Origin of the sequence: Nocardioides sambongensis, from assembly GCF_006494815.1 — a bacterium.
GTDB lineage: Bacteria > Actinomycetota > Actinomycetes > Propionibacteriales > Nocardioidaceae > Nocardioides > Nocardioides sambongensis.
Genome location: NZ_CP041091.1, coordinates 398948 through 456618, shown reverse-complemented (window position 1 = coordinate 456618; position 57671 = coordinate 398948). Strand labels below are relative to the sequence as shown.

Sequence of the window (57671 nt, the reverse complement as noted above, 5' to 3'; positions counted from 1 at the left end):
TCGGCCAGCAGGTCCGGCGGCAGCGGCAGGGAGCCGTCGGCGCTGACCACGGCGAACTCCTCACCGGAGCGGCCCTCCGCACCGATCCGGCCGTCGCGGATGGTCACCGTGCGAGGCATCCGGGCGGCGACCACCGGGTCGTGGGTCACCAGCAGCACGGTGGTGCCGAGCTCGGCGTTGATCCGGAAGATCGCCTCCGTCACGATGTCGCGCGAGGCGTGGTCGAGCTTGCTGGTCGGCTCGTCGGCGAGCAGCAGCCGGGGCCGGTGGGCGACGGCCCCGGCGAGGGCGAGCAGCTGCAGGTCACCGGGGCCGAAGGTGGTCACCTCCCGGTCGTCGTACCCGGCCAGACCCACCAGGGCGAGCGCCTCGGAGACCTGCGTCGCGCTCAGCCCGGGACGGGCGAATCGCACGTTGTCGGCGCAGGTCAGGTACGGCACGACGTTGGTGTCGGCACCCTGCAGCACCATGCCCAGCGTGACCCGGCGGAACTCGTCGAGCTCGGCGGGCGAGAGGCGGGCCAGGTCCTCGCCACCGACGGTGAGCCGGCCGGCGGCCGGGCGGAGCAGACCGGCACACAGCTGCAGCAGGGTCGACTTCCCGGAGCCCGACGGGCCCAGCAGCGCCACCACCTCTCCCGCCGGCACCGTCAGCGTCACGCCGGACAGTGCCGCCACGTCGTGGCCCTCGGTGCGGTAGATGTGGACGACGGCGTGCGCCGCGACGGCGACCCCGGGGTGCTCGCCACCGCCGTGCTCGACGGTCGGACCGCTCATCGCTCCCCCCTCCGCCCGGCGGCGATGGATCGTCCCGCGGCCGCGGCCACGCCCAGCAGCACCAGCAGCGCGACCGCGACGGCGGCGACGAGCGCGGCCCGGTGCAGGTCCAGCTGCAGGTGGACCGCCGGCTCGGCCGTGGCGAAGATCGGCACCCGGCGCACGGCGAACGACGTCCCGACCGCGCCGGCCACGGCGCCGACGGCCACCCCGGCGAGGACCGGGAGCAGCAGCGCGACCCTGCTGGCGCGCAGCCACACCCGGCGCGGCACGCCGGCCAGGTCGAGCGCCTCCGCGTCGTCGCGGCGACGGCGCCAGCCACCGGCCAGGGTGAGCCCGAGGGCAGCGGCCGCCAGCAGCGCCACGAGCACCGCGGCGACCGGGTTCAGCCGATTGGCCAGCGCCTCGGAGGAGTCCGCGTAGACCGACCGCGCCTCGGCGGCGTCACCCAGCTCGGTCAGCCGCACACCGCGCCGTTCCAGCTCCGCGACGAACGCGTCGTCGTCGGCACCTGCGGCGAACCAGAGCGAGACCTCGGAGGTCGAGTCGGTGCGGGCGTCGCCGTACCGGGTCGCGGTCGCGAGGTCGCTCAACAGCGCGTCCTCCAGGAGTCGCGGCGTCGCGTCGTGCAGGCTCCCGCGCACCTCGACCGGAAGCAGCGCCGTGCCGGGGGTGTGCACCTCGCGGCCGTCCTCCACCGTTGCCTGCATCCGCTCCGAGACGAGGACCGGCAGGCTGGAGGCCAGGTAGGTCGACTGCACCGCGACCGGCAAACCACCGGTCGCCAGGTCGAGGTCGAGCACTCCGACCGGCTGACCGGCGGTGATCCCGAGCCGGTAGCCGTCGAAGTCGACGCCCGTCGCCCGCCACCCGTCGGGGTCGAGGCCGACCGGGGTCCACTCGCCGCCCGCGCCCGCGTCGACCGCGAGCGAGCCGCGGAACGTCGTGTCCCCCTCGGGGTCGAGCCGGATCGACACCAGGCGACACTCCTCGGCGCAGTCGATCGCCGTCTCCAGCGCCTGGGTGCCCGGTACGCCGGGTCGCGCCTGCCCGACCACCAGCGACTCGGCCTCCCCGGTCGCGTCGAGCACGGTGACGCCGACCTGCATCGACGCGTCCGCCTCGACCGGTCCGGTCATCCGCACCCGTAGCCGGTCGCCGGTGAGCGTGGTCGGGCGGCCCGCGGGGGCGGTGATCGCCGCCCACTGGGCGGCGTCGGCGGCCTCGGTGGCGCCGTAGGCGATGCGGCGGAAGGCGTCCGGCTCGACGTAGAGGATGCGGTAGCTGTCGGCGGGGCGGCCGACGGTGGCCACCGCGGTGGCCCGCCGGCGCTCCGGGTCGATCTCGTCGAGCACCCGCTGCACCTGGCCGGCGTCGGCGGTGGTGCGGTAGACGGTGGCCGCGCCGGTCTCGACGTCGGCACGGTGGTTGCGGTTGTCGTTGCCGATCAGGGCGGCCTGCGTGGTCAGCACCAGGAGCGCGGTGGCCACGGCCGAGACGACGACGATCCCCCGCAGCCCGTCCCCGCGGGCGATCTCGAGCAGACCGAGGCCGAGCGCGGGCCGGCGGACCAGCCGGTGCGGGCCGAGCCGACCGATCAGCAGCACCAGCACCCGGCACACCAGCACGCCCCCACCGACCGCCAGCAGGGCCGGCGCGAGCAGCACGATGGGGGTGGACTCGGTGGAGGTCAGCGCGACCAGGATCGAGCAGCCGACGACGACCAGGAGCAGTACGTCGAGCACCAGCAGGCCGACGCGGCCGGTCGACGCGCGTGCGTCGGTGGCCCGCAGCAGGCTCGGGATCGGGGCTCGGGCCGCCCGGTCGGTGAGGAGGGCGACGAGCAGGACGCCCACGACCGGGACGGCGGCCGCGGCCGCCACTGCCCCCCAGGGCGGCCAGAGCACCCGCGCCTGGTCCAGCCAGGTGGCGCGCACGGAGAGCGCGAACACGGCGGCCCCGAGGAAGCCCGCCAGCGTGCCGGGCACCGCGACGACGAGCCACTCCAGACCGGCGGCGCGGCCGAGCCGGGCCGGTGAGCTGCCACGCAGCCGCCGCAGCCCGAGCTCGCGGCGCAGCGCGCGCACGCCGAGCAGCGCGGCGAGCACCAGGCTGACCAGCCCGACCGCGATGAGCTGACCGACCGTGAGGGCGATCCCGCGGCCCGCGACGTCGAAACCGTGCTCGAGCTCGTCGATGGTGTCGGGGATCGCGCTGGTCAGCGACTCCTCGCCCGAGCTGACCACGGCGGCGTCGAGGTCGTCGTACAGCTGCTGGAGGTGTGGCAGGTCGTCGGAGTCGATGCGGGTGGCGTCGACGCGAAGGTCGAGGTGGCTCTGCGCGCCGATGTCGGGGAGGTCGCGCCAGGTGGCCGGGTCGGTGACGAACTTGTCCGCGACCGGGATCTCCAGGTCGCGCCAGCCGGAGCGGCCGTCGGGGACCAGGCCGTACCAGTAGGGATCCTCGCCGTCGACCACCTGGTAGATGCCGACGACCTCCAGCGACCCCCCGGCCCCGGAGCCGGTGGAGGGGGCGAACGGCACCGCGGCGCCGACGTCGAGGCCCCACTGCGCCTGATCGGCGCTGGACACGGCGATCTCGCCGGCTCCGGCCGGGCAGCCGCCGTCGACGAAGCGCAGGTGGTCACAGACCCCGGCACGGCTCAGCAGCAGTCCCTCGCCGGGCTTGGCGATGTCGGGCGGAGCCCAGACCACCGCCGCCTCGCGGCTGGGCACCGGATCGATGATCATCGGGTCGTCGGGCACCAGGTCGTCGGGCACGGACGTGGCACTCGAGTCGATGCGCAGGGTCGACGCCGGAGCACCGACGTCGAAGGCTCGCACCGTCGTCTGGTCGCGGGTCATCCGGGCGTACCAGGGCGCCGACGCGGCGATCGCGGCCAGCACCGCGATCACCAGCAGGGTGACCACCGTCTGGCCGCGCCGGTAGCGCAGGCCACGCACGACCGCTCCCCACCGCGTGCTCACGACGGGTGCCTCATGGACGAGCACGCTAGCGATCCGCGTCCGGCAGATCGCTGTCCGGGTGCCCCCGGTGTGTCGCGCGAGGTCGCGAGATGCCGGCACGACGCGGCGACGGCTCGGGCACAATCGGCGCCATGTCGACCTCAGCCCGCGAGAGCGAGTCCACCGCGGTCTCCTTCCACGACATCCTCTCCGACGACGGCACCACGGTGCGGGCCTGGACCAACGACCCGGACGGCCTGATCGACGGGCCGACCGTGGTGCTGTGCAACGGCCTCGGCACCAACCACCACCTGTGGCCACGGCTGCTCGAGCCCGGGTGCGGCGTCCGGGTGATCTCCTGGAACCACCGCGGCGTGGGCGGCTCGGACCGTCCGCGGGACCGACGCCACGTGCAGATCGAGCACTTCGTCGAGGACGCTCTCTCGGTGATGGACCACTTCGGCATCGACCGGGCGGTGCTGATGGGCTGGTCGATGGGCGTCAACACGATGTTCGAGCTCACCTACCGCAACCCCGAGCGGGTGGCCGGTCTCTTCGCGATGTGCGGGGTGCCCGGCGACACCTTCGCCACGATGCTCGCTCCGTTGCGCCTCCCCCGCCCGGTGGCCCGCAGCCTGACCGTCAACGTGTGCCGCGCCGGCAAGTACGTCGGCCGGGCGCTGACCCCGGTGACCCGCCGGGTGCCCGTCGGCCCGCGGCTGATCGGTGCGCTGGGACGCACCGGGTTCATGTTCGGCCCGCTCGAGCGCGAGGCCGCGATCCGCGGGATCGGGGAGTTCCTGACCACCCCGGTGGACTGGTACGCCCACCTCGCGCTGAGCACGTCGCGGCACGCCCGGGTCTCGCTCAGCTCGCTGACCGTGCCCGCCCGCTTCGTCGCGGCCCGGTACGACGTGCTGGCCGGCGCCCGGGACATGGCGACGGCCGCGGCCCGGATGGCCGACGCCGACTTCGTCGAGCTGCGCGGCAGCCACTTCCTCCAGCTCGAGCGCCCCGACGAGGTGCACGACCTGCTCCTGGACTTCCTGGCGAAGGTGGGCTGATGCGGCGACCCGCCCGACGGTCGCTGGCACTGCTGCTCGGCACCGCGGTGCTGGCCGCCGGGTGCGGCCAGGGCGGCAACGAGAGCACGGTCACCGTCTCCGAGGACCTGACCGCCGTCCCGTCAGCCGAGGACGGGTCGGAGGGGATGTTCACCTTCGACGGCATCCCCGACGTGGTCGGCACGGTCGTCTCCGGGCTGGACACCCCGTGGGGCCTGGACTTCCTGCCCGACGGGCGAGCGGTGGTGACCGAGCGCGAGACCGCGCGGGTGCTGCTGGTGGCGCCGGCCGAGCCGGGCTCCGAGGCCGAGGCCACGGTCACCGAGCTCGGCACCGTCCCCGGGGTGGCACCCCGCGGGGAGGGCGGGTTGCTCGGCGTCGCGGTCTCGCCGACCTTCGGCACCGACGCCCGGCTCTACCTCTACCTGACCTCCCGCACGGACAACCGCGTGGTGCGGGTGACGGTGGCCGAGGACCGGATGACCGCGCCGAAGCCGGTGCTGACCGGCATCCCTGCCGGCGCGCTGCACGACGGCGGACGCCTGGAGTTCGGCCCGGACGGCCACCTCTACGTGTCCACCGGCGAGACCGGCGCCGGCGACCTCGCCCAGGACAAGGGCTCCCTGGCCGGCAAGATCCTGCGGATCACCACCGAGGGCGATCCGGCGCCCGGGAACCCGTTCGGCACCCCGGTGTGGTCCAGGGGGCACCGCAACGTGCAGGGCCTCGCCTTCGACGGAGCCGGTCAGCTGTGGGCCTCCGAGCTCGGCGACGACGTGGCCGACGAGCTCAACCGGATCGTCCCGGGCGGCAACTACGGCTGGCCGATGGCGGAGGGGCGCGCCGGACCGCCGACGCTGGAGCAGCCCGCCCTGGCCTGGTCGCCGGCGGCCGCGTCGCCGTCCGGTCTGGCCTTCGTCGGCGGCTATCTGTGGATGGCGGCGCTCCGCGGAGAGCGGCTCTGGCGGGTGAGGGTCGCCGACGGCGTGGCCAGCGACCCGACGCCGTACTTCGCCGGTCGGCGCGGTGGCGAGTACGGACGGCTGCGGACGGTCGCGCTGGCCCCGGACGGCCGCCTCTGGCTGGCCACGAGCAACACCGACGGCCGCGGCGAGCCGGGCCCGGAGGACGACCGGATCCTGCTGGTCGAGCCCTGATCCGCCGGCGCCGACCGCGTGCCGGTCGCGCGCCGGTCACCGCTGGGTCACGCCTGGGTGCGCACCACCCGGGCCTTGCGGGCCGCGCGACGCAGCGTGGTGAGCACCGCCGGGCCGAGCACGGCGATCGCCAGCGCGTTGGTCAGCGCCCGCCCGGTGTCCCACCCGGCGGTCGAGGTGAGCAGGGTGTAGATCAGGAAGTGGTGCAGGTTCTCCGCCACCGGGGCGCCGGGGACGTAGGCGAGCTCGGAGGTGTCCTGGCCGGGCACCGCGATCCCGGCGATGAACGGCCAGCCCCACATGTTCATCAGCAGGCCGTAGCCGTAGGCGGCGAGGATCCCGTAGACGACGAGCATCACGATCTCACGCCGTCCGCGCACCGAGCGCGGCAACAGTCCCGCCCCCATCCCCACCCAGGCCGCCACCAGCATCTGGAACGGCAGCCACGGGCCGACCCCCGCGGTCAGCAGCGCCGAGGCGAACAGGGAGGTGCAGCCCAGCACGAAGCCGAACCCCGCTCCGAACACCCGACCGCCGAGGATCAGCAGGAAGAAGACCAGCTCCAGCCCGGCGGTGCCCGCGCTGACCAGCCGGAGCACCGCGTTGATGGCGGAGAGCACGCCCAGCACCGCCAGCACCCGGGCATCCATCCCGCCCTCGCCGAGCTCGGCGAGCACGACGGCCAGGATCACCGGGAGCAGCAGCAGGAACAGGAACGGCGGGTCGACCCGCTGGTCGCCGACCGGATCCACCTCGAGCAGCAGCGGCCAGAAGATCATCACCAGGCCGGTGACCGACGCCAGCCCCAGCACGGCCGCCGACCGCAGGCCCACTGGTACGGCGACCCGCCGCTCGCCGTTCACGGCGCACCCGGCGGCAGCGCCGCCGCCACCTGGGCCACGGTCAGCCAGCCGGAGCCGAGCACCTTGGTGACCTGCGGGGCGAAGGCCGGGGACTCGGTCACCCCGCGTGCCACCGGTGCGTCCGAGACGACCTCGCCGTCGGCGACCACCACCAACCGGTCGGCGACCTGGGCGACGAACTCGACGTCGTGGGTGGCCACCAGCACGGCCCGCTCCGCACCCGGCTCGGCGGCCAGGTCGCGCAGCACCTCGGCCAGGGCGTGCTTGGCCGGATAGTCCAGGCCGCGGGTCGGCTCGTCCAGCAGCAGCACCGGCGGGCGGGCGGTGAGCACGATCGCCACCGCCAGCGCCAGCCGCTGGCCCTCGCTGAGGTCACGCGGGTGCTGCTCGTCGTCGATGGCCGGCGCCAACCGCTCCAGCAGGGCACGACAGGTGCCCGCCGCGGCCTCCGCGGAGAGGTCGGCGGCCGCACACTCCTCGGCGACGGTCTCCAGGTAGAGCAGGTCCGCCGGGCTCTGCGGCACCAGGCCGACCTGCCGCCGGCGGGCTTCGGGACGTTGCCCCGCCGGGTCCCGGCCGGCGACCCGGACCGAGCCGACCGCCGCCGGGTGACGGCCCTGGATGGTCCACATCAGGGTCGACTTGCCGGCGCCGTTGCGGCCCATCAGCGCGGTGACCGTGCCCGGGACAGGGTGAGGTCGACGTCGCGCAGTGCGGCGGTCCGGCCGTGGGTGACCGCGAGGCGTCGTACCTCGACGACGGGGTGGTCGCGGGCGGTGCGGCGGGCGCGGGCGCCGCCCCCAGGCGCTCCTTGAGCGTCCCGGCGCGCCGGCGGGCGTCGCGGACCGAGAGCGGCAGCGGCTGCCAGCCGGCGAGCCGGCCGAGCTCCACCAGGGGTGGTGCGATCGGCGCGTCGCGGAGCACCTCGGCCGGGTCCCCGACCCGGAGCCGTCCCGCTCCGTCGGCGGCGGTGAGCAACGCCATCCGGTCCGCGAACGGGACCACCCGCTCCAGCCGGTGCTCGGCGACCAGGACCGAGAGGCCGACGTCGTGCACCAGCCGGGTGATGGTGGCCAGCACGTCCTCGGCGGCCGTCGGGTCCAGTGCGGAGGTCGGCTCGTCGAGGACCAGCAGGCGGGGGTGGGCGGTCAGCACCGAGCCGATCGCCACCCGCTGCTGCTGGCCGCCGGAGAGGGTGCGCAGGTCGCGGTGGCGCAGGTCGGCGATGCCGAGCAGGTCGAGCGTCTCCTCCACCCGGCGGCGCATGGTGGCCGGCGGCAGGCCGAGCTGCTCCATCCCGAACGCGAGCTCCTCCTCGACGGTGTCGGTGACGAACCACGACGGCGGGTTCTGCCCCACGTAGCCGACCACGTCGGCGCGCTCGCGCGCCGGCAGGTCGATCACGCTGCGCCCGTCGAACAGCACGTCGCCGCGCAGGGTGCCGCCGCTGAAGGTCGGCACCAGGCCGGCGACCACGCCGAGCAGGGTGGACTTGCCGACGCCGGTGGGTCCGGCCAGCACCATCAGCTCCCCCGGCTCGATGGTGAGGTCGACGTCGGCCAGCACCGGCGTGCCGGCGTCGGCGTAGCAGAAGGTGATGTCGCGCAGCTCGATCATCGGGCCCCCACCTTCGGCCGCTCCGCGTCGCGGTCCTGGGTCGGGGCGGGACCGGGTCTACCGCGCGCAGCGGCGGCGGCGCGCACCAGACCGGCGCGACCGCGACCAGGGCGGTGACCAGAGCGCCGAGACTGACCGTCGGGGGTGCCAGGACGCCGGGATCGGCCACCAGCGGCTGCCAGCGCTGGACGGCCCACAGCCCGGCGCCGCTGACCACGCCGGAGGTGGCGACGAGCAGCTCGGGCAGCTCCCAGCGGTCGGGCCGGTAACGGGTACGCCGCACCCGGCCACCCGCGCTGAGGAAGCCGGCACCGGCCGCCACCAGCCCGGCCGACAGCATCGGCAGGGTCAGCAGGCGCGGTGCGGTGTGGTCCAGCAACCCGTAGACCCCGACGCAGACCCCGATCAGGCCGACGATCATCAGCGCGCCGGTGGTACGCCGACGCCGCGGGTCGACGTCGCCGACCCGCCCGTAGCCACGAGCGTCCATCCCGGCGGCGAGCGCCAGCGACCGGTCGAAGGCGTCCTCGAGCACGGGCACCAACAGCCGGCGCAGCCCACGCACCCGGCGGAACCGGCCGCTCGGGCCGCCGCGCAGCAGCTGTGCCGCCCGCACCCGGCGGGCGCTGTCGGCCAGCTGGGGCACGATGCAGATCGCCACCGTCATCGCGGTGCCGATCTCGTAGAGGGCCGGCGGCAGCGACTTCATCAGCCGCTTGGGGTTGGCCAGCGCGTTGGCGGCACCGACCGCGATCAGCAGGGTGGCCAGCCGCAGTCCCTCGTAGAGGGCGGCCAGCAGCTCCTCCCGGGTGAACGGGCCGAGCAGGTCGATGCCGGCGACGGCGGCCGGCAGGCCGATGGTCGGCAGCTCCAGGATCACCTCGCCCGGGACGTCGCCGCCGAGCAGGATCCGGAAGAGCACGCGGACCACGACGACCACCGCGGCGAGCGCCAGGTAGAGGCGGAACGAGCGTGCCCAGGGCTGGTCGGAGCGGCAGGTGGAGACGGTCAGGCAGGCCGCTCCGATCAGGATGCCGAGCAGGATCGGGTTGGTGGTGCTGGAGGCACCCACGGCCAGCCCGACTGCCCAGATCCACCAGGCGACGGGGTGCAGGTCGCGCGGCACCCTCATCCGCTCCGCCTGCGCACGATCGGCACCAGTGCGGCGAGCAGCACCAGGCCGACGAGCAGCGCGACCACCCAGACGGAGAGGCCGCTGCCGTCGGCGGCCGCGGCCGTGTCGTCCGGGGAGGACGACGCGGAGGCCGTGACCTCGGCGGAGCCGTCCGCGGCACCAGCGCCTTCGGCCTCACCGGCGCCGGTGCTGGCGCCGGTGCCGGGGGTCGTGCCCGCGCTCTCACGCAGCTCCGGGACCGCCAGGTCCGGTGCCGAGGCGCTGCCCTCACCCTGGTGCCAGGCGAAGGCCACCGCTCCCCCGGCCGGGATCTCCAGCGCGGTCACCCCGAGCGTCGCATAGGTCCACCCGTGACTCCCGTCGGACCACCACAGGCTCCAGTACGCGTCACCGTCGAAGCAGGGCCCCTCGGCGGGGCGCCCGGCGACCCGGCACACGAAGCCCGGCTGCTGCGGCAGGAACTCCAGGCCCACGCCGGCGGCGTCGAAGGCGGCCGCAGCACCGGTCTCGGCCACGCAGGCCACCGTGTCCGCGCCGCCCAGCCCGCCCGCGTCGACCAGGACCGCGACCCCGTCGCAGAGCGGAGCGGACGCGCTCGAGGTCGAGGTCGAGGTCGCCCCGGCCGGGGCCGCCGTGGCGCCGGTGCCGACCAGCAGCAGCCCGGTCAGCAGGACCACCACCGCGCGGCTGCCCCGGGAGACGGAGCGGACTCCGGCCATGGGCTCAGCCCGCAGGGCAGGCGGCGGGCTCGGTGCCCTCCGGGGTGGTGGCCAGCGCGGGCAGCGCCTGCGCGGTGGCCAGCCGCCACTGGTAGGAGGTCTTGGCGGTGATCCCGTCCGTCCCGGCGAGGGTGAGTGCCGCGTCGTCGTACCCGATCGCACCGGCGGCGGCGGCCAGGTCACCGTCGCAGCCGTCGGGGAGCTGGTGGGCGTAGACCCAGGCGGCCGCGTTCGCCGCGGCCTCGTCCTCGCCCGCGACGAGCAGGGCCCGGGCGGCGAGCCCGGTGCTGTTGGCGTTGGCGGGCAGCTCGGCGCTGCCGATCAGGGACCCGTCCTCGGCCTGCTCCTGGACCAGGTAGGCGCTCGCCCGCTCCAGTGCCCCGGTCAGGTCGGCGGTCGGCTCGGCCAGATCGCTGAGCAGCACCACGGCCAGCGCGGTCGCGTCGACCGACGGCTCACCCTTGCCCGTGTCGCAGGACTGGTCCTTCGCCTTCGCCGGCGAGAAGTCCTGCCGGAAGTACCCGTCCGAGCACTGCTGCAGCAGCAGGAAGTCGAGGGCGGCGTCGCGCTCGGTGGAGCCGGCGGCGTCCAGCCCGCGTACGGCCCAGGCCTGGCCCAGTGAGTTGGCGAAGTCGCCGTAGGAGCTCTTGTCGCTGGTGCGCCCGGACTCGTCCACCCGGTCCTCCAGGGTGCCCAGCGCGTCGAAGCCGTCGAGGTCGGTCGGATCGGCGTCGTGGTCGACGGCCAGGCTGACCAGCTTGCCGGCGTTGCCGGCCCAGATGTCCTTGCCGGGCGCGACGTACTCCTTGCCCGCGGCGAGGACCGCGTCGGTCATCGCGGTGACGTCGTCGGCATCGGCGCCGACCTCCTCGAACGAGTAGATCGCGTCGACGGTGCCGCCGTAGTCGGCCGTCGAGTACTCCTCGTTGACCAGGAGGCCGTCCTCGAGCTGCCCGGCGAACCAGTCGGCCGCGGCCAGCGCCGCGTCGCCTCCGAGGTCGGTGGTGGCGTCGGCGGAGGTGCTGGCGTCGGCCGGGTCGGCGCTGCCGCTGTCGGCGTCGTCGCCGCAGGCGGTCAGCGCGCCGAGCAGGGCGACGGCGGCGACCCCGAGCGCTCCGGCACGACGGGTCCGGTTCGATGGCATGGGTTCCTTCCCGCTGCGATACGGCGGGAGGCACCGGGCCGACCCGCTGCGTTCCACGACAGCGTCTGCGTCAGGACGTCCCGTGACAGGTGCTCCGGCTCGCCGCTCTCCAGCGGCCTACGGTTGCGGGTCAGCGCCGGACTCGGACCGGCTTCCCCCACCACGGGCGTGATGAATGATTCGGGGCGCATCCTACGCCGCCATCGGCCGGATCGCCGCCACGGCGGGGGTGCACGGGTGGTCGGGGGCGATGCGGTGCGTCACAGGTGGTCGCCGTGGCGACCCCCGGGGCCGCACCGCCCCACGCTCACCTCGTCCGCCCGGGTCCAGGCTCAGCCCCGGTCCAGGCTCAGCCCGGGTCCAGGCTCAGCTCAGCTTCTCGATGATCAGCTCGCGCACCCGGCCGGCATCGGCCTGGCCGCGCATCTCCTTCATCACCGCGCCGATCAGGGCACCGGCCGCGGCCGCCTTGCCGCCGCGGATCTTCTCGGCGACGTCCGGGTTGTCCGCGATCGCCTTGTCCACGGCCGCGGAGAGGGCCCCGTCGTCGGAGACCACGGCCAGCCCGCGGGCGGCGACGATCTCCTCCGGGGTGCCCTCGCCGGCGACCAGGCCGTCGAAGACCTGCCGAGCCAGCTTGTCGTTGATCGTCTTGGCGTCGACGAGCTGCTGCACCGCGGCGACCTGGGCCGGCGACACACCGACCTCGGTGAGCTCCACACCGGCGTCGTTGGCGCGCCGGGCGAGCTCGGAGAGCCACCACTTGCGGGCCGCCTGCGGGCTGGCACCGGCGGCGACGGTCTCCGCCACCAGGTCGAGCGCGCCGGCCCCGACGGTGTCCCGCATCTCCAGGTCCGAGTAGCCCCACTCGGCCTGCAGCCGGGAGCGCTTCTGGGCGGGGTTCTCCGGCAGCGTGCCGCGCAGCTCCTCGACCCACGCGCGACTCGGCGCCACCGGCACCAGGTCGGGCTCGGGGAAGTAGCGGTAGTCCTCGGCGTCGGACTTCGCCCGTCCGGAGGAGGTGGTCCCGTCGGCCTCGTGGAAGTGACGGGTCTCCTGGAAGATCTTCTGCCCGGCGTCGAGCACGCCCGCGTGACGCGACATCTCGAAGCGCACCGCCCGCTCCACCGAGCGCAGCGAGTTCACGTTCTTGGTCTCGGTGCGGGTGCCGAGCACGTCCGAGCCCTTCGGCGCCAGCGAGAGGTTCACGTCGGCGCGGATCGAGCCCTGGTCCATCCGGGCGTCGGAGACACCGAGCGCGACGATCAGGTCCCGCAGCTGGGAGACGTAGGCACGGGCCACCGCGGGCGCCTTCGCCCCGGCACCGACGATCGGCTTGGTGACGATCTCGATCAGGGGGATGCCGGCACGGTTGTAGTCGACCAGCGAGTACTCCGCGCCGTGGATCCGGCCGGTGGCGCCGCCGACGTGGGTGGACTTGCCGGTGTCCTCCTCCATGTGCGCCCGCTCGATGCCGACCCGGAAGGTCTCGCCGTCGACATCGACGTCGAGGTAGCCCTCGAAGGCGATCGGCTCGTCGTACTGGGAGGTCTGGAAGTTCTTCGGCATGTCCGGGTAGAAGTAGTTCTTCCGGGCGAAGCGGCACCACTCGGCGATCTCGCAGTTGAGTGCGAGGCCGATCCGGATCGCGGCCTCCACGGCCTTCCCGTTGACCACGGGCATCGCGCCGGGCAGCCCCAGGCAGGTCGGGCAGACCTGGGTGTTCGGCTCGCCGCCGAAGGTCGTCGGGCAGCCGCAGAACATCTTCGTGGCGGTGCTGAGCTCGACGTGGACCTCGAGCCCCAGCGCCGGGTCGTACGACGCCACGACCTCGTCGAAGTCGACCAGGATGTCGTTCGCGCTCACGCCAGCACCTCCGGCAGTTCGTTCAGGATGGGTCCGCCCAGGGCGGCGGTGACGGCCGCCTCCGCGGCGGCCCCCACGCGGTAGAGCCGGTCGTCGGCGAGCGCCGGGGCCAGCGCCTGGAAGCCCACCGGGAGCCCGTCCTCGTCGGCGAGGCCGGCGGGCACCGAGATGCCGGGGACGCCGGCGAGGTTGGCCGGGATCGTGGCGAGGTCGTTGAGGTACATCGCCAGCGGGTCGTCGAGCTTCTCCCCGAGCGGGAAGGCGGTGGTGGGCGAGGTCGGCGAGACCAGCACGTCGACCTGCTCGTAGGCGGCGGCGAAGTCCCGGCTGATCAGCGTCCGCACCTTCTGGGCCTGTCCGTAGTAGGCGTCGTAGTAGCCGCTGGACAGCGCGTAGGTGCCGATGATGATCCGCCGCTTGACCTCGTCGCCGAAGCCGGCGTCGCGGGTCGCCTTCATCACGTCCTCGGCGCTCGGCGAGCCCTCCGGCGTCACCCGCAGTCCGTAGCGCATCGCGTCGAACTTGGCGAGGTTGGAGGAGGCCTCGGCCGGCATCAGCAGGTAGTAGGCCGCGAGCGCGTGCACGAAGTTCGGGCAGGAGACCTCGACGACCTCGGCGCCGGCCCGGGTGAGCAGCTCGACGGTCTCGTTGAACCGGGCCATCACGCCGGGCTGCCAGCCCTCCCCCGACAGCTCGGTGATCACGCCGACCCGGAGTCCGGTGAGGTCGCCGGCAGCTCCCTGCTCCGCGGCCGCGACGAGGCCACCGACGGGGGTGTCGACCGAGGTGGAGTCGAGCGGGTCGTGCCCACCGATCAGGTCGTGCAGCAGCGCGGAGTCCAGCACGGTCCGGGTGACCGGACCGACCTGGTCGAGGCTGTTGGCCATCGCGACCAGGCCGTAGCGGGAGACGCCGCCGTAGGTCGGCTTCACGCCGACGGTGCCGGTGACCGCGCCGGGCTGGCGGATCGAGCCGCCGGTGTCGGTGCCGAGCGCCAGCGGTGCCTCGAACGCGGCGACCGCGGCCGCCGAGCCGCCGCCGGAGCCGCCGGGGATCCGGGTCTGGTCCCACGGGTTCCGGGTCGGTCCGTAGGCCGAGTGCTCCGTCGAGGAGCCCATCGCGAACTCGTCCATGTTGGTCTTGCCGAGGATCGGCAGGCCGGCGTCCTTGATCCGGCGGACCACGGTCGCGTCGTAGGGCGGGATCCAGCCCTCGAGGATCTTCGATCCGCAGGTGGTCGGCAGGCCGGTGGTGGTGAGCACGTCCTTGACCGCGATCGGCACCCCGTCCAGCGCGTGCCGGGCGTTGCCGGCGGCGCGGCGCTCGTCGGAGGTCCTGGCCTGGGCGAGGGCGCCCTCGGCGTCGACGTGCAGGAAGGCGTGGACGCCGGAGTCGGCGTCGCCGTCGACCGCGGCGATCCGGTCCAGGTGGGCCTGGGTCAGCGCGACCGAGCTGGTCTCGCCGGAGGCCAGCGCGGCGGCCATCTCGGCGGCGGTGCTCCTGATGCCGGTCACTGCTCCTCCCCCAGGATCCGCGGGACGGAGAACCGCTGGTCCTCGGCCGCGGGCGCGCCCGCCAGGGCCTCCTCGGCGCTCAGTCCGGGACGGACCACGTCCTCCCGGAAGACGTTGGTCAGCGGGATCGGGTGGGACGTCGGCGGGACGTCGTCGCCGGCCACGCCACGGATGGCGGCCACCGACTCCAGGATCACCGCGAGCTGCGGTGCCAGGTGGTCCAGCTCGGCGTCGTCGAGGTCGATCCGGGCGAGGTCGGCCAGGTGGGCCACTTCCTCGCGCGAGATCTCGGCGCGTGCGGTCTCAGGCATGAGGTCCATCCTAGGGAGCCGGGACGACGACCCGGTCGTCGGTGCTCCCGCCCGAGGCCGGGCAGCGCGCCGAGCGGTCCGCACCGGGCGATACTGACCCCACCCGACCCAACCGAACCCGGCGGCCGCCGCATCTGGACCGGTGACCGACGAAGGGAACCGGATGTCACGCGCACCGACCGACGAGGACTTCACCGAGCTGGTCCAGGCCTGCTGGCCCAGCCTCTACCGGACCGCCTACCTGATGCTGGGCGACGCGTGCGAGGCCGAGGACCTGGTGCAGACCGCCCTCGCCAAGACCTACGCGAGCTGGCGTCGGGTGCGCACCCTGGAGGCGGCGCCCGGCTATGCCCGCACCACGCTGGTGAACACGGCAGCGTCGTGGTTCCGCAAGAAGGGGTGGCGCAACGAGCGTCCCACCGAGGTGCTGCCCGAGCACGGGAGCGAGCCGGACTGGACGGACCGCACCACGCTGATGGGCGCCCTGGCCACCCTGCCGCCGCGGCAACGCGCCGTCGTGGTGCTGCGCTTCTACGAGGACCTGAGCGTCGCCCAGGTCGCCCGCGCCCTCGCGGTCTCCGACGGCACCGTCAAGAGCCAGACCTCCGAGGCGCTGACCAAGCTGCGCGCCGTGCTCGGAGAGTCCGTCCTTCCCCAGGGAGCCCACCATGACTGAACGACTCACCCAGCTCCTGCACGACGAGGCCTCGGCGCTGGAGACCCCGGCCCCGCCCACCGGCGCGATCTTGGAGCGGGCCCGCCGGACGCGGGCCCGGCGTCGTACCGGCGTCGCCGCGGCGGGTGCCGGAGCGGTCGCGGTGGTCGCCGTCCTCGCGGTGGCGGTCGGCGGCGGGATCGGCGCCACCGAGACGGCGCCGGACCCCTCGGGCGGCACCGGCCCCGAGGGCCCGGTCTACGCCGTCGGCCGGACGGTCTACTTCCCGGCCGACGAGCGCACCGCGACCATTGACGACACGGCGATCAAGTCGCTCTACTACACCTCCGCGGGTCTGGTGGTCCGGCACGGGGACAACGCCTTCAGCGACGGCGGGGGCCCGCAGCGCTTCTCGCTGGTCGACGGCTCGGGCGCGGTGCACCCGCTGGCGCTGGAGACCGAGGGCACGGTCCACGCCAGCGATCCCGACCAGCCCTACGTGGCCTACGCGGAGGCGGTGGACGGCGAGCTCCAGGTGGTCGTGTACGACGTGGCGGCCGACGCGGAGGCTGCCCGGGTCACCGTCGGGCCGACCTCCGAGGACTGGTTCCCGGTCTCGCTGGACGGTGAGGCCGTCTGGGTGCAGGACGGCTTCGGCAGCACCTACCGGGTCGACTGGCGGTCCGGCACGGCCGAGCGCAGCGACGTCGGCACCGCCTGGGAGGTCTCCGAGCAGCGGGTGGCGACCACGCGCGACGGGGCGCCGGCCGTGGTGGACACCGCCACCGGCGAGGTGCTGTGGACCGCCGAGGTCGCCGGCTACGGCTCGCTCTCACCGGACGGGCGGCACGTGCTGATCGTCGACGAGTCGGCGATGGACGCGACCGGTGGCGAGGGACCGTCGACCTCCCAGGTGTTCGACGTCGACACCGGCAGCGCGGTCGAGGTCACCGCCGACGGCTGGGGGTGGAGCTGGACCGCGGGCAGCGACCTGTTCACGGTCACCGACGACGGCCGGATGGTCTCCTGCGACCCCGGCAGCGGTGACTGCACCGAGCAGCAGGTGACGCTGCCGCAGGCTCCGCCCGAGGAGTGCTACACCGAGACCACCACCGGGAAGTTCGGGGGCGTGTCGTCCTGGTGCGAGGGCGGGACCCTGGACGTCATCCTGGGTGGCCAGGCCCGCGAGTCCTGACCGGGCCGGTCGGCACCCTCGCTCGGTCCCGGCTCAGCCATGGCTCAGCCCGGGGCGTCGGCGGGTCCGTTCTGGAGCAGCTCGACGAACCCGGCCTCGTCGAGCACCGGGACCCCCAGCTGCTCGGCCTTGTCCGCCTTCGACCCGGCGTTCTCCCCGACCACCACGTAGTCGGTCTTCTTCGACACCGAGCCGGCGGCCTTCCCGCCGCGGGACAGGATCGCTTCCTTGGCCGAGTCGCGGCTGAAGCCGTCGAGCGAGCCGGTCACCACCACGGTCAACCCCTCCAGGGTCCGCGCGACCGACTCGTCCCGCTCGTCGGCCATCGAGACCCCGGCCGCGGTCCACTTGTCGACGATCTCGCGGTGCCAGTCGGCGGCGAACCACTCGACCACCGCGTCGGCGATGGTCGGTCCGACGCCGTCGGCGGCCGCCAGGGCCTCGTGCGATGCCTCGCGGATCGCGGTCATCGAGCCGAACTCGGCGGCCAGCGCGCGAGCCGCGGTGGGGCCGACGTGACGGATGGAGAGGGCAACCAGGACCCGCCACAGCGGCACCTGCTTGCGCTCGGCGAGGTTGCCGAGCAGGGCCAGCCCGTTGGCCGAGAGCACCCGGGAGCCGTCGGCGGAGAGCTGGCGGCCCTCGTCGCCCTTCTTCGCGGCGCGAGTGAACAGCTCGGTGGTCAGCAGCTGGTCGGCGGACAGGTCGAAGACGTCACCCTCGTTGGCGATCACCTTCGCCTCCAGCAGCGCGACCGCGGCCTCGTAGCCGAGCCCCTCGATGTCGAACGCGCCGCGGCCGGCCACGTGGAAGACCCGCTCCCGCACCTGGGCTGGGCAGTGCTCGTGGTTGGGGCAACGGCGGTCCTTGTCGCCCTCCTTCTGCTCGACCAGCGGAGTGCCGCAGGCGGGGCACTCGGTGGGCATCACCCACTCCGGCAGCCCCTCGGGGCGCAGTGGCAGCACCGGACCGACGATCTCGGGGATCACGTCGCCGGCCTTGCGCAGCACCACGGTGTCGCCGGGGCGCACGTCCTTGCGCTGGACCTCGTAGGCGTTGTGCAGGGTCGCCATCTCCACCGTGGAGCCGGCGACCTTGACCGGTCGCATCCGTCCGAACGGCGTCACCCGCCCGGTCCGGCCGGTGTTCACCTCGATCGCGAGGAGCTCGGTGTTGACCTCCTCCGGTGGGTACTTGAACGCGATCGCCCAACGCGGCGCGCGGGAGGTGGAGCCGAGGCGGCGCTGCAGCGCCACGTCGTCGACCTTGATCACCACACCGTCGATCTCGTAGGGGACGATGGTGTGCCGGTGCTCCCCCGCGTGCTCGATGTAGCCGCGCACCTCCTCCAGGGAGTCGAGCACCCGGACCTGTGCGGAGACCGGGAGACCCCAGGCGGCGAGCGCGTCGTAGGACTGGGACTGCGCCTTCGGCTCGAACCCCCGGCGCGCACCGATGCCGTGGCACACCATGCCCAGGGCCCGGGTCGCGGTGACCCGCGGGTCCTTCTGGCGCAGCGAGCCGGCCGCCGCGTTGCGGGGGTTGGCGAACGGCGGCTTGCCGGCCTCGGTCATCGATACGTTGAGGCGCTCGAACGCCTCGACCGGCAAGAACACCTCGCCGCGCACCTCGACCAGCTCGGGCACCGGGAACTCCTCGGTGCCGGTGAGCCGGTGCGGCACGGTGTCGATGGTCCGCACGTTGGGGGTGACGTCCTCGCCGGTGGTGCCGTCACCACGGGTGAGGGCACGGACCAGACGGCCCTTCTCGTAGAGCAGGTTGATCGCCAGCCCGTCGACCTTGAGCTCGCAGAGCAGCGCCGGGTCGTTCACCCCGTCGCGGGCGAGCCGCGCATGCCAGGCGGCGAGCTCGTCGGTGTTGAACGCGTTGTCCAGGCTCTCCATCCGCTGCAGGTGGTCGACCGCGGTGAACTCGGTCGAGATCGCTCCCCCGACCTGCTGGGTCGGCGAGTCCGGCGTACGGAGCTCGGGGTGCGCCTCCTCCAGCTCCTCCAGGCGTCGCATCCTCGCGTCGAAGTCGGCGTCGGAGAGGGTCGGTGAGTCCAGCACGTAGTAGCGCCAGCGCGCCTCCTCGACGACCTCGGCCAGCTCGGCGTGCTCCTCACGGACCTGTGCCGGTACGGCGGACAACGGCGTGCTCATGGGGCTCATCCTGCCCGGTGGCACCGACATGCCGGCCACGACCCTGGCGTCGTCGCCGCGGTCGTTCACGATCAATTCCTCCGATCGGGAATGAACGCGACACCGACCGGCTTGCAGGAACGAAACGATTCCGTACCATCGGATAGTACGAAACCGTTCCGTTTCATCGTTCCGGCCCGGCCCGGCCCGACCCGACCAAGGAGGACCCATGTCGCCCCAGGCGAAGGAATCCGGCACCGACTCACCCCAGCGCCCGCGCGTCGAGGGCGAGCGCGAGCAGGAGATCCTGAGCGCGACCCTGGAGATCCTGGCCGAGGTCGGCTACGACCTGCTCACGATGGACCGGGTGGCCGCGGCCGCGAAGGCGTCCAAGGCCACGCTCTACCGCCGGTGGCGGGGCAAGCCGGAGCTGGTCATCGAGGCGCTGCTCGCGCACAAGGGCGAGCAGGAGATCCCCGACACCGGAACGCTGCGGGGCGACCTGATCGCCTCCTTCTGCGGCGCCGGCGGCATGACCGACCCCCGACAGATGGCGATCGTGGGCAGCCTGATCACCGCGATCAGTCGCGATGCCGACTTCGCCGAGGTGTTCCAGCGCGACTTCGTCGGCCCCAAGACAGCCCGCACCCTGGCGATCTTCCAGCGCGCCCGGGAGCGGGGCGAGATCGCCGAGGACGTCGACCTCGACATCGTGATCCCGGCGCTGCCCGGGATCCTCCTGCACCGCCGGTTCCTCCTCGGGGAGGCCCCCACCGACGACCTGATCACCCAGGTCGTCGACCAGGTGATCCTTCCGGCCGTGACCCGCTGACGCGTCACGGCCCCACTCCCCGCGCGCCAGCGCACCCCTCCGCTCCTGAGAGAAGAAGATGACAGATCTCGACACCACCGCGCCGCGCCCCGCGGCGGGTGACAGCACCCGCCTCGGGTGGGCGCTCGTGCTCATCTGCACGGCACAGCTGATGGTCGTCCTCGACGGCACCATCACCAACATCGCGCTGCCGTTCATCGGCGCCGACCTGGGCATCTCCCAGGCCAACCTGACCTGGATCGTCACCGGCTACGCGCTCGCCTTCGGCGGGCTGCTGCTGCTCGGCGGTCGCCTCGGCGACCTGTACGGCCGTCGCCGGGTCTTCATGACCGGCCTGGTCGTCTTCGCCGTCGCGTCACTGCTCGGCGGCCTCGCCACGAGCGAGGCGCTGCTGATCGGCTCGCGCGCACTGCAGGGTCTGGGCGCCGCGCTCGCGGCTCCCTCCGCCCTCGCCCTGATCACCACCACCTTCCCGGCCGGCCCGCGCCGTAGCCGGGCGTTCGCGGTCTACGCGATGATGTCCGGGGTCGGCGCCGCCGTCGGCCTGATCCTGGGCGGCTGGCTGACCGGCCTCGACTCGGTCCTCGGCGTCGACGTGGACGGCTGGCGGCTGACCTTCCTGATCAACGTGCCGATCGGTCTCGTCGCCGCGGCGGTGACCCCCCGGCTGCTGCCCGAGTCCGAGACGCACCCGGGCCAGATGGACGTGCCCGGCGCGATCACCGGCACGCTGGGCCTGCTCGGGATCGTCTTCGGCCTGTCCCGGGCCGGCGAGGAGGCCTACGGCTGGGACCACCCGCAGACCATCGTCGCACTGGTCGCCGGTGTCGCCCTGCTGGCCGTCTTCGCGGTCATCGAGTCGCGCGTCGCGCACCCGCTGCTCCCGGTCCGGGTCTTCGCCAACCGCACCCGCGCCACCAGCTTCGTGGCGATGATGATCGCACCGGCCGCGATGTTCGCGATGTTCTTCTACCTCAGCCTCTTCGTGCAGCAGATCGTCGGTTACGAGCCGCTGCGCGCCGGGTTCGCCTTCCTGCCGTTCGCCGTCGGCATGGTGATCGGTGCCGGCAGCGCCTCCAACCTGATCAACCGCGTGGACCCGCGGTTCCTGGCCGGCACCGGCACCCTGATCGCCGCGTTCTCCCTCTTCATGTTCTCGCGGATCACCGTCGACGACTCCCCGCAGGCGGTGCTCACCGCCCTCACCGGCGGGGACATGATCGGCGCCGACCTGAACTACTGGGCGCACATCTTCCCGTTCGTGCTGACCATGTCGATCGGCATGGGCCTGACCTTCGTGCCGCTCACCCTGACCGCCGTCCACCACCTGCGTCCGGAGGACACCGGGATCGGCTCCGGGGTGCTGAACACGATGCAGCAGGTCGGTGGCGCGCTCGGACTGGCCATGCTGAGCACCGTGGCGCTGCACTTCACCAACGGTCGCGCCGAGGAGATCGCCGGACCGCTCACCCAGGGCCTGACCGCCAACGGCGGCGACCCGACCGCCACCGTCCCCGGCACCGACCTCTCGTTCCTGGAGGCAGCGGTGTTCCAGGGCAGCTTCACCGAGGGCGCCACCCACGCGTTCCTGGTCGGCTCGATCATGATGCTGGCCGCGTCCGCGGTGATCTGGCTGTTCCTCGACGTCAAGCACACCGAGCTGGCCACCGACGGCCCGGAGGGCGTGCACGTCGGCTGACCCGCCCGGCCCCAGCTCGAACGGCGGTCGCCCCGGTCCGGGGTGGCCGCCGTTCGGCGTCGCGTCAGCGGGACGCTAGGACTCCGGCCACCCCGGCAGCTCGGTGTCGATCATCTCCTGGGTCGTGGTGGTGGAGAACCGGTCGTCGGTCAATAGCCGCTCGAAGTCGTCGATGCTGCGCGGCAGGTCCTGGTCCCGCGGGTCCCCGGTCAGCGGCTCCCCGGCATACACCACCTGGCGAACCTCGCCGTCGGTGACGTAGGAGAACACCAGGATCCCCGGGTCCTCCTCCGGAGTCTCCTCCTGCCAGGACAGGTGGAAGGTGCCGTCCTCGCCCTCCCACTCGTCGCAGGTGTAGTACTCCGAGCAGCCCCCGAGATCCTCACCCGCCGCCTGCTCGTGCACGTCCACCTGGAGGTAGTGGGAGTCGCGGCCCGGGTCCGGCCTCCACCGGATCACCACCCCCAGCGGCTCCGGCTCGTCGGCCCGCGGCTCCGGCTCGTACGACGTCGGCTCGATGTCGAGCACCTCCACGGTGACCGCCGCGATCGACTCCTCGGTCGCGGCGACCGCGTCGTCCCCGGGACGCAGCAGCCACCAGGCAGCACCGCCGACCAGCACCAGCGCGAGGACCGCGACCAGGGCGGTGACACGACGCGACATCCGGTTCTCCTTCTCCACGGGCGTTCGGACTCCGCCTGGCCCACCTGATCCCACTGGCCCAACTGGTCCAACCGGCCTGCGGGGCCCTCTCGGGTCCTGGCTACTGGTGGGACGCGTCGAGCAGCGCCCGGGTTGCCCCGAGGGCGACCTGGATCGCCCGACGGGCGTGCGCGCCCGAGGAGCCGGCCAGGCCGCACGCCGGGGTCAGCACCACGCGGTCGAGATGGTCGACCGGGTCGAGCCCGGTCAGGTCCAACCAGCGCCGCACGCGCTCCAGCACGGCCCGCTCCCCCGGCACCTCACCTGTCGTCGGCACCACCCCGAGGGCGACCACGGCGCCGTCCTCCAGCGCCTGGGCGAGCGCGTCGTGCCCGGCGGCGTCGACCAGGTCGAGGTCGACCGCGACCCCCTGCGCGCCGGCACCGCGGACCAGCTCGATCGGGGCGCCGGGGGCGCAGCAGTGCAGCCAGGGCTCGGCGCCGGCGGCGGCGATCGCCTCGCAGACCCACCGCATCGCCTGGTCGGCCTCGGGCGGGTGCACCACCCGGTGCTTGCCGAAGCCGGAGGCGGTCGGGACCTGTGCCGCGAGCACCGCCGGGAGACCGGGCTCATCGATCTGGACCACGATCCGATCGGCGCCCGGGGTGCGTCGTCGCAGGTCGGCGACGTGCTCGGCGGCGGCCGCGGCCAGCGCCTGGGCGAGGTCGCGTCGCGCCCCGTGGTCGGCGAGGACCTTGTCGCCGCGGGGGCGCTCGACGGTGGCGGCGAGGGTCCACGGTCCGGCGAGCTGGGTCTTGACCGGACCGGCGTACCCGTCGATCCGCTCCTCCCAGCCGTCCAGGTCCTGGCCGAGCAGGCTGCGCGCGCGGCGCTGGTCGATCGGAGGTGCGCCGCTGGTGCCGGTCAGCCGCCAGCCCTCGGGCTGGAGATCGGCGTCCCACAGGTCCGCGGCGGCCAGCAGTCCGAGCGTCCGCCCGGTCATCTGCGCGGGCGCGCCCCGGCCGGGGACCTCGGGGACGAACGGGATGCCGTGCCCGTCGCCGCCTTCGGCGAGCTCGCCGATCACCAGCCGCAGCGCCTCGTCGTGGTCGCGCTGGTGGTCGCCGGGGAACGAGCCGATCCCGGTCGCCAGCGGGACCGGGTCGGCGGCGCCGCTCATCCGGCGGCCCGCTCGGTGGCGGTGATCGTGGCCGACCCGATCACCCGGGTGCCGGCGTAGAGGACCGCCGCCTGCCCCGGCGCGATGCCGGAGGCGGGATCGAGCAGGTCGATGACGACGACCGTCCCGTCCTCGCCGACGGTGCAGACCGCTCGGTGCTCGGCCCCGTGCGCGCGGAGCTGGACGGTCACCTCGACCGGCGCACCGCCCGCCGGAAGGGGCGCTCCGCACCAGCGCGGGGCGTTCGCGTGGATCCGGGTGACGGCCAGCCGCTCCCGCGGACCGACGGTGACGGTGTTGCTGACCGGCTCGATGTCGAGGACGTAGCGCGGCCTGCCGTCCTCGGCCGGACGGCCCAGCCGCAGCCCCTTGCGCTGCCCGATCGTGTACCCGTAGGTGCCCTGGTGCTCGCCCAGGGTCTCCCCGGTCGACTCGTCCACGATCCGGCCGGGCCGCAGGAACGGTGCGTCGTCGTACCGCTCGGCGAGCTTCTCCTTGAGCCAGCCCGCGTTGTCACCGTCGGCGACGAAGCAGATGTCGTGGCTGTCCGGCTTGTCGGCGACCAGGAGACCGCGGGCGGCCGCCTCCTCGCGAACCTGGGGCTTGGGGGTGTCCCCGAGCGGGAAGAGCGAGTGGCGCAGCTGGTGCTCGTCGAGCACACCCAGCACGTAGGACTGGTCCTTGCCGGCGTCCACCGCGCGGTGCAGCTCGAGGCCGTCCGCACCGTCGACGAGCTGCGCGTAGTGCCCGGTGGCCACCGCGTCGAAGCCCAGCGCCAGGGCGCGCTCCAGCACGGCCGCGAACTTGATCTTCTCGTTGCAGCGCAGGCACGGATTGGGGGTCTGCCCGGCCGCATAGGTGTCCATGAAGTCCTCGACCACGTCGGTGTGGAAGCGGTCGGAGAGGTCCCAGACGTAGAACGGGATGCCGATCACGTCGGCGGCGCGGCGGGCGTCGTTCGAGTCCTCGATGGTGCAGCAGCCCCGGGCGCCGGTCCGGTAGGACTTCGGGTTGCGGGAGAGGGCGAGGTGGATGCCGGTCACCTCGTGACCGGCCTCGTGCGCGCGGGCGGCGGCGACGGCGGAGTCCACTCCGCCGGACATGGCGGCGACGACCTTCATCGGTGCGGCTCACCTCCCCCGGATCAGGTCCACGCCGCGCGGGCGCGCTCGACACACGGACCGATCGCCGCGCCCAGCGCGTCGACGTCCGCCTCGGTGCTGGTGTGTCCGAGGCTGAAGCGCAGCGAGCTGCGGGCGGTCTCCGGGTCCCGGCCCATCGCCAGCAGCACGTGGGAGGGCTGGGGCACACCGGCCGAGCACGCGGATCCGGTGGAGCACTCGATGCCGCGGGCATCGAGCAGCATCAGCAGCGAGTCGCCCTCGCAGCCGGGGAAGGTGAAGTGGGCGATGCCCGGGAGCCGGTCGCCCGCAGCGCCGTTGAGGACCGCGTCCGGCACGGCAGCGCTCACGGCGCCGACCAGACGCTGCCGCAGCTCGTCGAGGCGGGCCGCGTGGTCGGCCTGACGCCGGGCGGCGAACTCGACGGCCGCCGCGAAGCCGGCGATCGCCGGCACGTCCAGCGTCCCGCTGCGCACGTCGCGCTCCTGCCCGCCACCGTGCAGCAGCGGGGTCAGCTCGACCTCACGGCGCACCACCAGCGCACCGACGCCCTGCGGACCGCCGATCTTGTGGCCGGAGAGGGAGAGCGCGTCCAGCCGGGACGCGACGAAGTCGACCGGGACCACGCCGAGCGCCTGCACCGCGTCGGCGTGCACAGGGATCCCGTGCGTCGCACCGAGGTCGACCACGTCGTCGAGCGGCTGCAGTGTGCCGACCTCGTTGTTGGCCCACATCACGCTGAGCAGCGCGATCCGGTCCGCGGACTCCTCGACGGTGCGTCGTACCGCGTCGAGGTCGAGACGTCCGTCGGCGTCGACCTCGGCGAGAACGACGTCGGCGGCCTCGTGCTCGGCGAGCCAGGCCAGCGGGTCGAGCACCGCGTGGTGCTCGATGGCGGAGGTGACGATCCGGGTCCGTCCGGGCGCCGCGCTCCGGCGCTGCCAGAAGAGGCCCTTCAGCGCCAGGTTGTCGGCCTCCGTGCCGCCGGAGGTGAAGACCACCTCGCCGGGCCGGCAGCCCAGGGCGTGCGCGACCGACTCCCGCGACTCCTCCACCACGCGGCGCGCCCGGCGGCCCGAGGCGTGCAGCGAGCTCGCGTTGCCGACGTCGCGCAGCTGGCGGGTCATCGCCTCGACCGCGACGTCGACCATCGGCGTCGTCGCGGCGTGGTCCAGGTAGACCGTCGGTGCGTCGTTCATGGCAGCTCCAGCCTACGACCGACCCGAGTCACAGCAGCACGAGGTCGTCGCGGTGCACGACCTCACGCTCGTAGGCGGCACCGAGCTCGCGCTTGAGCTCCTTGGAGGAGCGCCCGAGCAGGGACGGCAGCTCCGCGGCGTCGAAGTTCACCAGGCCCCGGGCCACCGCGGCGCCGTCGGGGTCCACCAGGTCGATCGGGTCGCCGGCGGTGAAGTCGCCGATCACGTCGGTGATCCCGGCGGCGAGCAGCGAGGCGCGCCGCTCGACCACGGCCCGGACCGCGCCGGCGTCGAGCCGGACCGCGCCCTTGCCGTCCGTGGCGTGGCGCAACCACAGCAGCCGGGTCGGCCGACGTCGCCCCGTGGCGTGGAAGAGCGTGCCGGTGGCGGCGCCGCGCAGCGCCTCGCCCGCTTCGGCGGCGGAGGTCAGCACCACCGGTATCCCGGCGCCCGTCGCGATCGCGGCCGCCTCGACCTTGGTCGCCATCCCGCCGGTCCCGACACCGGCCGCGCCCGTCGTACCGACGGTGACGCCGGCCAGGTCCGCGTCCGAGACGACCTCGTCGATCCTCCGGGTCCCGGCGCGGTGCGGGGGCCCGTCGTAGAGCCCGTCGACGTCGGAGAGCAGGACCAGCAGGTCGGCGTGGACCAGGTGTGCCACCAGGGCCGCCAGGCGGTCGTTGTCGCCGAAGCGGATCTCGGTGGTGGCCACCGTGTCGTTCTCGTTGACGATCGGCAGCACGCCCAGCTCGAGGAGCTTGGTGAAGGTCTGGTGGGCGTTGCGGTAGTGCGATCGGCGGGTGACATCGTCGAGGGTGAGCAGCACCTGTCCCGCGGTGATCTCGTGCCGGGCCAGCTCCTCGGTGTAGCGGTGCACCAGCAGTCCCTGCCCCACCGACGCGGCCGCCTGCTGGGCGGCGAGCCCGCGCGGGCGGCGCTTCAGTCCGAGCGGGGCGAGGCCGGCGGCGATGGCACCGGAGGAGACCAGGACCACCTCGCTCCCCCGCTCCCGTACGGCGGCCACCGCATCGACCAGCGAGCGGACCCGGTCCGGGTCGATCCCGCCGGCGGCGGTGGTCAGCGAGGAGGAGCCGACCTTGACCACGATCCGGCGTGCCTCGAGGACCTGGTCGCGCAGCAGCGACTCCGCGACCGTGGTGGCCTCACCGGTCACCGGGGTCCTCCTCCAGCCAGGCGTCCTCGTCGCTGATCTCCTCGGCCAGGTCGGGATCGTCCTCGGAGCCGATCTCGTAGGAGGTCGGGCCGTAGACGTCGGGGCGGTCGATGCGGCGCGCGACGTCGGCGCGGGTCTCGGTGTCGCTGCGCCCCGCCATCTGCTCCTGGATCTCGCGGCGCCGCGAGGCGGCCGGGCGCTCCTCGCTGAACCGGTGGTCCTCGCCGCGGCGGGCGAGGTTCTCCGCTCCAGCGTCGACGCCCGGCTTGAAGTCGAAGACCACGGCGTCGTCGGGGTGGCCGATCAGCACGGCGTCCCCCTCGACGGCACCCACTGCGAGCAGTCGCTCCTCGACGCCGAGCCGGTTGAGCCGGTCGGCCAGGTAGCCGACGGCCTCGTCGTTGCTGAAGTCGGTCTGCCGCACCCACCGCTCGGGGCGCTTGCCGCGGACCCGCCACCCCGCGCCGGTCCGGGTGACGGTGAAGTCGTCGCCACCGACCGACGGGGGTCGCAGCACGATCCGCTCGGCGACCTCCTCGGCCCGCTCGGCGCGCGCGGCGAGCACGATCTCGGCCATCGCGAAGATCAGCTCGCGGGTGCCCTCCCCGCTGACCGCGGAGATCTCGAAGACCCTCCACCCACGCTGCTCGATCTCCTCCACGACCATCTCGGCGATGCCGCGGCCGTCGGGCACGTCGACCTTGTTCAGCGCGACCAGGCGCGGCCGGTCGTCCAGACCGCCGTAGCGGCGCAGCTCGTCCTCGATCACGTCCAGGTCGTCGACGGGGTTGCGGCCCGGCTCCATGGTCGCGGTGTCGAGGACGTGCACGATCGCGGCGCACCGCTCGATGTGGCGCAGGAAGTCGTGGCCGAGGCCGCGGCCGTCGGCGGCGCCCTCGATCAGCCCGGGCACGTCGGCGACGGTGAAGACCGTTTCGCCGGCGGTGACCACGCCGAGGTTCGGCACCAGGGTGGTGAACGGGTAGTCGGCGATCTTGGGCCGCGCCCGCGAGATCGCGGCGATCAGGCTCGACTTGCCGGCGCTCGGGAAGCCGACCAGGCCGACGTCGGCGACCACCTTCAGCTCGAGCACGACCTCGAGCTCGTCACCGGGCTCGCCCAGCAGCGCGAACCCGGGTGCCTTGCGGGCCTTGGACGCCAGCGCCGCGTTGCCCAGGCCGCCGTGTCCGCCCTCGGCCACCACCAGCTCGGTGCCGGCGCCGACCATGTCGGCGACGACGGTGCCGTCCGGTCGGGAGACCACGGTGCCGTCGGGGACCGGGAGCACCAGGTCGGCGCCGTGTGCGCCGTTGCGGCGCCCGCCCGCGCCGTGCCCGCCGTGCTCGGCGCGCCGCTTGGGGCTGTGGTGGTAGTCCAGCAGCGTGGTGACGTCGGGGTCGACCCGGAGGATCACCGAGCCGCCCGGGCCGCCGTTGCCGCCGTCGGGGCCACCGAGCGGCTTGAACTTCTCGCGGTGCACCGAGGCGACCCCGTTGCCGCCGCGACCTGCCGCGATGTGGAGGGTCACCTGGTCGACGAACGTGGGCACGGCCATGGGATCAGTCTCTCAGTCTCTGGGGTGGAGGTACGAGCGGAGCCGGCCGACCTCGGGGATCGAGGTGCGCAGGCGCCGGCGGTGGACCCTCGGCACCAAATGCGAGAAGGGCGCCCCACCGGGACGCCCTTCCGCGAAGTCGAACAGTGGAGCGTCAGGTCACTCCGCCGGAACGATGTTGACGACCTTGCGGCCGCGCTTCTTGCCGAACTCGACGTTGCCGCCGACCAGGGCGAACAGGGTGTCGTCACCGCCACGACCGACGCCGGAGCCGGGGTGGAAGTGGGTGCCCCGCTGGCGGACGATGATCTCACCGGCGTTGACCAGCTGGCCGCCGAACCGCTTCACGCCGAGACGCTGGGCGTTGGAGTCGCGGCCGTTCTTGGTGGACGCCGCACCCTTCTTGTGTGCCATCTCTTCAGTCCTTCTGGATCGTGAGCGAGCGGATGCTCAGAGCTTGATGTCGGTGACCTTGACCTGGGTGTACCGCTGACGGTGACCCTGGCGCTTCTTGTAGCCGGTCTTGTTCTTGTACTTCTGGATGACGATCTTCGGGCCCTTGGTGGCCGCGAGGACCTCGACGGTGACCCCGGCCTTGTCCAGACCGGTGGTGGTGACGGTCTCGCCGTCGACCGCCATGACCACCGGAAGGGTCAGGGTGTCACCGACAGGCGTGGAGACCTTGTCGATCTCGATGATGTCGCCAACGGCGACCTTCTCCTGCTTGGCGCCTGCGCGCACGATCGCGTACACCGCGGTCTCCTTCGGGTCCTGACTGAACAAACTCTTGGGTCGAATCTCTGCTGCAACCTCCGCAGCACTGCGCGCCGCGGGCTCCAGGCCCGTTGACGGGTGCCGGTCGGGGTGTCCAGCAGAGGATCGGCACACCTGGGGCGCACCGACGTTCAATAGTACGGAAGGCGGTCCGTCCCGGCAAAACGAGACGGACCCCACCGCATCAGCGCTTCCGCGAGCCCTTCTTCTTGATCGGGACGTGCTCGACCGTGGGCTCCTCGGCGGGCGTCTCCTCACCCGTCGGATCGCCGGTCGGATCGACCGCCGGGTCTGCCGGCTCGACCGCCTCGGCGGCCGCCTGCGCGGTCTCGCTCGCCGGGTCCACGGAGACCACGGAGGGCTCCACGGCTCCGTCAGCCGGCGGCTGACCGATCGAGCCGGTCACCGGCGGATCCAGCGGGACCGTCGGCTCGGGCTCCTGCACGACGGGCGCGGTGGGCTCGACCGGCTTCGCGGGCTCGGCCGGGTCGGCGGGCTCCATCGGCGTGGCGGCGACCTGGTCGGTCGCGGCCTCCGCACCGGCGGGCGGACCCGCCGGACGCCGCGCCGCGCGGCGACGGGTCCGGGTGACCACCGTGGTGGTCCTCGGCTGGGCCTGCTCCTCGGCGGGCGCAGGGGTCTCCTGCGCGGCCGCCGCACCGGCTCCGGGCTCTTCCTCCGTGGCCGGCTGGCTCACGGCCTCGTCCGCACCGCCCGTGGGCGCGGCGTCGGCCGCGGCCGGCTCGCTCCCCCGGGTCGACCGGGTCGCCTCGCCCGACTCGGCCGACTCGCCCGACTCGGCCGACTCGCCCGACTCGGCGACCGGCGGGTGGGAGTTGGCCATCGCGGCGACGTACGTCGGCGACGGCACGGCCGCCTGCTGACCGTTGCCCTGGCCGGCGTCGCCGCCCTGCTTGCCGTTCTGACCGCCGGACTGGTCACCGTTGTGCTGGCCCGACTGGTTGCCGTTCTCCGAGGAACCGCCGTCCTGGTCGCCCTGGCCCTTGCCGCGCCGCCGGCGGCCGCGACGGGACTCGCCGTCGCCGTCGTTGCCAGCACCGCCGCGCTTCGGCTCCACCGGGAGGTCGTGCACGACGAGGCCGCGGCCCTGGCAGTGGCTGCAGTTCTCGCTGAAGGCCTCGAGCAGACCGGTGCCGATCCGCTTACGGGTCATCTGGACCAGGCCGAGCGAGGTGACCTCGGCGACCTGGTGCCGGGTGCGGTCACGTCCCAGGCACTCGACCAGGCGACGCAGCACCAGGTCGCGGTTGGACTCCAGCACCATGTCGATGAAGTCGACCACGATGATGCCGCCGATGTCGCGCAGCCGGAGCTGGCGGACGATCTCCTCGGCGGCCTCGAGGTTGTTCTTGGTCACCGTCTCCTCGAGGTTGCCCCCCGAGCCGGTGAACTTGCCGGTGTTGACGTCGACGACGGTCATCGCCTCGGTGCGGTCGATGATCAGCGAGCCGCCCGAGGGCAGCCAGACCTTGCGGTCCAGGCCCTTGGCGATCTGCTCGTCGATCCGGTACGTCGCGAACACGTCGGGGTCGGCCTGGTGGTGCTCGAGTCGCTCGGCGAGGTCGGGCGCCACGTGCTCGACGTACGAGCTGACCGTGGACCACGCGTCGTCGCCCTGGATGACGAGCTTGGAGAAGTCCTCGGTGAAGAGGTCCCGGACCACCTTCAGGGTGAGGTCGGGCTCGCCGTAGAGGAGCTGCGGAGCGTTGCCCTTGCCGGCCTTGGCCTCGACGTCCTCCCAGCGCGCCTTGAGCCGCTCGACGTCGCGGGTGAGCTCGTCCTCGGCCGCACCTTCGGCCGCGGTCCGGACGATGACGCCGGCGGACTCGGGGACGATCTCCTTGAGCAGCGCCTTCAGCCGGGCCCGCTCGGTGTCGGGCAGCTTGCGGGAGATGCCGGAGGTGGTGCCGTCGGGCACGTACACCAGGAACCGACCGGCCAGGCTGATCTGGCTGGTCAGTCGGGCTCCCTTGTGGCCGATCGGGTCCTTGGAGACCTGCACCAGGACGGTCTGGCCCGAGGAGAGCACCGACTCGATCTTGCGGGGCTGGCCCTCCTTGTGGCCCAGGGCCGACCAGTTGACCTCGCCGGCGTAGAGCACGGCGTTGCGGCCCTTGCCGATGTCGATGAAGGCGGCCTCCATCGACGGCAGCACGTTCTGCACGCGACCGAGGTAGATGTTGCCGATCAGCGACGTCTGCGACTCGCGCGCCACGTAGTGCTCGACGAGGACCTTGTCCTCGAGCACGGCGATCTGGGTGAGGTCCTTGCGCTGACGGATCACCATCACCCGGTCGACGGCCTCGCGCCGGGCCAGGAACTCCGCCTCGCTGATGATCGGGGCGCGGCGTCGGCCGGCCTCGCGGCCCTCGCGGCGGCGCTGCTTCTTCGCCTCCAGGCGGGTGGAGCCGGCGACGGCGGTGATCTCGTCCTCGGCGCTGCGCGCGCGGCGGACCTTGGTGACCGTGTTCTGCGGGTCGTCGCCGGCGTCGTTGCCGGAGTCGCCCTCGCGGCGACGGCGCCGGCGGCGGCGCGAGGTGGACGAGCCGCCCTCGGACCTGTCGCCGTCGTTCCCGTCGCCACCGTCGGAGTCCTCGGAGTCGCCCGAGCCGGCGTCCGTGGCATCGCCCTCGGTGGCGTTGTCGGCCCGGCCGTCGTTGCCGTCGTTGGCGTCACCGTTGCCACCCGACTTGCGCCGGCGGCGTCCACCGCGGCGCCGGCGGCGGCGCGGCTGACCCGAGCCGTCCGATCCGTCACCGGAGTCGGACCGCTCGTCGTCCTCGGCGTCACCGTCGGTGTCGTCCTCGGTGTCCGCACCGGCCTCGTCGCGGCTCCTGCCCGAGCCCTTGCCCGAGCCCTTGCCCGAGCCCTTGCCCGATTCGTGCGCGGCGCTGTCCTTCTCGCCGTCCTGCTCGTCGTCGGCCGCGGTGGCGTCGTCGCCACCCTGCGCCACGTCGTCGGTGGACCGGGTGCCGGCGGACCGGCCCCTGCCGGACCGTCCCGTGCGCTGGCCCGGGGTCGCGCCGTCCTCGCTCTCCGCGGTCACGGGCTCCACGGCCGTCGCCGCGGACTCGTCGGCCTCCGGCGCGTCCTCGCGTGCGGCGTCCTTCTTCGCGGCGTCCTTCTTCGTGCCGCCCTTCTTGGTGCTGCTGCGCTTCTTCGCGGGCGCGGATGCCTCGGCGGCGGGCTCCTCGGCCGCCGCGGGGGTCTCGGCGACAGCCGGCTCCGTGGCCTTCTTCGGGGCCCGGGCGCGGCGGGGCTTCTGGGGAGCCTCGTCGCCCGAGGTCGCCGCCGCGGCATCGGTGGCGGGCTGCTCCGCGGCGGTTGCTCCGTCGGCGGGCGCGGACTCCGCGGCCGGCCTGGTGGTCCGCTTCCGGCGGGCGGGGGCGGCCGGGGTCTGGAAGAGCGGGAGGGTGTCCGACGGCGTGTCGGCCACCTCGAGCGCCGGCGCCAGAGTCTCGGCGGGGGCGTCCTCGGCCGGCTTGGCCGTCGTACGACGGCTGGTCGCCTTCTTGGCGGGAGCCTTCTTCGCCGCCTTCTTGGCGGGCTTCGCCGGGGCCTCGTCGGCGACCGCCTGGTCCGCGGGTGCCGCTGGGGCCTCCGCCTCGGCCGGGGCGGCCGTCGCCTTCTTAGTGGTACGGCGGGTGGTGGTCCGCTTGGCGGCCGCCTTCTTGGCCGGCTTCGCCGTGCCGGCGTCCGCCGTGGGAGCGGTCTCGGTCGCCGGCGGCGGCGTCTCCGGAGCGTTGGGCGAGCCGGACTCGCCGTTGTCGGTGGGGCTGGTGGGCGCGTCGTTCATTGCGCTGCTCCTCGCCCGGACGTCAACGCCCGGGTGTGTCATCGCCGCGTGACCGGGGTCGCACGACGTAAGCCTGTCGTCTGGACGACACCCTCCGCGAAGCGTCACTGGAGCACGGACCCGTCCCCTGCCGCGGTCGCCCTGCCCCGGATCCCTGTCACCGATCGGAGCTGCCAGCGTCGCGGTCTGGCGACGTACCGTCCCCCACCGTGCCGGTGATCATCGTGCCTCTCACCCGGCGAGAACGTCGTCGAACCGACCAGCGCCAAGCCCCTTGCGAGGGCCCCCGGAGGAGCGCGCTGGGTGTCGGTCTGTGGCGAGTATCGCACAAGGCCGCGAGGCCTTCGGCATCACCGAGGAGACAGCGGGTCGCCGAGGGTCTCCTGGGCGCGGTCCAGCACTCCCTGGGCGAGGCGGGTGAGCAGCGCATTGGCCGGCGGCGCCCACCCGGTGGCCTGGCGCAGTCCGGTGAGCACGTCGTCGGGACGTACCGCCGGCACCGCATGCTCCAGCAGGAGGTCGATCGCTCCGGCGTCGTCGATGGCCATCGTGACCACCGCCCCCCGGCAGTCAAAGGTCCGCAGGCCCTTCTTCGTCATCCGCTCGACCTCGACGGAGTCGGTCGCCAGGAAGGCCGCGACGGCCTCGGCGGCTCCCTCGGCCGGGTCCTGACGGGTCTCGATCCGCCAGCGGCTCCCGGTCAGCAGGTCCGAGAGCGACCCGCTGCGGCTGGTCGCGCTGTCGACGACCGCCACCACGTCGAGCCCTTCGGGCAGGGCCTCGTCCAGGGCGGTGCCGACCGCGTCGGCCTCCCGCACCTCGGCGAGGGCGAGCTCCACGTACTCGGACTCGGTGGCGGCGCCGGTCGGCGAGGCGCCGGCGTAGGAGATCCGCGGGTGCGGGTGGAAGCCCGAGGAGTAGGCCATCGGGATCCGGGCCCGGAAGACGGCCCGCTCCACCGCGCGGCTGACGTCGCGGTGACTGGTGAACCGCATCCGCCCACGCTTGGCGTAGCGGATCCGCAGCCGCTGCACCGGTGGTGCCTGCTGCTCGGGTTGGGCGCGACTCACCGACGTGACTCCTCTGGATCGATCACCGGCACTCGGCCGGACGACCCATGGATCCTAAGGCCGTCGCCGATCACGAAACGAGGCAGAGGTCGAGTCGCTGGTGGGCGGGTTGGGGGTAGAGCTCGCCGTGGATGGTGCCGTCGCGGGCGCGGATGAGTTCGACTCTGGTGGTGCCGTGGGGTGTGACGACGCGGGCCAGGCCATGCGGGGTGACCCAGCGGTGGGCGGCGAGTCCGAGTGGGTGGACCTGGTAGCCGGTGTGGGTCTTGGTCCGGTGGTGGGTGCGGGTCAACGGGGTGGTGTTCAGATCACTCGTCTGCCCACTGGTCTGAGCGGGCTGGCCGGGCGGCCCGCTGCTGTCGTAGGGGGTGGCGTGGTCCAGGTCGACCCGGCCGGAGAGGCCGGCGGCGCTGGTGCTGTGCGGGAACCCGTCCCCGGCCGCGTGGCGTAGGAGCACCCGTTGCCGCATCACGGTCGGGTGCTCATAGGCGGTGACGGTCTCGATGGTGTTGAGATCGATCACCGGCTGGAGTCGGATCTCGCGGTGCCGGAGCAGCGCGGTGAGCTGCTCGAGGAGCAGCGGCCCGAGCCCTTCGACCCGCGCCACACCGCCCACACCACCGCCATGTCCAGCGCCGAGGGCATGGAGGGCGAGGGCGGAGAGGTGTACGTGCAGCACCCCCGACCGACGCCGACCCCGCGGCTTGACCTCACCCGCGGGCTCATCACGGTCGGCGTGCTCGGCTGGATCGAGGCCGTCGAGGAACGCGACCGCGTCATGCGGCCGCGACAGCAACTCGAACGCTTGGGCACGGAGCTCGCGGCGCGAGGGCTTCTCCTCGCCGTCGGCGGGCTCGACATGCTCGGCGAGCGCGTCGGCGAGGTCGTCGAGGACCGCGTCGATCTCGACCGCTGTCCCGATCGGGAGGCGGGCGTTGATCCGCCGCGTCCCCGGCTGGGCATCAAACACGTCAACCGTGTCGCCGGCCTTGGTGCGCGAGAGCCAGACACCGGTCTTGGCGTCCTCCGCAGCGATCCGGGCACGGTGGGCGTCGGGGTCGGCCTCGATCACCTTCGCCTCCGCGACCGTGAGCATCCGCTGTGGACCCTCACCGACCGCGGCAGCGACCGCGTGGTCGACCAACCCGACCCGGTCGCGGTCCAGTGGCCGGGACAGCTTGGCGGCCTTCAGCGCCGCCCACGGCTCGCACTCCCCGGCCACGACTCGCGCCCACGTCAGCGGGAGGCGGTGGCGCAGGTCCAACACGTCACCGGCGAGGTTGCGGGTCGCGATCACACCCTTCTCCAGTGCGATCGCGAGCTCGCCGAAACAGAGCTCGGCGACCTCCGGCGTTCCCTCACCACCCACCGCGATCAGCCGGTCGCCACCGTGCTTGACCGGCACCGCCCCCGGCAGCGCCTGGGGGTCCTCCCCGTGCCGGTCGCACCAGGCCAGCACCACCCGGAGCTGCTCGACCTCCATCGCCCGCACCCCTGACTCCGCCGCAGCCAGCAGCTGCGTGGTCGAGAGATCGTCGGAGAGCGAGGCCATGCCTCCATTGTATCGAACAACAGTTCGAACCAGAAGGGCTTCCCGCCATGAGACTGAGAGCGAGCTCAAGACCTCAACGGGCCGCCGGTTGACGCCTCCTGAGCCTGAGTGCCACCTCGGAGACCACCAGGGCGGCGCCTGCGCCTGCACACAACACCAGGAAGGACCCGATCGGCCACAGACCATCGGAGCTCGGGCGCGAAGCGGCATCGGCCGAACAGGCGATCCAGAGACCGCCGGAAACGCCGAAGGCAGCCGGGCGCGGAGCGAGTCGCCATGCCAGCAGCACGGCGAGGATGAGCAGTGACAGGGCGAGACCCGCAACCTGCTGAGCGTCGTAAGGGCCGGTTTCGACGTTCGAATCACGACCTTGCCGATAAGGCGCGTGCCAGCCCAACCAGATCAGGTACAGAGCGACCGCGCCCAGCGCGCCGCCCACAGCGGCCCCCCAGTTGCTCGGGTCCGAGCGCTCGCCAGGCCCCATTTCCACCGTCACTCCACGCCCTTTCCCACCCACTGGTGTCGCCCAGCCTGCCTCCGTCGGGCGACGAGGATCCGAGTAGCCGTACTCAGGGCAGCCGGGCCTCCTTCATCTGCGGGGAGGCATACACATTCGTGATCCGCACGCCGTCGAGCCAGGACGTCAGACGCGCGGCCTCACCCATGAGCGCTTCCCGCGCCTCGCCCGGCACCTCGTTGCCGAGGACGGTGTGCACCACGGCATTGTCGGCCTGGACCCAACAGCCGACGATCCGCCCGTCCCACCAGGCGGTGTTGCCGGCGTTGCCGTTGGTGTCGAAGAGGTAGGGACGCTGGTCCGGATCGAGGTAGAAGTCGCGGTGCTTCCACCCCATCACCGTCGAGTCGAGAGTCGGCAGCAGGGCCGCCCACGGCTCCGGGCGAGACACCGGGTCGAGGTCGTCGGGCAACAGCCAGCCGATCGTCCCCCCGTCCAGACCGACCGGTACGGCGGAGACGTCGGCCAGTGCGCGGCGCACCACGGACCTGGTGCCGCCCAGCCACCAGACCAGGTCGTCCTCGGTGCCGGGGCCGAAGGTCGCCAGCCAGCCGCCGACCAGCCGCGCATACCCCTCCTCGGAGGTGGTCGGCGTCGGCAGGCCGGCGCCCAGCCAGTCGGCGGTCCGCAGCCACACCGGCTTGTTGAGTCGCCAGTGACCCGCGTTGACGCCGCGGACGAGGTCACCGGCGGCGCCGAGGGTGGTCAGCAGGTTGGGCCCGATCGGCACCTCCCCCGCCCACTTCTTCCCCGGCGTGCCGCGGCTGACCCGACCGGCCAGCGCGGGCACCTCTTCCCGGATCCGCACCGCGGTCCGCGGACGTCCGTCGGCGAGCAGGTCGAGCACCGCCCCGGTGACCTCGGCGAGCCACGCCTCCGGATCGTCGGCGAGGCCGGCCCGTGCCACGTCGCGGAGCAGCTGACCCCGCTGCTGCGTGGCCACCCGGGCCGCCGCGCTCCCCCAGACGGCGGGCAGCAGGTCACGGGGGAAGGCGAACAGCGTGCGGCGCATGGCCAGCTGCTTGACCAGCGTGCGGTCGTCGTAGAGCGCGGACTCGACGGTGTCGAGGGTGAGGCCCGCGACCCGGGCCCACAACCCGAGGTGGACCGTGGGCGCCTCGGTCGCGTGCAGCGCCACCATCGCCGACGCCGCCTCGCCCACGCTGTCGAACGGACGGGCCAGCCCGTGGCGGCGACCGAGCCGCGCGCGGCGCTCCGCGTCGTCGACGTGGCGGACCGGGACGGGCGTCGTGGACTTCCTCGATGGCACGTGGTCATTGTCGCGGTGGGCGCCGACATCACCGTAGGGTGCAGCGCGTGAGCGACCCCAACAATCCCTACGGCCCGCCCAACGGTTCGGACCCCTACGGCCAGTCGAGCGGCGGCAACCCCTACGACCCGCCGGGCGGCAGCCCGAACCCCTACGGCCAGCCGCAGTACGGCACGCCGTACGGCGCCGGTGGGTACGGCGCTCCGGGCACCGAGGCGAAGACAGACGGGGTCTCGATCGCGTCGTTCGTGCTGAGTCTGCTCTGCTGCACCGGCCTGATCGGGATGATCCTCGGCTTCGTCGGCCTCTCGCGGACCAAGGACGGCAAGCGCAAGGGCCGCTGGATGGCGGTGGCCGGCATCGTCATCGGCGCCGTCACCCTGGTCGGCGCCCTCGCCGTCGGCGCGATCACCTTCTTCATCGCCGACCAGGTGGTCACCCCGGGGAACGCCGAGGTCGGCCAGTGCGTCGACATCGAGGACGTCGACGGTGACGTGGCGATGGTGAAGAAGGACTGCACCGACGAGCACGACGGAGAGATCGTGGGCGTCGCCGACATCACAGCCGACAACCGCGACGACGTCGCGGACCGGTTGAGCGAGTACTGCAGCGAGGTCGTCTCCGCCGAGGACCGGGCGACGATCGACGAGTTCTCCTCAGCGAACGGCACGCTCCAGTACCGGGCGGTGACCCAGGACCCCGACGACGTGGAGGCCGGCGACCGCCTCGTCTGCTACGTCGAGGGCGACGACCTCACCGAGCCGATCCTCTGACGCGTTGAGTTGGGGTTTCGGGCCCATCGAGTAGTGCCTTCGGGCAGCTCGACGGCCCGAAACCCCAACCGAAGGGGCCCGAAACCCCGACTCAAGGGGCCCGAAACCCCAACTCGACCTTGCGCGAGGGTCAGACGACCGAGAGCGGGAGCAGCTTCTTGCCCGTCGGGCCGACCTGGATCTCGGTGCCCATCTCGGGGCAGACGCCGCAGTCGTAGCAGGGGGTCCACCGGCAGTCCTCGACCTCGATGTCGGCAGAGCCGTCGGCGACCGCGAGGGCGTCCTCCCAGTCCGACCACAGCCAGTCCTTGTCGAGGCCGGAGTCGAGGTGGTCCCAGGGCAGGATCTCGTCGTACTCGCGCTCACGGGTGGTGAACCAGTCGAGGTCGACCCCGCTGCCGGCGAGGGCCTGCGTGGCGGCGTCGATCCAGCGCTCGTAGGAGAAGTGCTCGCTCCAGCCGTCGAACCGGCCGCCGTCGCGCCACACCTGCTCGATGATCCGGCCCACCCGGCGGTCGCCCCGGGAGAGCAGTCCCTCGATGATGCCCGGCTTGCCGTCGTGGTAGCGGAACCCGATCGCGCGGCCGAACTTCTTGTCCGCACGGACGGTGTCGCGCAACAGGGCCAGCCGCTCGTCGGTGGTCTCCACGTCGAGCTGGGAGGCCCACTGGAACGGCGTGTGCGGCTTGGGCACGAAACCGCCGATCGACACGGTGCACCGGATGTCGTTGCGCCCGGAGACCTCGCGGCCCTTGGCGATGACCTTCTTCGCCAGCTCCGCGATCTGCAGCACGTCCTCGTCGGTCTCGGTGGGCAGACCACACATGAAGTAGAGCTTCACCTGCCGCCAGCCGTGCGAGTAGGCCGTCGCGACGGTGCGGATCAGGTCCTCCTCGGTGACCATCTTGTTGATCACCGCGCGCATCCGCTCGCTGCCGCCCTCGGGGCGAACGTCAGCCCGGAGCGACGGCCGTTGCGGGAGAACTCGTTGGCCAGGGTGATGTTGAAGGCGTCCACCCGGGTGCTGGGCAGCGACAGCGAGACGTTGGAGCCCTCGTAGCGGTCGGCCAGGCCCTTGGCGACATCGCCGATCTCGGTGTGGTCGGCGCTGGACAACGAGAGCAGGCCGACCTCCTCGAAGCCGGACTTGCGCACGCCGTTCTCGACCATGTTGCCGATGGTCTCGATGGACCTCTCGCGCACCGGGCGGGTGATCATCCCGGCCTGGCAGAACCGGCAGCCGCGGGTGCAGCCGCGGAAGATCTCCACGCTGAACCGCTCGTGCACGGTCTCGGCCAGCGGCACCAGCGGGTTCGCGGGGTAGGGCCACGCGTCGAGGTCCATCAGGGTGTGCTTGCGGACCCGTTCCGGAGCGTCCGGGTGGTTCGGTACGACGCCGGCGATGGCCCCGTCGTCCCCGTAGGTGACGTCGTAGAACGCCGGCACGTAGACCGCTCCGGAGGCGGCCAGGCGGCGCAGCACCTCGGCGCGTCCACCGGGGCGGCCCTGCTGCTTCCACTCGCGGACCAGCTCGGAGATCTTCAGCACGACCTCCTCGCCGTCGCCCAGCACGGCGGCGTCGACGAAGTCGGCGATCGGCTCGGGGTTGAACGCGGCGTGGCCGCCGGCGAGCACGATCGGGTGGTCGTCGGTGCGGTCGGCCGCGTGGATCGGGATGCCGGCGAGGTCGAGCGCGTTGAGCATGTTGGTGTAGCCGAGCTCGGTGGAGAAGGAGAGCCCGAAGAGGTCGAACGCCGCGACCGGCCGGTGCGCGTCGACGGTGAACTGCCCGATGCCCTCGGTGCGCAGCACCTGCTCCATGTCCGGCCACACGGCGTAGGTCCGCTCGGCGACGATCCAGTCCCGCTCGTTGAGCACCTCGTAGAGGATCTGCACGCCCTGGTTGGGCAGGCCGACCTCGTAGGCGTCGGGGTACATCAGCGCCCAGCGGACGGTGACGCCCTGCTCGGTGGTCGCGCCGCAGTCCCAGTCCTTGACGGTCGAGTTGAGCTCGCCGCCGACGTACTGGATCGGCTTGGAGACCGACAGCAGGTGCGGTTCGAGACGGGCGAAGACGGACTCGACGGTCTCCCCCACGGGCTGATCCACGGACTGGCTGGACATGCGCACCAGGGTAGTCGCCGCTGCCGCCGATGGCCCGTTCACGATCCGTCCGCCGACGGGGCCCCCGACCACCGCCCCGTAGGATCTCGCCATGAGCGCGACCACGTCCGGCCGGTTCGGATGGACGGTCGCCACTCCCCTGCTCGCCGCCGTGATCCTCGCCCTGACCTGGGGGAGCAAGCCGGGGCTCCTGGTCAGCGCCGTGGTCGCGGTCGCGCTGATCGCGGCGGTGCTCGCCGCGGTGCACCATGCCGAGGTCGTCGCACACCGCGTCGGTGAGCCGTACGGCTCGCTGCTGCTCGCGGTGGCCGTGACGGTGATCGAGGTGGGCCTGATCGTCACGCTGATGGTCTCCGGCAGCGGCGACTCCTCGACGCTGGCCCGCGACACCGTCTTCGCCGCGGTGATGATCACCCTCAACGGCATCGTCGGCATCGCGCTGCTGGTGGGGGCGGTCAAGCACCACCTCGCCGAGTTCAACCCCGAGGGCACCGGCTCGGCCCTGGCCACCGTGGTCTCGCTGGCCGGTCTGACACTCGTGGTGCCGACCTTCACCACCGGTGCCACCGGTCCGGTCTTCACCGGCTCCCAGCTGGCCTTCGCGGCGGTCGCTTCGCTGGTCCTCTACGGCGGGTTCGTCTTCACCCAGACCGTGCGCCACCGGGACTTCTTCCTGCCGGTCAAGACCGGCGCCTCGGCCCAGGGGACCTCGCCCGCCGACGAGGACGGCGACGGTCACGCCGACCCGCCCACCAGCCGGGAGGCGCTGATCAGCCTGGGGCTGCTGGCCGTCGCCCTCGTCTCCGTGGTGGGGCTGGCGAAGGTGGAGTCCTACGCCATCGAGGACGCCGTCGACTGGCTCGGCCTGCCGCACGCGGTGGTCGGCGTCACGATCGCCCTGCTGGTCCTGGCGCCGGAGACGATCGCCGCCGTGCGCGCGGCGCTGCGCGACCGGGTGCAGATCTCGCTGAACCTCGGCTACGGCTCGGCGATGGCCTCGATCGGCCTGACCATCCCGGTGATCGCGGTGGCGTCGATCTGGCTCCCCGGCGAGCTGGCCCTCGGTCTGGAGCCGGTCCAGCTGGTGCTGCTGGCCCTCTCCGCCGTGGTCAGCGTCCTGACGGTCGTCCCCGGCCGGGCCAAGCCGATGAACGGCGCGGTGCACCTGGTCCTGCTCGCCGCGTTCCTCTTCCTCACCGTCTCGCCGTGACCGCTCGCGCGCTCGCCTCCGTCGCGGTCCTGCTCGGCCTGACCCTGGCCGGCTGCGCCGACGACGAACCCGCTGCCGACCCGGACCGGCTGGTCCTGGTGCCCCCGAGGACGGGGCCGGGCACACCCACGCTCCCGGCGAGGGCCACTCCGAGCCGATCGGCGACGGCAGCACCGCCTCGGCCGGCGGCTACCGGCTCACCGACGTCGAGGTGCCGACTCGAACAGACGGCCCCGGCGAGGTCTCCTTCCGGATCCTGGACCGGACCGGGGAGCCGGTGACCGACTACACCGAGGAGCAGACCAAGCTGCTCCACCTCTACGTCGTCCGCGACGACCTGGCCGTCTTCCGCCACCTGCACCCGGTCCAGGACGCCGAGGGGACCTGGCGGGTCCGTGCGGATCTCGGCTCCCCCGGGGACTACCGGGTGCTGGCCGAGTTCGTGCCGACCGAGGCCGGCCGACCGGTCGCGCTCGGCGCGGACGCCACCGTGCCCGGTCGCCCCCGCACCTTCCCCGCCGACGACGGCGAGCCGGGCACCGGCGATGACGGGGTGGTGCGCGCGACGGTGGAGGGCAGCGCGGAGGTCGGCGACGACGGCCGGCTGCGGATCCTGATCAGCGACCTGTCCGGCGCGCCCCTGCAGCTCGGCAGCTATCTGGGCACCTCCGCCCACCTCACCGGCTTCCCGCTCGAGGGCACCGTGACGGGCGGCACCGGGACGGGCGGCACCGGGGAGGGCGGCTTCGTCCACGTGCACCCCTACGGCGAGCCCGAGACGGTCGAGGACGGCACCCGGCTGACGTTCCACACCACCTTCTCCGCCCCGGGCGCCTACCGGTTCTTCGTGCAGACCAGGGTCGAGGGCTTCCTGCACACGGTCCCGGTCGTGGTCGAGGTGGGCGGGACGGCCTGACCTGCGCGCCGTCCGCGGCGCCCCTGTCCCGGAAGGGTCTTGCGCCGCCCCGGCCGATGCACTACGCAAGGGAGATGGACGCTGACTGGGTCGTCATCGGATCGGGCTTCGGCGGCAGCGCCTCCGCGCTCAGGCTGGCCGAGAAGGGGTACGACGTGGTCGTGCTCGAGCAGGGCCGTCGCTTCGCCGACGACGACTTCGCCGGCCGGATGTCGCATGCGCCATCGATGATCTGGCGCCCCGAGCTCGGTCTGCGCGGGATCATGCAGCTGATCCCGTTCAAGCACATGATGGTCGCCGCCGGGGCCGGGGTGGGTGGTGGCAGCCTGGTCTACGCCAACACCATGTACCAGCCGCACGACGACGACTTCTACCGGCACCCGCAGTGGGCCGAGCTCGCAGACTGGCGCAGCGCCCTGGAGCCGCACTACGCCGAGGCCAAGCGGATGATGGGCGTCGTCGACTACGTCGGCGACGGTCCCAGCCCGGCGATGTTGCGCGACGTCGCCGACGAGTTCGACCTGCACAAGAAGGCGCGCAGCACCCCGGTCGCGGTCTACTTCGGGGAGCCGGGCGTGACCGCGCCCGACCCCTACTTCGGTGGCGACGGCCCGGCCCGCACCGGGTGCATCCGCTGCGGCGAGTGCATGCTCGGCTGCCGCTACAACGCCAAGAACACGCTGACCAAGAACTACCTCCACCTCGCCGAGCGTGCCGGGGTGCGGATCCAGCCCGACTCCAAGGTCACCGACATCCGTCCGCTCGGCGCCGCGGACGGTCGCGACGGCTACGAGCTGCAGATCCGGCGACCCGGGCTGGGGCGGTCGAACCGACGCACGCTGCGCGCCCGGGGCATCATCGTGGCCGCCGGGCCGTACGGCACGAACGAGCTGCTCGCCCAGTGTCGTGACCGCGGGTCCCTGCCCCGGATCTCCGATCGCCTCGGCACCCTGGTCCGCACCAACTCCGAGGCGATCGTCGCGGCGACCGCGGACGACCCCGGCGCCGACTACCGCGACGACATCGCGATCACCACCAGCATCTACCCCGACGAGAAGACCCACGCCACCAACAACACCTACGGCGACGGCGGCGACCTGATGGCGCTGATGTTCGCGCCGTTCACCTCCGGGGAGGACCCGCACCGCGGTCGGACCACCCTGAAGCTGATGCTCGCCGAGCCCCGCAAGTGGCTCTCGCTCCGACGGATCCGGGGCTGGTCGCGCCGCACGGTGCTGTTCACCGTGATGCAGAGCACCGACCAGTCGATGCGCTTCACGCTGCGCCGGGGACTGAGCAGGTGGGGCGGGGTGCTCCAGTCGGCGCCCGGCGCCGAGCCGCCCTCCACCCACCTGCCGATCGCGAACGCGGTCGCCGAGAGCGCGGCGAGGCGGATGGACGGCTATCCGCAGTCCTCGCTCTACGAGGCGCTGATGGGTGCCCCGGTGACCGCCCACCTGCTCGGTGGGGCACCGATCGGCGCCTCCGCGGAGACCGGGGTCGTCGACGCGGACCAGCGGGTGTTCGGCTATCGGAACATGCTGGTCTGCGACGGGTCCGCGGTGCCGGCGAACCCCGGGGTGAACCCGTCCCTGACGATCCTGGCGATGACCGAGCACGCGATGAGCCGACTCCCGGAGAAGCAGACGTCCGACTTTGCGGCGTCCGCCGGCGCCTGAGGGGCTCCCGCGACGGACCCGTCGGGGCCGTCCGGCCGGAAGGCGTCGTCAGTCGACCTCGACGTCGAGCGTGGTGACCGGGTTGGTGAACTCGTCGATGCGGACGCTGACCCGCACCTCCCAGGTGCCTTCCCGCGGGAAGACCAGGTCGGCGACGTAGGTGCCCGCGCCGTCCGGCACCACCGGGATCTCACCCAGCTCCAGGTCGCCGGAGGAGACCGCGACCGTCGGCGCCCCGTAGAGGTCGACCGGCTCGCCGGTCTGGTCCTGGATCTGGATGCTCAGCCGTCGCTGCCAGCCGTCGGCGTCGTCGAGCACGGCGAGCACGCGGTAGTCGTCGGCCGCGCCGGTGGCGACTCCGGTGCTGGCCGCCGACGGCGCCTCGGACTCCCCGCTCGGGGACTTCTCGACCAGGAAGCCGGTGACACCGAGCACGCCGACCAGGAGGAGGGCCTCGGCGCCGACCGCACGTCGTACCCGACCGACGGCGTGGCGTTGCTGGTCGTGGCCGATCACCGAGACCGCCGGCAGCAGCCGGAACCGGTTCCAGGCCGCGACCAGCGCGACCAGGCAGGCGATGGCCAGCTTGACCAGCAGCAGACGACCGTAGGTGGTCTCGACCAGCGCCGACCACGAGCCCAGGATCCGCCAGCCGAGCAGGGTGCCCGTGACCGCGAGGACCAGCAGCAGCCCGGCGGCCACCACCGAGAACCGGGCCAGTACGACGCCCGCGTCCCGGGCCCGTCCGCGCATCGACCCGAGCACCAGGGTCAGGCCGACCAGTCCGCCGAGCCAGGTGGCGCCGGCGAGCAGGTGCAGGGCGTCGGTGAGCACCAGCAGGGTGATCGGCTCGTAGGCGCGGGTGTGGCCGACCAGCGCCGGGGAGACCACGGCGGCCGCGGTGAGCAGCTCCACCGCGAGCGGGGGCCGGCCCGCGGTCACCCGCTGCGCGGCGAGTGCCAGTGCACCCAACCCGACCGCCTGCAGGGCGAGCACCACCAGGTCCTCGCGGATCAGCGCGACGTCCCAGATGCCCGAGTCCACCAGGCCGTCCGGGCCGAGGCCGAGCTGGTAGGCACCGGCCAGCGGCACCAGGAGCAGCGCGGTCAGCACGGCGACCGCCGCGCAAGTGCGGAGCAGGCCGGCCAGGCGTCGCCGCACCTCCGGTCGGAGCCGGACGTCGGCGGCCGCCCTGCCCACGAGGAGCATCAGGCCGCCGGCGACGAAGAGGGCGAGGTAGTTGACGGCCGTGACCACGGCGCGCACCGCCGCGGTCCACGGATCGTCGTCACCGTCGCCGAGCTGGGGCGGGACCACGTTCGGGCTGGGCGCACCGATGTGGAAGGTGAGGGAGCCGGCGACCGGATGGCCGTCGGCCGAGACGATCCGCCAGGCCACCACGTAGGTGCCGTCGTCGAGGCCGTCGGGCAGGTCGACCAGGAGCTCGGTGTCCCGCGCCGATGCTTCGTCGACGTCGACGTCCTCCCCCGCTGCGTCGAAGACCGCGATCCCGTCGGGCACCAGCGACACCGGCTCGTCGAAGGTGAACCGGACCTCCGCCGGCGCCTCCTCGAGCACCGCCCCCTCGGCCGGGTCGGAGGAGACCAGGCTGGCGTGCGCCGACGCCGGCGCGGCCGCGCCGATCACCCCGAGCAGGGCGATCAGCGCGACCAGGGCGAACCGCCCGAGCGCCGGCACCGGCGTACGCACCGGGTGGGTCAGCCCTTCGAGCCGCTGCGGGCCAGCGCGACGCCGCCGACCACGATGCCCAGGACACCGGCCACCAGGCCGGCGATCGCCAGGCCGTTGCCGTCGGAGTCGCCGTCCTCGGCGGCATCCGCGTCGGTGTCGCTCTCGGTCTCGGTGCTGGCCTCCTCGGCGGTGCCGTGGCCGTGGCCGTCCTCGGTCGCCTCGGTGACGCTGACCGTCGGCGCCGGGTGCTCGAGTTCCTCCTCCGAGCCGCCGTCCTCGGCGACCTCGGTCCAGGCGGTCTCGCCCTTGGTGCAGGACTGGATCACCGGGAACGCGAGGGTCTCCCCGGCGGCGTCGGGGAGCTGGACGGAGAGCTCGAGCGTGTCGCGCTCGCCGTCGGGCAGCGGCGTCTGCGCGGTGTAGACGACCTGGGAGACCCGCTCGGTGATCTCGTTGCCGTGGGCGTCGGTGATCGGCTCGTCGAGGGTCTCCATCACCTTCTCCACCGAGTAGAAGGGGTTGCGGGTCGGGGTCACCGACGGGATCTCCTCCGGCATCTGGATCGCGACCTTCGTGGTCGGCGAACCGTCGCAGCCGTGCGGCACGCTGAAGGTCAGCACGGTGTAGGCGCCCGCGGCGGTGTCGTCCGGGGTGACACCGACGTGCGCCGAGGCGATCGGGGTGACGCCGAGGGCGAGGATGGCGGTCGCGGCGCCGGTGGCGCCGAGCGGCAGGAGGGTACGACGAAGGGTCATGGTGGAGCCTCTCCGGACCTCTGGGTCCGTGGACGTCGGCCTGGCGGTTCCAGGCCGGGGGGTGGTGAGCGGGCAGGACGCCACCGGCCACCGCTCCCTCGTCCGGGAGCGCTCAGGCCGGCAGCGGCACCACCGGCGGCCCGCGGGTCGGGGCGACGGCGACGTGCCGCAGCGCCGGCGCGAGGCGGGTCGTCCGCGGCGCCCGGAGACGCGGGGCCGGGTGCGGGCCGGCCACCGCCGGATCCGTCCAGCTCACCAGGACGGCCACCGCCCTGCGGCGCAGGCCCCAGCTGAGCGCGGCGCAGGCGCCGGCGACGGCGTGGGCGAGCAGCATCGGCCAACTCAGCCCCAACGGGGCGGCTCCCGCCGGACCGACCACGTGGGCCGTGTGGGCCGCGTGCTCGGCCGCCGGAGCCATCGCGTTCAGCCACCCGTGCAGCACGACCTGCACCAGGACCAGGCCGGGGGCGGCGTACCGGATCGGCAGGCTGCGGCCGAGCACGACCAGGCCGGCGCCGTACACGAGCGCGGCGAGGACGATCAGCGAGCCGGCGTCGGGCAGTGTGCCGCCCGCGGCACCGTGCGCGAGGAGCAGCGCGGTCAGCGTCTCGGCGGTGGCCAGGGCCGCCGCCACGGGGGCGGCGTCGCGCGGCTCGCGGCGCAGGGTCAGCCCCGAGCCGTGCGGGTTCGCACGGTCGGCGTCCCGCCACGGGTCCAGGCTCGGCACGCGGACATTGTGCCGGACGCCGGTGGGCACGATCGGATGCGGGTCAGCGGTGGACCAGGACCCGCTTGGTGGGCTGCAGGCGCGCGGCCGGCGAGGCGAGGGTGCGCAGGTGGATGTTCTGCAGCAGGCCGATCGCGAGCATGCCCGCGAACATCGACGACCCGCCGTAGGAGACGAACGGCAGCGGCACCCCGGTGACCGGCATGATCCCGAGGCACATCCCGATGTTCTGGAAGGCCTGGAAACCGAACCAGCAGGCGATGCCGGCGGCGGCGATCCGGCCGAACACGTCGTCGCTCTGGCCCGCGATGTGCAGCGCCCGCCAGAGCACGATGCCGAGCAGCACCACGATCAGCAGGGCGCCCGCCAGGCCGAGCTCCTCCCCGGCGACGGTGAAGACGAAGTCGGTGTGCTGCTCGGGGACGAAGCCCGCGCGGGTCTGGGAGCCGTCGAAGAGGCCCTGCCCGAAGAGCCCGCCGTTGCCGACCGCGATCCGGGCCTGCTCGACGTTGTAGCCGGCGCCGCGCGGGTCGAGCTCGGGGTCGGTGAAGGCGAGGAACCGGTCGATTTGGTAGTCGGCGAGGAACCCGCTGAGCACGGCTCCCGCGGCGACGGCGACGCCGCCGAGGCCCAGGCCCACCAGCCAACGGCGGTGAGCGCCCGACGCCGCGATCACGCCGAAGACGGTGGCGGTCAGCACCAGCATCGTCCCGAGGTCGGGCTGCGCCAGGATCAGTACGGCGGGCAGGCCGGCGACGGCCAGCATCAGGACCACGTCCGTGGTGCCCACCCGCTCCCGCCAGCGACCCTCGTGACGCTCCGCGACGACCAGCGCCATCCCGACCACCACCGCCAGCTTGGCCAGCTCGGAGGGCTGCAGCGAGAGTCCGCCGAGCATCAGCCAGGAGCGCGACCCGTTGACGGTGCTGCCCATCACCAGGACCAGGACCAGCCCGACCACGGCGAGCAGGTAGGCCACCGGGGCGAGGATCCGCACCCACCGGTGGTCGGTGGCGGCCACCATCACCATCAGCACCAGACCGATGCCCAGGTTGACCACCTGCTTGGCCAGGAACGCACGCTCGTCCCCGCCGGTCAGGTCGTCCCGGTTGACCGTGGCCGACCACACCAGCAGGCAGCTCATCACGCCGAGGGCGATCACGGCGCCGAGCAGGATCCAGTCCAGGTCGGCCCAGCGGCGCAGGTCGACGGTGCGACGGGAGACGGTGCTGCGGCGTGGCTGGGTCATCGCTGGTCCTCGCGGGCGGGCGGCAGGATGGAGCCGTCGCGGCCGAACTCCGGCAGCGCGTCGGGCTGGGTGGTGCCGGGGATCGCGCTGCTCGCCGGGTCGACCCGGTCGCCCTCGACGCCGTACAGCGCCTCCCAGATGGCACGGACGCCGTCGCCGGTGGAGCCGGAGCCGGTGCCGCCCTGGCTGATCATCATCACCACGACGTAGTCGTCGGTGTAGGAGGCCACCCAGCCGGTCGACTGCTTGCCGTAGACCTCCGCCGAACCAGTTTTGGCGCGGATCTGCACGTCGTCGAGCGGGAACCCGCCGAGCTTCCAGGCCATGGTGCCGGTGCGGCTGACACCCTTCAGTGCCTCGTCGATGTAGCCGAGCACGGAGGCCGGCAGGTCGACGTCGCCGCCCTTGCTCGGCTTGATCCGCTTGATCACCTCACCCTTCGGGGAGACGATCGCCTTGCCGACCCGGGGCTCCCAGAGGGTGCCGCCGTTGGCCAGCGCACCGTAGGCGCGGGCCAGCTGCAGCGGGGTGACGATGGTGTCGCCCTGTCCGATGGCGAAGTTCGCGGCATCGGCCTCGCGGTACTTGTAGCCCTCGACGCAGAACTCGTAGGCGAACTTGTAGACGAAGTCGCTCGTCTCGGTGTCCTGCGGCTTGTCCGAGATCCCGCAGTAGTAGTCCTTCATGGACCGGTAGTAGTCGCGCTTCCAGGCGCGGTCCGCGATCCGGCCGGAGGCCTCGCCGGGCAGGTCGACGCCGGTGCGGGAGCCGAAGCCGAACACCTTCGCCTCCTCCACCAGCGGGTCCTTCGCCTTCACGTCCGCGGGGTCCGAGCCGTACTCACGCCAGTAGCCGGTGCCGACCTGGTAGAAGAAGGTGTTGCAGGAGACCTCCAGCGCCCGGGCGAAGGTGACCGAGCCGTAGGCGCCGGACTCGTGGTTGTGGAAGTCGCGGTTGCCGATCCGGATCGCCGAGGGGCACCCGAGCACGGTGCTGGTGGAGTAGCCGTTGGTCAGCGCGCCGGCGGTCATGAACGGCTTCCAGGTCGAGCCGGGCGCGAACTGGCCCTGGAACGCGCGGGCCAGCAGCGGGGTCCCGGCGGCCTCGGAGTAGAGCTCCTTGAGCTTCTTCGACGAGATGCCGCCGACCCACACCTGGGGGTCGTACGTCGGCTGGCTCGCCATCGCGACGATCCTGCCGGTGTCCGCCTCCATCACCACGGCGGCGCCGGAGTCGGCCTCGTAGTTGCGGCCGGTGACCTCGTCGAAGGTGCCGCGCGCGGTGGTGATCATCGTGTTCAGCTGCTTCTCCACCACGGCCTGGACCTTCGCGTCGATCGAGGTCACCAGCGTGTCCCCCGGCTGCGCGGCGGTCGCGTCGACGTCGCCGAGGACCTGTCCCTTGGAGTTGACCGCGACCCGCTGGTAGCCGGGCTGGCCCCGCAGCCACGCGTCGTAGGTCTTCTCGACCCCGGCCCGTCCGACCACCGAGGCGCCGTTGACCGAGCTGTCCTCGGCGTCCTCGGCCGCCTCCAGCTCGTCGGAGGTGATCGGGCTCAGGTAGCCGAGCAGGTGGGCGGCGTTGATCCCGAACGGCGACGGATACTCCCGCACGCTCTGCTGCTCCACGAGGACCCCGGGAAAGTCCTCGGGCTGCTCGGAGATGCGCAGCGCCTGCTGCTCGGTGACGTTCTCGGCGACCGGCACCGGCTGGTAGGGCGAGCCGTTCCAGCACGTGCCCGGCACCGCGCCGTCGGTGCCGCACAGCGCCAGCTTGCGCTCGATCGCGGCGGGCTCCAGGTCCAGCACGTCGGCGGTACGACGCAGCAGCTTGCGCCGCTGCCCGTCGTCGAACCGGCCGAGCAGCGTGGTGTCGATGGAGACCACCCAGACCAGGCGGTTGGTGACCAGGGGTCGGCCCTGGGAGTCGACCACCAGCCCGCGCTGCGGCTGCACCACCACGTCGCGGATCGACTGGGAGGCCGCCTGCCCCTGGTAGTCCTCCCCGGAGATCACCTGCAGGAAGTACAGCCGGGCGCCGAGGGTGGCGAGCAGCGAGAAGACGAGCGCCTGGAGGACGATCAGGCGCATCCGGCTGCGGCGGGAGGTCGTGGCGCTCACTGCACCGTCCGTCGGAGGTTGGCGGCGCGCTCGCTGCCCCAGCCGGGCGAGACCCGGCCCGGCGGCGCGGTGCCCATCCGTGCCACCGCGCGGTGGGCCGCGAAGAGCAGCGGCACCACCACGAGCGCGGCGACCAGGTCCAGCGCGATCGACATCAGCACCACCGGGAGCAGGTCGGAGAAGGGCATCGAGGGGTCCCGGAGCAGGACGCCGCTCAGCGCGTAGATCGAGGTGCCGAGGAAGGAGCCGCCAATCACCGCGACCAGCGCGACCCACCAGTTCGGCCGGGTCTCCTCGCCGCCCTCGTGGTCGTGGCTGAGCCGCCCGACCACGTAGCCGACGACCGCGAAGGCCAGCGCCCAGCGGCCGGCCAGGTGGTCCGCCGGCGGCGCCAGGTCGAGCAGGAGACCTGCGGAGAGTCCGGTGAGGGTGGCGAACCGCGGGTCGGTGGTCAGTGCGGTGGCCACCACCACGAGCAGCAGCAGGTCCGGGACCAGGCCCAGTCCCGCGTCCGGCCAACCCAGCCGGGGCAGCACGGTGGTCTGCAGCAGCAGCGCGAGCAGCACCGCGACCGAGGTGACCACCAGACGGCGGGTGCCCTTCATCGCTCTCCCCCGATCCGGGCCGAGCCGTCGGCCTCGATCACCCGCGGCTGGGTGCCCGACGGGACCACCACGCCGACCAGGTCGAGCGCGGTGAAGTCGACCGCCGGGTCGACCACGGCGCGATAGCTGGTCTCGCGGACCGACTCGAAGACCCGGGTGATGGTGCCGATCGGGACACCGGCCACGTAGGGCGCGCCACCCTCGCTCCCCCAGGTGAGCACCATCTGACCGGCCTCGGGCTGGACGGCCTCGTCGACCAGGTCCAGGTCGAGCGTCCCGTCGTCCTGGAGACCACCGGTGCCGCGCACGAAGCCGAGCTCGCCGTTGTCCCCGATCCGGCCGCCCACGGTGGAGCCCCGGTCGGTGATCAGCCGCACCGTGGCGGTGTGCCCGGTGACGGCGGTGATCCGACCGACCAGCCCCTCCGCCGCGACCACCGTCATGTCGGGGTGCAGGCCGGAGTCCGAACCAGCGTCGATGGTGACCGTGTCGGAGAAGGCGGCCGCCGGCCCGATCCCGATCACCCGCGCCGGCAGCAGGGCGTAGCCGGTGTCGCCGGCCATCGCGCGCAGCCCGTCGAGCTGGGCGATCCGGTCGTCGTCGTATCCGGCCTTGGCGAGCTGTTGGGTCAGCGCGGCGTTCTCGTCCTCCAGCCCCTGGACGCGCTCGCGCAGCTGCTGGTTGCCCTGCAGCGCGCCGGGCAGTCCGACCACCGGGCCGACCACGGTGTTCACCGCCGCCTGCATCGGGCCGACCACCTCGCCGACGACACGACGGACCGGCTCCACCGGTGAGCTGTCGCCGCCGGCCTTGTCGACCACCATCAGCGTGACGCAGCCGAGGACGACCGCGGCGACCAGGGACCGGGACGGGCCGGATCGGCGCTGCCGCTCACGGCTGGAGGCGCTGCGTCGTACCGGGTCGCCGGCGCCGCGCAGCCCGGAGACGGCGCCCTCGCTGAGGCGGTCCGGCCGACGCGGCGGCATCGTGTCGAGCGTCATCAGAACCGCCGCGGGTTGGTCACCAGCACCTGCTGCAGGGCCTCGAACTCCTCCACGCAGCGGCCCGCGCCGAGGGCGACCGAGACCAGCGGATCCTCGGCCACGTGGACGGGCATCCCGGTCTCGTGGCGGATCCGTTCGTCGAGGCCGACCAGCAGCGCACCGCCGCCGGTGAGCACGATGCCGCGGTCCATGATGTCGCCGGCGAGCTCGGGAGGGGTCTGGTCCAGGGTCACCCGGACCGCGTCCACGATGTCGTTGAGCGGCTCCTCCAGCGCGTGGCGGATCTCGGCGGAGGTCACCTCGACGGTACGCGGCAGGCCACTGACCATGTCGCGCCCGCGGATCTCGCCGTTGGACTCACCCGAGCGCGGGAACGCGGAGCCGAGGCTGATCTTGACCTGCTCGGCGGTGCGATCGCCGAGCATCAGGCCGTGCTCCTTCTTCATCCAGGCGACGATCGCGGCGTCCAGGTCGTCGCCGGCGGTGCGGATCGAGAGGGAGGTGACGATGCCGCCGAGGGAGATGACGGCGACCTCGGTGGTGCCGCCGCCGACGTCGACGATCATGTTGCCGGTGGCCTCGTGGACCGGCAGCCCGGCCCCGATCGCGGCTGCCATCGGCTCCTCGACGACGTACACGCGGCGGGCGCCGGCCTGGTAGCCGGCCTCCTTGACCGCACGCTGCTCGACCGGGGTGATCGAGGACGGCACGCAGATGACCATCCGCGGCTTGGCGAAGTAGCGACGACGGTGCACGCGGGCGATGAACTGCCGCAGCATCTGCTCGGTCGCCTCGAAGTCGGCGATCACCCCGTCGCGCAGCGGGCGCAGCGCGGTGATGTTGTCCGGCGTGCGCCCCAGCATCTGCTTGGCCTCGTGCCCGACCGCGATCACCTCGCCGCTGGCCTCGTTGATCGCGACCACGCTCGGCTCGTCGAGCACGACCCCGCGGCGGCGCACGTAGACCAGCGTGTTGGCCGTGCCGAGGTCAACGGCCATGTCCCGACCGATGATGGAGTTCGCCCTCACGCGTCGCCTCGCAAGCCTCGCCGGATCCGGGGTGGATCCGATCGCACGCTCAGGGGAAGCCGACCCACCGGGTCAGGGCGGTCGGAGAGGCCGAGCGTGCGTGCGATCCGACGGCCTCCGGTTGCGAGGGTAGGAAAATCTGTGCGCCGCGCAGCGCAGACACGCCCGAGCGTCGGGGTCGCTTTCGGGTGGTGGCGGTGTGACGTGTGTGACTGGAGTGGTGTTTTGTCAGGTCGAAAGGGTGCGGGTTTCACCGGTCGACCGGTGAAACCCGCACGACACGCCGAGGCGCATCGGCGTGTCGTGCGGGTTTCAGCCGACAGGTTCCAGCACGTGGGGCTGGAGTGGCGTCAGAGGTTCGGGAACCAGAGCGCGATCTCGCGCTCCGCGGACTCCGGGGAGTCCGACCCGTGCACCAGGTTCTCGCGGTTGGACAGCGAGAGATCGCCTCGGATGGTCCCGGGCGCGGCCTTCCGGCCGTCGGTGGCGCCGTTGAGCGCACGGACCACCTCGATCGCCTCGTCGCCCTCCACCACCAGTGCGACCATCGGACCGCTGGTCACGAACGCCCGCAGCGGCGGGTAGAAGTCCCGCTCCACGTGCTCGGCGTAGTGGGCGTCGGCCTGCGCCGCGTCGATGGTGCGCAGTTCCATGGCGACCAGGCTCAGACCCTTGGCCTCGAACCGGGACAGCACCTCGCCGACGAGTCCGCGGCGGACGGCATCGGGCTTGAGCAGGACCAGAGTGCGTTGGCTCACCCTCCGAGGCTATCCGGTACGACGCCCGCCACCGCATCCGCCCGACCGCCCGACCGCCCGACCGCCCGACCGCCAGCAGCATCCGCCGGCCTCACCGTCGCCGCAGCGACCGGGCGATGACGTCGTTGGCCGAGCGCTGGAACGCGCTGACGATCGCGTCCAGGGTCAGCTGTCGCAGTACGGAGAGGTCCTGCTCGACCTTCTCCGCCTGGTCGCGGGACAACTCGTGGGCACGCAGCGGGCCGATCACGTCCTCGCGCAGCACGTCGGTGAGCTCCTCGGCCAGCGCCTCCATGTGGCGCACGATCGCGTCGTTGGCCGCGCGCACACCGGCCACCGGGATGCCGAGGTCGAGCAGCTTGACCGTCACGTCGAAGCCGTGGACGGGGGTGAGTCGCGGACCGCGATCGCTCTCGGTTCGCCGGATCATCCCCAGCTCCTCGGCGAGGGCGAGCTCCTCGTCGGTGAAACGGCGTCCGGAGTGCTGCTCGAGCTGGCGGCGGGTCAGGTTCTCCGGTCCGCCCAGGGTCCAGGAGGTGAGCATGGCCCGCTGCACCGCCAGGTCCTCCATCCGCGCACCGGCCGGCAGGGAGGTCAGATAGCCCTCGATCGCCTGGAGCGTGAAGCCGTGCTCCTGGAGTGCGCGGATCATCTCCAGCCGCGCCAGGTGGTCGCGGCCGTACCAGGCCATCCGGCCGCGCCGCTGCGGCGGCGGTATCAGCCCGAGACTCGCGTAGTAGCGCGCGGTCCGGACGGTGAGCCCGGCCGCCGCGGAGAGGTCGTCGATGCTCATCGAGTACGCCTCGGCGGGCTCCTCCGCACCGTCCCGAGGAGCCTCGCCCTCCGGATCGATCCGCGGAACTGCGCTCATGACTGTCACAGTACGGCTGTCATCGAAAGCGACGCAACGTCACTTCCCAGCCTGTTCGACCGCACTTCGCACCGGAGGGTTGACGTAGGTCACATCCATGTAGACAGTTCCATTGTGACAGTTTCACTGTCACCAACTGCTTGCCGGATGCGTCCGAGCGCACCAACCCGGACCTGCCCCGAAGGGAGAGTCGCCGCGTGACTGCAGACGGCACCCGGACACTGCCTTCGGTCCTGGCCGGCGCACAGGCGCTGAGCTGGACCTGCGGGCGCTCTCGATCGAGGTGGAAGCGGCCTTGACCGTCCTGGAGGACCTGGAGCCAACGCCGACCGACCCGCCGAGCGGCACCCAGGCCCGTGGCTCCCGGAACGTGCCGGACCAGGGCTGACCCCACCTACCTCCCGAAGACCCCCATCACCTGAGAGGAACCACGATGACCGACACCCTCGAGCTGCGTGACGAGATCGAGCAGAGCATCGCCGGACTGACCATGCCGGCGGCCTTCGCGCGGACCGTCGCCGACCGCGGCGACAGCCCCGCCTACTCCGACAAGATCGGGATCGACGTGCCACCCGGGGGCTATGCGCCCGGGTGGCGCACGATCACCTGGTCCGAGCTCGGCGAGCGCGCCCACGACGGGGCCGCCGCTCTCGTGGCGGCGGGCGTCAACGCCGGCGACCGGGTCGCCATCATGGCGAGCAACCGGATCGAGCACGTGGTCGCCGACCTCGCCGCGATGAACGCCGGCGCGGTCTCCATGTCGGTCTACAACACCCTCTCCGCGGAGCAGGTCGCCTTCGTCGCGGGCCACGCCGAGCCGACCGTCGTGGTGCTCGAGACCGAGGACCACCTGGCTCGCTGGACCACGGCGCTCGCCGACTCGACGAGCATCCGGACGGTGGTGCTGATCGACGCCCCGGTACCGGCCGGCGACAGCCGGTTCGTCGGCTGGGAGGAGTTCCTGGCCGGCGGAGCCGAGCACCGCGCCGCCGATCCGGAGGCGGTGCCGCAGCGGATCGCGGCGATCACCCCGACCGATCCGCTGACGATCCTCTACACCTCCGGCACCACCGGGAACCCGAAGGGCGTGGTGCTCAGTCACCACGCGGTGCTCTACGAGTGCATGTGCTCGCTGCGGGTCGCCTCCCCCGGCCAGGACAACGTCTTCATCTCCTACCTCCCCTTCGCGCACATCGCCGAGCGGACGCTAGGCATGTACATCCCGCAGATCCACGGCGCCGAGATCCACCTGATCGCGGACCCGTCGCTGCTGCTGGGCGCGCTGGGCGAGGTCCGTCCGACACGGTTCTTCGGGGTCCCCCGGGTCTGGGAGAAGATCAAGACGGGCGTCTCGGCCAAGCTGGCCGCCGAGACCGACCCGGAGAAGCGGGCCCAGGTGGAGCAGACGATGGCGGTCGGCCTGGAGTACGTCGAGGCGCAGCAGTACGGCGAGACCCCCTCGGCCGAGCTGACCGCGCGGTTCGAGGCGGTCGACGGTGCTCTCCTCGGCTTCCTGCGCGCGCTCTTGGGTCTGGACCGGTGCGAGTGGGCGGCCTCCGCCGCCGCCCCCATGCCGCTGGAGGTGGCCCGGTTCTTCGCCGGCCTCGGGATGCGCATCTACGACGTGTACGGGATGACCGAGACCTGCGCCGCGGTGACCGCGTGCGGGCCCGACCAGTTCCGGCTCGGCACCGTGGGCCGCGCCCTTCCCGGGATCGAGGTCACGCTGGCCGAGGACGGGGAGATCCTGGCCCGGGGCCCGGTGACCTCGGACGGCTACTACCGCCAGGAGGACGCCACCCGCGCGCTGATCGACGCGGACCGCTGGGTGCACACCGGTGACATCGGGGAGATCGACGAGGACGGCTTCGTCAAGGTGGTCGACCGCAAGAAGGAGATGATCATCACCTCTTCGGGCAAGAACATCGCCCCGTCCAACATCGAGAACCGGCTCAAGGAGTCGCCGATCATCGGCCACGCGCTGGTCTACGGCGAAGGACGGCCCTACGTGGTGGCCGTGCTGACCCTGGACCCGGAGATCGCTCCCCTGGTGGCCGGCCGGGCGGGGGTGGACGCCGACACGGCCAGCGACCTGACCGCGCTTGCCCAGCACCCCGCCATGCTCGCCATGGCGCAGCAGGCGGTGGACGCGGCCAACGAGCGGCTCTCCCGCCCGGAGCAGGTGAAGTCCTTCCGGCTGCTGCCCGTCGAGTGGACCGCGGAGTCCGAGGAGCTCACCCCGACTCTCAAGCTCAAGCGCCGGGTGGTGCACCGCAAGTACGCCGACGTGCTGGACGAGCTGTACGGATGACGGTTTCGCCCTGGAACCACCGGCTCCACCTCGGCGTGCGTCCTGCCGGCACCAGTGGCCCGCCACGGCCCGGTCTCCGATGCCGGTTTCCGGCCACCGCTGAAGCTGCTCAGGGCGCTGCGGATGCGCTGACCGGCGCGGTGTGCGACTGCGTGGCGACCTCGGCGGCCAGCGCCGGCGCGAGGTCGCCACGGGCGCCGACGACGATCTGGGACAGGCCCAGCCATCCCGCCAACCGGCGGAGCTCCGCGGCGAGCTCCGCGGGAGTCGTCTCGGGGGCGCCCGGCTCCGCGAAGGCGGCGGGGACCAGCAGCCGGCCGGTGG

At 73.0% G+C, this 57671-nt stretch carries 45 protein-coding genes, 3 pseudogenes and 1 riboswitch (2 of these 49 running past the window's edge); of the genes and pseudogenes, 11 read left to right on the top strand and 37 right to left on the bottom strand.

Going from position 1 to position 57671, the window contains the following annotated elements:
• Together FIV43_RS02100 and FIV43_RS02095 are read right to left on the bottom strand one after the other, a co-directional pair.
• A protein-coding gene (locus FIV43_RS02100) for an ABC transporter ATP-binding protein (protein ID WP_141012788.1) crosses the window boundary here: on the bottom strand, positions 1-776 show its 5' portion. It extends 91 nt beyond the left edge of the window; the window shows 776 of its 867 coding nt (coding positions 1-776); it begins with the start codon at positions 774-776; the stop codon falls past the left edge of the window.
• Positions 773-3763 (bottom strand): FtsX-like permease family protein, encoded by a 2991-nt coding sequence (locus FIV43_RS02095; protein WP_141012787.1) that lies wholly within the window; start codon positions 3761-3763, stop codon positions 773-775. The genes FIV43_RS02100 and FIV43_RS02095 overlap by 4 nt, the downstream gene beginning before the upstream one ends.
• A gap of 131 nt (positions 3764-3894) precedes the next feature.
• Here FIV43_RS02095 and FIV43_RS02090 point away from each other — a divergent pair, with 131 nt between their 5' ends.
• On the top strand, positions 3895-4806 hold the full coding sequence (locus FIV43_RS02090; RefSeq protein WP_141012786.1) for an alpha/beta fold hydrolase: 912 nt from the start codon (positions 3895-3897) through the stop codon (positions 4804-4806).
• Entirely contained in the window at positions 4806-5963 is a 1158-nt protein-coding gene (locus tag FIV43_RS02085) for a PQQ-dependent sugar dehydrogenase (protein ID WP_141012785.1), read from the top strand. The genes FIV43_RS02090 and FIV43_RS02085 overlap by 1 nt, the downstream gene beginning before the upstream one ends.
• Before the next feature lie 47 nt (positions 5964-6010).
• On the opposite strand, the gene FIV43_RS02080 is transcribed toward FIV43_RS02085, so the two are convergent.
• From FIV43_RS02080 to gatC, 9 genes and pseudogenes are all read right to left on the bottom strand, one after another.
• Entirely contained in the window at positions 6011-6826 is an 816-nt protein-coding gene (locus FIV43_RS02080) for an ECF transporter S component (protein ID WP_231123627.1), read from the bottom strand.
• Positions 6823-7458: an ATP-binding cassette domain-containing protein gene (locus FIV43_RS23420; RefSeq protein ID WP_331251041.1), complete on the bottom strand. Its 636-nt coding sequence runs from the start codon at positions 7456-7458 to the stop codon at positions 6823-6825. Before FIV43_RS23420 ends, FIV43_RS02080 begins: the two co-directional genes overlap by 4 nt.
• 535 nt (positions 7459-7993) lie before the next feature.
• A pseudogene (locus FIV43_RS23415) lies at positions 7994-8350 on the bottom strand (ABC transporter ATP-binding protein); the annotation flags it as partial.
• A gap of 622 nt (positions 8351-8972) precedes the next feature.
• Positions 8973-9575, bottom strand: a pseudogene (locus tag FIV43_RS21835) (CbiQ family ECF transporter T component); the annotation flags it as partial.
• The gene (locus FIV43_RS02065) at positions 9572-10297 is read right to left on the bottom strand and encodes a hypothetical protein (RefSeq protein WP_141012784.1); all 726 of its coding nucleotides are present in this window, start codon (positions 10295-10297) and stop codon (positions 9572-9574) included. The gene FIV43_RS02065 and the pseudogene FIV43_RS21835, both read right to left, overlap by 4 nt.
• 4 nt (positions 10298-10301) lie before the next feature.
• Positions 10302-11441 carry a prenyltransferase/squalene oxidase repeat-containing protein gene (locus FIV43_RS02060; RefSeq protein WP_141012783.1) on the bottom strand — a complete coding sequence of 380 codons (1140 nt, stop codon included), beginning with the start codon at positions 11439-11441 and terminating at the stop codon, positions 10302-10304.
• A 67-nt stretch (positions 11442-11508) separates the two neighbouring features.
• A riboswitch (cobalamin riboswitch) is annotated at positions 11509-11621 on the bottom strand.
• A gap of 186 nt (positions 11622-11807) precedes the next feature.
• Positions 11808-13307: an Asp-tRNA(Asn)/Glu-tRNA(Gln) amidotransferase subunit GatB gene (gene gatB / locus FIV43_RS02055; RefSeq protein WP_141012782.1), complete on the bottom strand. Its 1500-nt coding sequence runs from the start codon at positions 13305-13307 to the stop codon at positions 11808-11810.
• Positions 13304-14791, bottom strand: a complete 1488-nt coding sequence (gene gatA, locus FIV43_RS02050; RefSeq protein ID WP_407938879.1) for an Asp-tRNA(Asn)/Glu-tRNA(Gln) amidotransferase subunit GatA — start codon at positions 14789-14791, stop codon at positions 13304-13306. Before gatA ends, gatB begins: the two co-directional genes overlap by 4 nt.
• Before the next feature lie 26 nt (positions 14792-14817).
• Complete coding sequence (gene gatC, locus FIV43_RS02045; protein WP_141012780.1) at positions 14818-15132, bottom strand: Asp-tRNA(Asn)/Glu-tRNA(Gln) amidotransferase subunit GatC; 315 nt, start codon at positions 15130-15132, stop codon at positions 14818-14820.
• 163 nt (positions 15133-15295) lie between these two features.
• On the opposite strand from gatC, the gene FIV43_RS02040 reads away from it, so the two are divergent.
• Together FIV43_RS02040 and FIV43_RS02035 are read left to right on the top strand one after the other, a co-directional pair.
• Positions 15296-15808, top strand: a complete 513-nt coding sequence (locus tag FIV43_RS02040) for a SigE family RNA polymerase sigma factor (protein ID WP_141012779.1) — start codon at positions 15296-15298, stop codon at positions 15806-15808.
• On the top strand, positions 15801-16982 hold the full coding sequence (locus FIV43_RS02035; RefSeq protein WP_141012778.1) for a YncE family protein: 1182 nt from the start codon (positions 15801-15803) through the stop codon (positions 16980-16982). The genes FIV43_RS02040 and FIV43_RS02035 overlap by 8 nt, the downstream gene beginning before the upstream one ends.
• A 44-nt stretch (positions 16983-17026) precedes the next feature.
• On the opposite strand, the gene ligA is transcribed toward FIV43_RS02035, so the two are convergent.
• Positions 17027-19153 carry an NAD-dependent DNA ligase LigA gene (gene ligA / locus FIV43_RS02030; RefSeq protein WP_141015687.1) on the bottom strand — a complete coding sequence of 709 codons (2127 nt, stop codon included), beginning with the start codon at positions 19151-19153 and terminating at the stop codon, positions 17027-17029.
• A gap of 199 nt (positions 19154-19352) precedes the next feature.
• Here ligA and FIV43_RS02025 point away from each other — a divergent pair, with 199 nt between their 5' ends.
• Together FIV43_RS02025 and FIV43_RS02020 are read left to right on the top strand one after the other, a co-directional pair.
• Positions 19353-19955: a TetR/AcrR family transcriptional regulator gene (locus tag FIV43_RS02025; RefSeq protein WP_141012777.1), complete on the top strand. Its 603-nt coding sequence runs from the start codon at positions 19353-19355 to the stop codon at positions 19953-19955.
• A gap of 58 nt (positions 19956-20013) precedes the next feature.
• Complete coding sequence (locus FIV43_RS02020; protein WP_141012776.1) at positions 20014-21654, top strand: DHA2 family efflux MFS transporter permease subunit; 1641 nt, start codon at positions 20014-20016, stop codon at positions 21652-21654.
• A 75-nt stretch (positions 21655-21729) separates the two neighbouring features.
• On the opposite strand, the gene FIV43_RS02015 is transcribed toward FIV43_RS02020, so the two are convergent.
• The 13 genes from FIV43_RS02015 to FIV43_RS01955 form a co-directional block, all read right to left on the bottom strand.
• The gene (locus FIV43_RS02015) at positions 21730-22317 is read right to left on the bottom strand and encodes a hypothetical protein (RefSeq protein WP_141012775.1); all 588 of its coding nucleotides are present in this window, start codon (positions 22315-22317) and stop codon (positions 21730-21732) included.
• Between the two features lie 100 nt (positions 22318-22417).
• Entirely contained in the window at positions 22418-23476 is a 1059-nt protein-coding gene (locus tag FIV43_RS02010) for a uroporphyrinogen decarboxylase/cobalamine-independent methonine synthase family protein (RefSeq protein WP_141012774.1), read from the bottom strand.
• Positions 23473-24597 carry a tRNA 2-thiouridine(34) synthase MnmA gene (mnmA, locus tag FIV43_RS02005; protein ID WP_141012773.1) on the bottom strand — a complete coding sequence of 375 codons (1125 nt, stop codon included), beginning with the start codon at positions 24595-24597 and terminating at the stop codon, positions 23473-23475. The genes FIV43_RS02010 and mnmA overlap by 4 nt, the downstream gene beginning before the upstream one ends.
• A gap of 23 nt (positions 24598-24620) precedes the next feature.
• Complete coding sequence (locus tag FIV43_RS02000; protein ID WP_141012772.1) at positions 24621-25796, bottom strand: cysteine desulfurase family protein; 1176 nt, start codon at positions 25794-25796, stop codon at positions 24621-24623.
• A 28-nt stretch (positions 25797-25824) separates the two neighbouring features.
• A complete protein-coding gene (proB, locus tag FIV43_RS01995; RefSeq protein ID WP_231123626.1) occupies positions 25825-26970 on the bottom strand; it encodes a glutamate 5-kinase in 1146 nt (381 codons plus the stop codon).
• Positions 26960-28525, bottom strand: coding sequence for a GTPase ObgE (gene obgE / locus FIV43_RS01990; protein ID WP_141012771.1), 1566 nt, complete (start codon positions 28523-28525; stop codon positions 26960-26962). The genes proB and obgE overlap by 11 nt, the downstream gene beginning before the upstream one ends.
• 159 nt (positions 28526-28684) lie before the next feature.
• Complete coding sequence (rpmA, locus tag FIV43_RS01985) at positions 28685-28939, bottom strand: 50S ribosomal protein L27 (RefSeq protein WP_141012770.1); 255 nt, start codon at positions 28937-28939, stop codon at positions 28685-28687.
• Positions 28940-28975: 36 nt separating this feature from the next.
• Complete coding sequence (gene rplU, locus FIV43_RS01980) at positions 28976-29278, bottom strand: 50S ribosomal protein L21 (protein ID WP_141012769.1); 303 nt, start codon at positions 29276-29278, stop codon at positions 28976-28978.
• Positions 29279-29483: 205 nt separating this feature from the next.
• On the bottom strand, positions 29484-33116 hold the full coding sequence (locus FIV43_RS01975) for a ribonuclease E/G (protein ID WP_141012768.1): 3633 nt from the start codon (positions 33114-33116) through the stop codon (positions 29484-29486).
• A 350-nt stretch (positions 33117-33466) separates the two neighbouring features.
• Positions 33467-34186, bottom strand: a complete 720-nt coding sequence (locus FIV43_RS01970) for a TIGR03936 family radical SAM-associated protein (RefSeq protein WP_231123625.1) — start codon at positions 34184-34186, stop codon at positions 33467-33469.
• A gap of 70 nt (positions 34187-34256) precedes the next feature.
• Positions 34257-35738: a hypothetical protein gene (locus tag FIV43_RS01965; protein WP_141012767.1), complete on the bottom strand. Its 1482-nt coding sequence runs from the start codon at positions 35736-35738 to the stop codon at positions 34257-34259.
• A gap of 73 nt (positions 35739-35811) precedes the next feature.
• Positions 35812-36177: a hypothetical protein gene (locus FIV43_RS01960; RefSeq protein WP_141012766.1), complete on the bottom strand. Its 366-nt coding sequence runs from the start codon at positions 36175-36177 to the stop codon at positions 35812-35814.
• A 130-nt stretch (positions 36178-36307) separates the two neighbouring features.
• Positions 36308-37525 (bottom strand): winged helix DNA-binding domain-containing protein, encoded by a 1218-nt coding sequence (locus tag FIV43_RS01955; RefSeq protein ID WP_141012765.1) that lies wholly within the window; start codon positions 37523-37525, stop codon positions 36308-36310.
• 47 nt (positions 37526-37572) lie between these two features.
• On the opposite strand from FIV43_RS01955, the gene FIV43_RS01950 reads away from it, so the two are divergent.
• Positions 37573-38298 (top strand): DUF4190 domain-containing protein, encoded by a 726-nt coding sequence (locus tag FIV43_RS01950; protein WP_141012764.1) that lies wholly within the window; start codon positions 37573-37575, stop codon positions 38296-38298.
• Positions 38299-38428: 130 nt separating this feature from the next.
• Here the strand turns inward: FIV43_RS01950 and FIV43_RS01945 are convergent.
• A pseudogene (locus FIV43_RS01945) lies at positions 38429-40422 on the bottom strand (TIGR03960 family B12-binding radical SAM protein).
• Positions 40423-40513: 91 nt separating this feature from the next.
• On the opposite strand from FIV43_RS01945, the gene FIV43_RS01940 reads away from it, so the two are divergent.
• The 3 genes from FIV43_RS01940 (at position 40514) to FIV43_RS01930 (ending at position 44227) form a co-directional block, all read left to right on the top strand.
• Positions 40514-41632, top strand: coding sequence for a calcium:proton antiporter (locus FIV43_RS01940; protein WP_141012763.1), 1119 nt, complete (start codon positions 40514-40516; stop codon positions 41630-41632).
• Positions 41633-41843: 211 nt separating this feature from the next.
• Positions 41844-42548 (top strand): hypothetical protein, encoded by a 705-nt coding sequence (locus FIV43_RS01935; RefSeq protein WP_141012762.1) that lies wholly within the window; start codon positions 41844-41846, stop codon positions 42546-42548.
• Between the two features lie 74 nt (positions 42549-42622).
• The gene (locus FIV43_RS01930) at positions 42623-44227 is read left to right on the top strand and encodes an FAD-dependent oxidoreductase (protein ID WP_196781047.1); all 1605 of its coding nucleotides are present in this window, start codon (positions 42623-42625) and stop codon (positions 44225-44227) included.
• 48 nt (positions 44228-44275) lie between these two features.
• Here the strand turns inward: FIV43_RS01930 and FIV43_RS01925 are convergent, their stop codons facing one another.
• The 10 genes from FIV43_RS01925 to FIV43_RS20755 form a co-directional block, all read right to left on the bottom strand.
• Complete coding sequence (locus tag FIV43_RS01925; protein WP_181407647.1) at positions 44276-45937, bottom strand: copper resistance CopC/CopD family protein; 1662 nt, start codon at positions 45935-45937, stop codon at positions 44276-44278.
• Between the two features lie 8 nt (positions 45938-45945).
• The gene (locus tag FIV43_RS01915; RefSeq protein WP_141012760.1) at positions 45946-46674 is read right to left on the bottom strand and encodes a YcnI family copper-binding membrane protein; all 729 of its coding nucleotides are present in this window, start codon (positions 46672-46674) and stop codon (positions 45946-45948) included.
• 112 nt (positions 46675-46786) lie between these two features.
• Complete coding sequence (locus tag FIV43_RS01910; RefSeq protein WP_141012759.1) at positions 46787-47401, bottom strand: cell division protein FtsQ; 615 nt, start codon at positions 47399-47401, stop codon at positions 46787-46789.
• A gap of 43 nt (positions 47402-47444) precedes the next feature.
• A complete protein-coding gene (gene rodA / locus FIV43_RS01905; RefSeq protein WP_141012758.1) occupies positions 47445-48650 on the bottom strand; it encodes a rod shape-determining protein RodA in 1206 nt (401 codons plus the stop codon).
• Positions 48647-50770 (bottom strand): penicillin-binding protein 2, encoded by a 2124-nt coding sequence (mrdA, locus tag FIV43_RS01900; RefSeq protein ID WP_231123624.1) that lies wholly within the window; start codon positions 50768-50770, stop codon positions 48647-48649. The genes rodA and mrdA overlap by 4 nt, the downstream gene beginning before the upstream one ends.
• Complete coding sequence (mreD, locus tag FIV43_RS01895) at positions 50767-51375, bottom strand: rod shape-determining protein MreD (protein ID WP_141012757.1); 609 nt, start codon at positions 51373-51375, stop codon at positions 50767-50769. The genes mrdA and mreD overlap by 4 nt, the downstream gene beginning before the upstream one ends.
• A complete protein-coding gene (mreC, locus tag FIV43_RS01890; RefSeq protein ID WP_231123623.1) occupies positions 51372-52376 on the bottom strand; it encodes a rod shape-determining protein MreC in 1005 nt (334 codons plus the stop codon). Before mreC ends, mreD begins: the two co-directional genes overlap by 4 nt.
• Positions 52376-53377, bottom strand: coding sequence for a rod shape-determining protein (locus FIV43_RS01885; RefSeq protein WP_141012756.1), 1002 nt, complete (start codon positions 53375-53377; stop codon positions 52376-52378). The genes mreC and FIV43_RS01885 overlap by 1 nt, the downstream gene beginning before the upstream one ends.
• 380 nt (positions 53378-53757) lie before the next feature.
• Entirely contained in the window at positions 53758-54165 is a 408-nt protein-coding gene (gene ndk / locus FIV43_RS01880; protein WP_141012755.1) for a nucleoside-diphosphate kinase, read from the bottom strand.
• A 91-nt stretch (positions 54166-54256) separates the two neighbouring features.
• Positions 54257-55036: a MerR family transcriptional regulator gene (locus FIV43_RS20755; protein WP_196780943.1), complete on the bottom strand. Its 780-nt coding sequence runs from the start codon at positions 55034-55036 to the stop codon at positions 54257-54259.
• A gap of 433 nt (positions 55037-55469) precedes the next feature.
• Here FIV43_RS20755 and FIV43_RS01870 point away from each other — a divergent pair, with 433 nt between their 5' ends.
• Positions 55470-57347 carry an AMP-dependent synthetase/ligase gene (locus FIV43_RS01870; protein ID WP_141012754.1) on the top strand — a complete coding sequence of 626 codons (1878 nt, stop codon included), beginning with the start codon at positions 55470-55472 and terminating at the stop codon, positions 57345-57347.
• 109 nt (positions 57348-57456) lie between these two features.
• On the opposite strand, the gene FIV43_RS01865 is transcribed toward FIV43_RS01870, so the two are convergent.
• Positions 57457-57671, bottom strand: partial view of a winged helix-turn-helix domain-containing protein gene (locus FIV43_RS01865; RefSeq protein WP_181407646.1) — the 3' end only. Its footprint extends 1015 nt past the window's final position; the window shows 215 of its 1230 coding nt (coding positions 1016-1230); its start codon lies off the right edge, out of view; it ends in the stop codon at positions 57457-57459.

Bases quoted from the DNA above. Each gene is read 5' to 3' on its own strand.
- FIV43_RS01885 (WP_141012756.1), bottom strand. From the start codon at position 53,377: ATGGCCGTTGACCTCGGCACGGCCAACACGCTGGTCTACGTGCGCCGC.
- FIV43_RS01965 (WP_141012767.1), bottom strand. From the start codon at position 35,738: ATGGCCTCGCTCTCCGACGATCTCTCGACCACGCAGCTGCTGGCTGCG.
- FIV43_RS02000 (WP_141012772.1), bottom strand. From the start codon at position 25,796: ATGAACGACGCACCGACGGTCTACCTGGACCACGCCGCGACGACGCCG.
- FIV43_RS02090 (WP_141012786.1), top strand. From the start codon at position 3,895: ATGTCGACCTCAGCCCGCGAGAGCGAGTCCACCGCGGTCTCCTTCCAC.
- FIV43_RS02040 (WP_141012779.1), top strand. From the start codon at position 15,296: ATGTCACGCGCACCGACCGACGAGGACTTCACCGAGCTGGTCCAGGCC.
- FIV43_RS02060 (WP_141012783.1), bottom strand. From the start codon at position 11,441: ATGCCATCGAACCGGACCCGTCGTGCCGGAGCGCTCGGGGTCGCCGCC.
- rodA (WP_141012758.1), bottom strand. From the start codon at position 48,650: ATGACCCAGCCACGCCGCAGCACCGTCTCCCGTCGCACCGTCGACCTG.
- FIV43_RS02025 (WP_141012777.1), top strand. From the start codon at position 19,353: ATGTCGCCCCAGGCGAAGGAATCCGGCACCGACTCACCCCAGCGCCCG.
- mnmA (WP_141012773.1), bottom strand. From the start codon at position 24,597: ATGAAGGTCGTCGCCGCCATGTCCGGCGGAGTGGACTCCGCCGTCGCC.
- FIV43_RS01870 (WP_141012754.1), top strand. From the start codon at position 55,470: ATGACCGACACCCTCGAGCTGCGTGACGAGATCGAGCAGAGCATCGCC.
- FIV43_RS02035 (WP_141012778.1), top strand. From the start codon at position 15,801: ATGACTGAACGACTCACCCAGCTCCTGCACGACGAGGCCTCGGCGCTG.
- FIV43_RS01975 (WP_141012768.1), bottom strand. From the start codon at position 33,116: ATGAACGACGCGCCCACCAGCCCCACCGACAACGGCGAGTCCGGCTCG.
- FIV43_RS02015 (WP_141012775.1), bottom strand. From the start codon at position 22,317: ATGTCGCGTCGTGTCACCGCCCTGGTCGCGGTCCTCGCGCTGGTGCTG.
- FIV43_RS02065 (WP_141012784.1), bottom strand. From the start codon at position 10,297: ATGGCCGGAGTCCGCTCCGTCTCCCGGGGCAGCCGCGCGGTGGTGGTC.
- FIV43_RS01940 (WP_141012763.1), top strand. From the start codon at position 40,514: ATGAGCGCGACCACGTCCGGCCGGTTCGGATGGACGGTCGCCACTCCC.
- FIV43_RS02020 (WP_141012776.1), top strand. From the start codon at position 20,014: ATGACAGATCTCGACACCACCGCGCCGCGCCCCGCGGCGGGTGACAGC.
- mreC (WP_231123623.1), bottom strand. From the start codon at position 52,376: ATGACGCTCGACACGATGCCGCCGCGTCGGCCGGACCGCCTCAGCGAG.
- FIV43_RS02085 (WP_141012785.1), top strand. From the start codon at position 4,806: ATGCGGCGACCCGCCCGACGGTCGCTGGCACTGCTGCTCGGCACCGCG.
- rpmA (WP_141012770.1), bottom strand. From the start codon at position 28,939: ATGGCACACAAGAAGGGTGCGGCGTCCACCAAGAACGGCCGCGACTCC.
- ligA (WP_141015687.1), bottom strand. From the start codon at position 19,153: ATGAGCCCCATGAGCACGCCGTTGTCCGCCGTACCGGCACAGGTCCGT.
- FIV43_RS02010 (WP_141012774.1), bottom strand. From the start codon at position 23,476: ATGAGCGGCGCCGCCGACCCGGTCCCGCTGGCGACCGGGATCGGCTCG.
- obgE (WP_141012771.1), bottom strand. From the start codon at position 28,525: ATGGCCGTGCCCACGTTCGTCGACCAGGTGACCCTCCACATCGCGGCA.
- FIV43_RS01915 (WP_141012760.1), bottom strand. From the start codon at position 46,674: ATGACCCTTCGTCGTACCCTCCTGCCGCTCGGCGCCACCGGCGCCGCG.
- mreD (WP_141012757.1), bottom strand. From the start codon at position 51,375: ATGAAGGGCACCCGCCGTCTGGTGGTCACCTCGGTCGCGGTGCTGCTC.
- FIV43_RS01930 (WP_196781047.1), top strand. From the start codon at position 42,623: ATGGACGCTGACTGGGTCGTCATCGGATCGGGCTTCGGCGGCAGCGCC.
- gatC (WP_141012780.1), bottom strand. From the start codon at position 15,132: ATGCCTGAGACCGCACGCGCCGAGATCTCGCGCGAGGAAGTGGCCCAC.
- FIV43_RS23420 (WP_331251041.1), bottom strand. From the start codon at position 7,458: ATGTGGACCATCCAGGGCCGTCACCCGGCGGCGGTCGGCTCGGTCCGG.
- gatA (WP_407938879.1), bottom strand. From the start codon at position 14,791: ATGGCCGCCGCGCTGGCCTCCGGCGAGACCAGCTCGGTCGCGCTGACC.
- FIV43_RS20755 (WP_196780943.1), bottom strand. From the start codon at position 55,036: ATGAGCGCAGTTCCGCGGATCGATCCGGAGGGCGAGGCTCCTCGGGAC.